Here is a 43,022-nt window from a genome sequence, read left to right on the forward strand (position 1 = left end):
GGCAGGTCTACCGTCGATGGCGGAGGGCCGGGACTTCCGGCCGGATGATCAGGCCGTCATACGACCGCAGCAGGAGCGCGTGGTGACGTGGCCGAAGTTGGCTTACTGCACCCGCGTATCTTTCCATCCGACAGCCCGCCCATTTTCCGCACGCAGCTGCAGGCGAGTGACCGGAGCACCGGTTTCGATATCGACCAGTGAAGATCGTGCTTCGCCCGGGCTGTAGAGATGGTCTTCGCCCCATTGGCGGAGCGCGACAATCACCAGAAACAGGCCGCGCCCTTTTCCCCGTCAGGACATATTCCCGATAGGCGGTGCCGTCAGAGGCTGGCGCCATTTCCAGGATGCCGCGTTCTGTCAGGTCGCGCAGCCGCGTTGCCAGCACGCCCCTGGCAATGCCGAGGCCGGTCTGAAACTCGCTGAACCGCCTTACACCGTGGAAGGCGTCGCGGATGATGAGCAGCGACCACCAGTCGCCGATCACATCGAGAGACCGCGCCACCGGACAACCGGAATTCCAAGGGCTGACCCGTTTCACCATTGCAGCCGACCTCCACCACGTGAATCTGGTTCTAAAATAGAACTAGACTGTAGCCTGCGCAAGTAGTTCTGAATTAAGACCAGAATTGAATGACAAGCAGGATCACCATGCAGCACGAAAGCAGCACTCTTCACGGGAAGGATGGCAGTTTGTCGAGGATCATCACCCTGGTCTTCGCCATCGCCGCCGGCCTCAGCGTCGCCAACATCTATTTCGCTCAACCCTTGCTTGAGTCGATGGCCCAGGATTTCGGGATTGCGCCGGCCGCCATCGGCCTTGTGGTAACACTGACGCAGCTTGGTTACGGGCTGGGCCTGATCTTCATCGTACCGATGGGCGACCTGGTTGACCGCCGGAAGCTTGTCGTCGGACAGGGCTTTCTGTCCGTTGTCGCGCTGATCGCCGTCGGCACCGCAAAGACCGAAGCGATCCTCTTTGCCGGTATGGCTGCGGTCGGACTGTTCGCCGTAATGGTTCAGGTGCTGGTATCCTTCGCGGCGACGCTCGCCACACCCGTCGAGCGTGGCACGGCTGTCGGAATGGTAACGAGTGGTGTGGTGATCGGCATCCTTGGCGCGCGCTTCTTCGCCGGTATGCTCGCCGACCTCGCCGGTTGGCGGGCGGTGTATCTGACCTCGGCGGGCCTCACACTGGCGATGGCCGGGCTGCTTTGGCGTGTCCTCCCGCGCAATCTGCCGCCCGAAAGCCCTGACAGCTACGCAGCGGCTTTGCGCTCTATCCCCCTTCTGTTCCTGACGGATCGCGTACTTCTGGTGCGCGGCATTCTCGCCTTGCTGATCTTCGCAGCGTTCAGCACCTTCTGGACCGCGCTGGTGCTGCCGCTCAGCGCTGCCCCATTCGGCTATTCCCACACCCAGATCGGCCTTTTCGGACTGGCCGGCATGGCGGGGGCTATCGCTGCAACGGGCGCGGGCAGGCTTGCGGATCGCGGTCTCGGTCAATGGACGACAGGTCTCTCGCTCACGCTCCTGCTGGTGTCATGGGGGCTGATCGCATTGCTGCCGATTTCAATTCCCGCCCTGTTGATTGGTGTCGTGCTGCTGGACCTCGCCGTACAGGCCGTCCATGTCACCAATCAAAGCATCATTTTCGACCGGCACCCGCAGGCGCGCAGCCGGCTCGTCGGCGGATATATGGCCTTCTACTCTCTCGGCAGCGCTATCGGAGCCATTGGGGCAACTACGGTCTACGCGCAAGCCGGCTGGGCCGGGGTTTCGACACTGGGGGCGGCATTCAGCGCGGCTGCGTTGCTCGGATGGGTTTTCACACGCCGTCTGCCTATGCGCATCAGGGAAACGGGCGACGATTGACCTGCGGACATTCGGAGCGACGGCTTTTGGGCTAAGAAGCCAGCGTAATGAGGCGGCCACGGATTTGGGACGCTCACAGCCTCAAGCATGTGTTGCAGGAACTCCCTGGCCGTCCTCCTGTCGGCTTTGTCGATGAGTGGGTCATCCCTCCATTCAAAAGAAAGGATCGGACCATCAAACCGTGGGATCAGACAGCCAGTGGTTCAAGAGCAACTTTGACATCCTGGACAGTACAGGCGCATGCTTCAGGAGCATCAGGCAGGCTATACGGAGGGGCCAATGTCAGCAATCGCGCTGCCACGCACGGTCAGGGCCAAGCTTCTGATCGCGATTGCCGCGATGCTGACACTGATGCTGGGCTCCGGCATTCTGGCCATCAGCGGGCTCAACCGTACCGGCAGCGCGCTGGCCTCGCTCAGTGAAGAGCGGCTTCCGGATATCCTCTCGGCGACAAGGCTCGCGCAGCAAAGCACGGCCCTGGCGGCACTTGCCCCTTTTGTCAGCTCTGTCGAGGTGATGAATCAGCTCGAGGCCGAAACGGTGCGGATCGATGGGATGATCCGCGATCTTGGTCAGCTGGTGGCGGATCTGCCCGACAGCGCATCTTTCGCCGGAGAGACCGGGCAGCGGGTGCGCGATCTTGCCAGCGGGCTGTCGCAGGCTATCAGGCAATTGTTGGAGGCCAGCCGCAAGACCCTGGAATTGCGGGCGGAAATGGTCGAGCTTCACTATGGATTTGAACGCCATAGCGAGGCACAGGAGGCTCTGGCTGCAGCAATCTGGACCAGTCCGAGGCAGCTGTTCTCTGAGGCAGTCGAGATTATCCTTGTTGCAAGGATTGCCGATGGCAGCTGGCAGCTCGATCAGCTGGAAGCGCGGTTCCAGGCGGTACGGGCCGGCCTGACTTCGGCCGAACTGCCGGCGCGCGCAGCGTGGATACCCCGCTTTCTGGACCAGCAGAACAGCCTTTTCGATCTGCGCCGCAACGAATTGCAATCGCAGCAGCGGGTCCGCTTTCTGCTGGCCTCGATCCATACGTTATCTGCAGATATGGGCGCCGAAGTGGCCGGGATCATCGCGACAACCTCAGCCGCTGCCGAGGTGCAAAGCGAGGCGCTGAGCGCGACGCTGGAACGAACCAAGCGCAATATCACAATTCTGGGGGTGATCGCCCTGGCTGCAGCAGCCCTCACGGCGCTATACGTCCTTACGGATCTGGCACGGAACCTTGATGCCGTCACCCGGGCGATGTCGCGGCTGGCCGCAGGCGACCGCAGCGCCGGCATCCCCGGCCTGCAGCGCAGTGACGAACTCGGCAGCCTCGCCCGTGCCGCCAGCGTCTTTAAGGATGCCAGTTTCGAGCGCGAGCGACTGGCTGAACAGGTGATCGAGGGCAATCGTCTCGTCGATGCGACCTTCACCAATATGAGCGATGGCATTTCGGTCTTTGACCGCGAGCAACGCCTGATCTCGTGGAACCCGCGTTTTCTGACGATGACCGGCCTTGCCGCCGACAGCATCCGCCATGGCATTGCATTTGGCGCCATCGCCGATCAGCTGCGCGCCGCGGATGTGACGCTGCACGGGCTCCATGGTGGCCAGGTATCTCATCTGGAAACCGCGAATACGCGCAGCAGCACCATGGCCTCGTATGAGATGCATCACCCGGACGGACGCGTGATCGAGATCCGCAGCCAGCCGATGCCCGAGGGCGGCTTTGTCACCGTTTATATGGATCAGACCGACCGCCGCCGCATCGAACGCCAGCTGCACCAGGCGCAGCGGATGGAGGCCGTGGGACAGCTGACAGGTGGCATCGCCCATGATTTCAACAACTTCCTTGCGGCGATCAGCGGTAATCTCCAGATGTTGCAGGATCGGCTCTTTGACGACCCCGAATTGTCACAACGCATTCTGCGAGCGCTGGATGCGACGGAACGCGCGGCATCTGTGACCGAGCGCCTGCTCGCTTTCTCGCGCCAGCAGGCCTTGCGGCCGGTGCTGACCAGAGTTGATGAGCTGATGTTCAACCTTCTGGAACTTCTGGGATATCGGCTCGCACCCACGGTCGAGATCCGGGCAGAGATCGCCCCGGACCTGCCCGCCATTGTGGTGGATCCGGGGCAATTGGAAAGTGCGGTACTGAACCTTTTGTTCAACGCCCGCGATGCTTTGCCCGAAGGCGGCACCGTGACCCTCAGCGCCACGATGCATAAGGGCGCGCTGTCTCTGATGGTCGCCGATCAGGGCATAGGCATGTCGCAAGAGGTGCTGGCGCGGATCTATGAGCCGTTTTTCACCACCAAGAGCAATGGGCGCGGCTCGGGCCTCGGGCTGAGCATGGTCTATGGTTTCATTGCCCAGTCCGGCGGCGAAATCTCGGTCGAAAGTGCTCCGGGCGCAGGCACCAGGGTCAGGATCCGGCTGCCGCTGCCCGTGGATATGTCGCCCGCTGCCACGTCGGGCGCGCTGGCTGAGGTGCCAGAACCTGGCCAGGGTCAGCATATACTGCTGGTCGAAGATGATCCTCTGGTGCGCGAGACGGTCGCCGATATTCTGCTCTCCCTTGGCTACCAGGTCCGCGAGGTCCCGGACGCCCGGGCGGCCCGGGAAGCGCTTGCACAGAGCCGGTTTGATCTGCTCTTAACCGATGTGCTGCTGCCCGAGGGTCTGACCGGCTTCGATGTGGCGCGCGACGCCGAGACCTTGCAGCCCGGACTGCCGGTGCTGTTCGCCTCGGGCTATATGCAGGTCGAGGGCGCGGGCGCGCTGCATTTGCCGGAAGGCGCCACAGTGCTGCGCAAACCCTTCCGGAAAAGCGAGCTGGCCCGGGCAGTCAGCTCATCCCTGCATCCCCCGGGGGATGGTGCAGCGGCCTGAGGCACTGCCCTGATGCATCTGCATTCCTTCACCGGGATGCATGGTCACCGTCAGTGTTCACAGCCAGATCGGGCGCCGCAGAGTCTTTCACCTCACCGCCCCTGCGCGGGATTCAGGGGCGTTCGAACTCATATTTTTTAATTTAATTCAATATTATAGCATATAGATGGCAGGATTCTATGCCTCTTCACGGCACAGTTCGACGGGCATCATTCTCCGCTCCGGTTTCGGCTTGATTCTTTATTTATTATAGCAGAATTAATAAATAGGCCTTTTGAGGAGGTGCCATGATATTCCTTGCTGATACCGCGAAAGCCGGGACCAGCCATATCCCGCTCTTTTTCGGGCGCGTGGATGACAGCGGGCGCGAAGGGTTGCAGCCGATCGCTGACGTCCCCCGGCTCTATAATAATTATGGCTTTGCGACCAAAAACCAGGCGGTCCCGGCCCGGCTGGTGAACCACGTTACCGCTGCAACCCTGGACGGGGCGGCCGCGGGGGTGGCGGATCACCCCGTGACGCAGGCCGGACTTGAGATTTGCACCCGAGATCGGGTAAAAATGGGGAAAAGTGTTGTCTGATCATAGTCTTGATGCCCTGGCCCAGCTTGTTGACACCCGTTCTGCCGGGAAGACCCGTTTTCTGATCGCACTGGCCGGCCCACCGGGTGCCGGCAAATCCACCATGGCGCGTCGCCTCGCGGAACGGCTGCGGAATGCCGATATCCTGCAGGCCGATGGATATCATTATGACAACATCCTGCTGGATCAGCTTGGTCTGCGCCACCGCAAGGGCGCGCCGGAGACCTTTGACATTTCCGGCCTTGCCGCGATGCTGCACAGGATCAGAACCGGCGAAGAGGTGGTCACCCCTGTCTTTGACCGCCGCCTTGACCTGGTGCGCGGTGCCGCCGGCCATCTGCCACCGGATGTGAAACATGTGGTGGTCGAAGGAAACTATCTGGCGCTTGAGACCGGCCCCTGGGCACAGCTGCGGCCCCTCTTCGATCTGATCGCATATATCGATGTGCCGGAGGAGGAATTGCGGCGGCGGCTGACTCAGCGCTGGACGGATCTCGGTTGTTCCGAGGCAGAGGTCGCGCAACATGTCGATGACAATGATATGCTCAATGTCGCGATGGTTCGCGACCAGAGCGGCGCGTTCGACTTCATCCTGCGGAGCTGACCTCTGCCTCTGAAACACGCTGACGGCCCGCCCTCCGGCGGGCCTTTTCCGTTTCTTCAGGGTCCAATTGTTAATGGACGATGAACAGGCATGCCTCAATTCGCAGATCATCCATTCACATAGAATCGCTTTCCTCTGCTCAGGGAGTGCCGCCCTGCGGCGAGAGAGGAGACAAAGATGCAACCCATTCTGGAAATGAGGAACGTCTCGAAGACCTTTGGCAGCGTTAAGGCGCTGTCGAATGTGCAGCTCTCGCTTTACCCGGGCGAAGTTCACGCGCTGATGGGAGAGAACGGGGCAGGCAAGTCCACGCTGATGAAGATCCTCTCTGGCGCCCACCGGCCTGATGCGGGGGCTGAGATTCTGATTGAGGGGAAGCCGGTGAACATCACCGGTCCGATCAGCGCGAGAGCGGCCGGGATCTCGATCATCTATCAGGAACTGGCACTTTCCCCCAATCTGACAGTCGCGGAAAACATCTTTCTCGGGCGCGAGCTGTCCCATGGCGGGGTACTGCGCCATGCCGAGATGGAGGCCTCAGTCGCACCGGTCCTCAAACGCCTCGGCGCGGGGTTCTCGGCTTCAAGCACAGTGCGCTATCTGAACGTCGCCAATCAGCAGCTGGTCGAAATCGCTCGCGCGCTCCATGCCGACAGCCGCATCCTGATCATGGACGAGCCGACAACGGCGCTGTCGGAACGCGAGACCGAAGGCTTGTTTTCCATGATCCGCCAGCTGCGCTCGGAAGGGCTGGCCATCGTCTATATCTCGCACCGCATGAACGAGGTTTACGAGCTGGCCGACCGGGTCTCGATCCTGCGCGACGGCACCTATGCCGGCACGCTGGACCGGGACGAGGCGTCGCCGGACGCCATCGTGAAACGGATGGTCGGGCGCGAGCTTTCCTCGCTTTACACCAAGACTGGCAGCGGCGTTGCAACAGCCGCGAGCACGATGCTGAAAGTGCAGGGCCTGTCGGACGGTCGCCGGGTGCATGGCTGTTCCTTTGATCTGCAGGCAGGCGAAGTCGTCGGCCTTGCCGGGCTGGTCGGGTCCGGACGGTCCGAACTGGCGCAGGCAATCTTTGGCGCCCGCCCCCGCAAATCCGGCGAGATGTGGCTGGACGGCAAGCCCTTTGCACCCCAGACGCCCCAGGACGCCATCGCCGCGCGCGTCGCCTATCTGACCGAGGACAGGCGCGGAGATGGCCTCTTTCTCGACATGTCCTGCGAAGAGAACATCAATACCGGCGTGCTGCGCAATGATGCCCGCTGGGGCATGGTGCTGAACCGCGCCCGCGCCCGCGAAAGAGCGGATGAATCGATCCGCAACCTCTCGGTCCGCGTCCCGAATGCGAGTTTCCCGGTCGGGGGCCTGTCGGGCGGAAATCAGCAAAAGGTGCTTTTGTCGCGCTGGCTGCAGATCCGGCCCAGGGTGCTGATCCTTGATGAGCCGACGCGCGGCGTCGATATCGGGGCGAAATCCGAAATCTACCGGATCATTGACGCGCTCGCCCAGGAGGGGGTGGCGATCCTTGTGATCTCGTCCGAGCTGCCCGAGGTGATCGGCGTCTCGGACCGCATTCTGGTCATGCATGAAGGCCGGATCAGTGGCGAGGTCGGCGGCGCGACGGGCATCGCCCCGACACAGGAGAATATCATGGCATTCGCCTCAGGGGTCGGGCTTTCAAGCGCCGCCTGAGACCGGATCCGGGCGCCATTTTGCGCCTGGCGTTACATCACGAGTGATTGGTGTTGCCTGCACGCTGCCGGGCCATTTTGTCCGGCAGCGTCAGGATTTCAGGGACGGGAGGAGGAACAGGCTATGAGCTCAACGGATACAACAATCGGCTTCAGCGCAGCCGAGCGGCAACGGCGTCTGAAGGCGATGATCGCGACGCTTGGCATGTTGCCGGTGCTCATCGTGGTGGCGATCGGATTTCATCTTTTGTCGGATGGACGTTTTTTCACCGGCCAGAATGTCTCGGTTGTGTTTCAGCAGGCTTCGGTGAACATCGTGCTTGCGGCGGGGATGACCTTTGTCATCCTGACGGCGGGGATCGACCTCTCGGTCGGCTCGGTACTGGCGGCGGCGGCGATGGCCGGGCTGATCGTCTCGAATATGCCCGGGCTCAGCTATCTGTGGGTCTTTGCAGCGCTTGGCACCGGGCTTGGCTTCGGGATGCTGAACGGCCTGCTGATTTCCTCGCTGAAACTCCCGCCCTTTATCGTGACGCTCGGTGCCATGACGGCTGTGCGTGGCATCGCGCGGCTGATGGGCAATGACACTACGATATTCAATTCCAATATCCCCTTTGCCTTTATCGGCAATGGCGCGATCCCGATCATTCCGGGTGTCTTCTCGCTGCCCTGGCTTGCCGTCATTGCGCTGCTGGTCATCGTGGCCTCCTGGTTCGTGCTGAAACGCACCGTGCTGGGCACCCATATCTATTCCGTCGGTGGCAATGAGGCTGCGGCGCGGCTGTCGGGGATCAAGGTGCCACGGATCTATCTGATCGTTTACGGCATCTCGGGTCTCTGCGCGGGTCTGGGCGGGGTGATGCTTTCGACCCGGCTTTACGCTGCGAACGGGCTGCAACTGGGCCAGGCCTATGAGCTTGACGCCATCGCGGCGGTGATCCTCGGGGCACTTCTTTCGTCGGCGGTATCGGCTCGATCTGGGGCACGCTGATCGGCGCGCTGATCATAGCAGTTCTGTCGAATGGCCTCGTACTGATCGGGGTCTCTGACATCTGGCAATATGTCATCAAAGGGCTGGTGATCATCGGCGCCGTCGCGCTGGACCGCTTGCGCCAGAAGGATTCTGCCCGGACCTGAGGCCGGGAAACAGAAGGCCGGATGCGCGGGCGGGTCTGCCGCCTCCGGCCATGGTGTTCAGGCCCGGGAGGAGAGAGTTAATGTTCAAGCATAATATGATGGCCGGAGCTGCTGTTCTGGCGCTGCTGGCCGGACCGGCGCTGGCCGAAGAGCAACCGGCAGGCAAGAAGCTGGAGCGGATCGGCATCTCGCTGGGCTCGATGGGAAATCCGTTCTTCGTCGCGCTCGCAAGAGGCGCCGAGGCCGAAGCGAAAACCATCAATCCCGATGTCGAAGTGCTGGCATTCGGCTATGATTACGATATCGCCAAACAATTCAGCCAGATCGACAATTTCATCTCGGCCGGGGTCAACCTGATCCTTCTGAACCCCGCCGATCCTGTGGCGATCGGCCCGGCGATCAAGCGCGCGCAGGATGCGGGTATTGTCGTGGTGTCAGTGGATACCTTTGCAGAAGGCGCCGATGCGGTGGTGACGACGAATAACGTGCAGGCGGGTGAAATCGCCTGCCAGTATATCGTCGACAAGCTGAAGGGCGAGGGCAATGTCATCATCCAGAACGGCCCCCAGGTCTCGGCCGTGACGGACCGGGTCAAGGGGTGCAAAACAGCGTTTGAGGCGGCTCCGGGCATCACTGTTCTCTCGGATGATCAGGATGCCAAAGGCTCGCGCGAGGGCGGTATGAATGTCATGCAGGGCCATCTGACCCGCTTTGACAAAATCGACGCGGTCTTTGCGATCAATGACCCGCAGGCGATCGGCACGGATCTGGCCGCCCGCCAGCAGGGCCGCAATGGCATCATCATCACCGCCGTCGATGGCGCGCCCGATATCGAAGTCGCGCTGAAAGACGATGCCGCGGTGATGATCGAGGCCTCTGCCTCGCAAAATCCCTATGACATGGCGCGCCGCGCGGTGGATCTGGGCGCGAAGGTGCTGAATGGCGAATCCCTGGCCGAGCCGGTCGAGCTGATGGATTCAAAGCTCGTGACCCGTGAAAATATCGGCGATTATGTCGGCTGGGCCACCGACCCCGCCGTCACCAATTAAGGCAAGCTGACGGGGCTCTGTGGGCGCGCTCCCTTCCCGGATCCTCTGATATCAGCGGCGGCGGTTCAGGCTTCTTCCTTCCGAAGCTTGCAACCGCCGCATTTTTCTGTAGCCTCCGGTCGAGGGAGGATGCGCATGAAGCCGGTTTGCCGCTTTATCATCCGATTGCGGCCACGGCTCGCCTTTTTGTGGCTGAGCGTGATGGCAACTGCGACCCCTCTGATGGCAGAGGCTCCGGAAACGCCCCGCCTGGCAGAGGTTATCATCGCCGCTCTCTCCAATCCGTTTTTCGCCCATCTGGCGCGCCAGATCGAGATAAGCATCTCGGAGCTCTCACCGGGAACAGAGGTCGTGGTGCGCTCCAGCGGCTATGACCTGAACCGCCAGCAGCGCCAGATCCGCGATGCTGTGGCGGAGGGGGCTGATTTCCTGATCGTCAATGCGGTCAATACGACCGGGCTCTCCGGGGTGATCGCCGAAGCGCGCGCCGCCGGAATCCCGGTGGTTGCGGTCGATGTGAAGGCCGAGGGGGCGGACGCCTTTGTCACCTCGGACAATGTCGAGGCCGGGCGGATCGCCTGCGCCTATATCGCGGACCGGCTGGGCGGAAAGGGCAATGTGCTGCTCCTTTACGGCCCGCCGGTTTCGGCCGTCCTGGATCGCAATGCCGGGTGTGGAGCGACGCTGGCGCTGCATCCCGGCATCACAATCCTGACCGAATATGGCGATTCCGGTGGCAGCCGCCTTGGCGGTCTGACCTATATGTCACAGCTGCTGCCGCGCCTGCCGCATATTGATGCGGTGTTTTCCTTCAATGACCCGACCTCACTGGGCGTGCTGCAGGCAGCGCGCGAGGCGGGCCGGAACGAGTTCTTCATCGTTTCTGTAGATGCTTCGCCCGAAGGCCTGCGCGCCATGACTGAGAAAGACAGCCTCCTCGTGGGCAGTATTGCACAATATCCAAAGGCGATGGCCGCTCAGGCGGTTCATGTGGCCCTGGCGCTCTTGCATGGTGAGGCTGTACCGCAGCCCGAACTCACAGTTCCTGTGCAGCTTTTTACCCGGGAGATGCTGGCCGAAGGCAAGAATTACTGGATGGATCCTCTGTGACGGCGTCTCAGACCAGCAGAGAAACCATCGCCGTGGTCGAGGACGATCCGGCACAGGCGGCTTTGCTTTGTGAATTGCTCGAGGCGGAAGGCTATCTGCCCCGCCCCTGCCCCAGGGCACGAGACCTGGCACTGCTGCTGGCAGATGAGCCGCCCGTCCTCGTCCTGCTTGACCTCGGCCTGCCGGACGAGGACGGGCTGGCTCTGGCGGCACGGGTGCGGGCTTTGCACCAGATCCCCATCATCATCCTGACCGGGCGTGGATCAGAGATCGACCGGGTGGTAGGGTTAGAGATCGGGGCGGATGATTATCTCGTCAAACCCTTCAGCCTGCGCGAACTCGCCGCGCGCATACGCGCCGTCTTGCGCCGCAGCACAGGTGTTGCGCTGCCGGGTCCGGGAGATGCGCCCCTGCGCGAAGGGTTCCGGTTCGGCGGTTGGGTGCTCGACACGCTGCGACGCAGACTGACCGATCAAAAAGGCAGTGCCGTGGATCTGACAGTCGGCGAATTCGACCTTCTGGCGGCACTGCTGGCCGCACATGGACGGGTTCTTTCGCGCGCCCAACTTTTGGATATGACGCGGCGCGGGCATGACGCAGTTTATGAACGCACAATCGACGTTCTGATCCTGAGGCTCCGGCGCAAAATCGAACCGGACCCCGCGCATCCCCGGTTGATCATGACCGAACGTGCAATCGGCTATCATTTCGCGGGCGCGGTCGAGGTCGTCTCTGCGGATAGCCCGCCGCGTCGCAACGGCCTCAGCGATCCGCGCTCAGGACAGCCGCCCCGCCAGCGCATGTGACCGGTCGCCCAGCATCAGCACGCTGGAATCCGGCGCGAGCAAGGCCGAAACAGGCAGGGTTGCTGCCCCCACCGGCGAAACCAGGGCACCAAAGCTGCCCCCCAGCAGCTCGGGTGCGATGATCCCGATGGCCGCAGCCTCATTGAAACGCGCCTGCACCTGCGCGAGAAGATCGAGATGCAGATTGCGTGGCAGAATACTGTCAATGATGATTGCTTCGAGGTCGATGACCGAAGTGATCGCGATGATCGCCTCGACCAGCGCCCCCGCACAATCCAGCGTCCAGTCCCGCACTGGCTGACGGGCCACTTCGGGCAACGGCTCAAGCGCACGAACGCGGGCGATCTGAATTCCCTGCGCGCGCAGGTGATCCATCAGCACGCAGATCGAGGCGCGGTGCAGCAGGCTGGTATATCGCGCAGACGACGCTGTCACTGATATCAGGCCTGAGGGTGAGACCGGCAGCGGCCCGAGCGCCGCGCTGTTTCCATTCGGGCCCGTATGAACCTTGCCATCCAGCACCAGGCCGCCGCCGATAAAGGTATCAATCGAAATATGCATGAAATCGCGGAACCGGGTGCCGCTGCCGAGCACAAGCTCGGCATGGGCGGCGGCTGTCGCATCATTTTCTACGAAAACCGGCATCTCTCCGCTGTCGAAGAAGCTCGTCAGATCCAGCGCCTGCCAGCGGCTGCCCAGGTCTTTGGGGAAGCCCAGCTCGTCGCTCCACCCGCCAAGGAAATAGGGGGCGGCAATGCCAAGACCCGCCACCGCAGCCCCGGGCGCACGGCCGGCCTGGGCGCGAAAATCCGCGATCGCAGCATTGCCCGCGCGCCGGACCCGGGCCGGGTCGGGGAAGTCATATTCCTGCTCCATCCGGGCGCAGATCTCGCCGGCGAAATCCAGCATCACCGCCTCCATTGCGCGACGGCCGATACTGATGCCGATACTGTAGAGCCGCGTCGGATTCACGGCATAGAGAACCGACGGCGATCCGCGCTTGCCAAGCCTTTTGCCAACCTGTCTGACGAAACCCGCCTGCTCCAGCCCATCGACAATATCAGCCACCGCTGCGGGGGTAAGATGCGCGACACGGGCGAGATCGGATTTGGAGGCCTCGCGCTGGTGGCGCAGCGACTGAAGCAGGAAACGCTCATTATACTGCCGCAGCCTGCCAGAATTGCTGCCCTTTCCTGACAATTGCCTGCCCTCTTTGCTGTTCCGGTGGGTTTTCCGCTATCACGTCCTAGCCTATCCGGTCTGCCCTGGCTGGGGTCAAGCCTGGTGCGGGCCTCGCCCCGCCATTTCTGACTAAGATCCGTCTTGCGTGGCTGGCTCTATTTAATATGGCAAATTTTCTAATTAACAGAGCTTCAGGGCGCGCGCTGCCGCCTTTTGAAAGCCCGGTTCCGGCGCGCCGTGACTCGCTTCTGATCGGCATTGTCGATTGCCCTTGCCGGGCGGGACGTCCGGACAGACCCCTGCGGCGTCAGGGCAGATATCAGCCGGCGCTGCGCTGTTCACTGTGCGACCTGGATCAGGTCGCGTGCAATTCCTTGCGCGCTTTTGCGTAAATGCACCAATCGCCGGCAGAATCCGGCTGATGCGCCAGATCTGTTGCAATTATGATGCAGCAATCACGCCATGCGGAACTTGCTGTTGTGCCATGTGTCACAAAGTGTTGACGAAAATAGTCAGGTGTTGGAAGGGCAACCAGGTAAAATTGTCGTAAATCGTCTTCTGCGGCAGCGCTGAAACCATAGAGCAAGCCAGAATTTCAAGCCAGCTCCCCCACATGTTCGCCCCGCGGCCCTCGGCCCGGATTCTTATTACGGGAGCCTCCATGAGCTATTCTTCGAAATCCACCGCCGGAAACGGCCTGCGTCCTTTGCCGACACTTGGGCTGCTGCCGGTCCTTGCGATCTCGGCCAGCATCGCCGGTGACGCTCATGCGCAAACCACCGATTCAGAGCATCTGGGCACCATCGTGCTGCATTCGGGCGGCGCGCAGGGCGAGGCCGCGACCGACTATCGCGTCACCGAAGGTTCTTCTGAAAAATTCACCCAGCCAATCGTCGATACGCCGAAGACGATCACCGTCATCACGCAGCGCCAGATGGAAGAGCGCAATGCCACCTCGGTGCTGGAAGTTCTGCGCACCACCCCGGGCGTGACACTCGGCTCGGGCGAAGGCGGCACGCCGATGGGCGACCGTTTCTTCATCCGTGGCTACCAGGCCGCCACCGATATGATGATCGACGGCGTGCGCAATCTGGGCCGGACCTCGAGTGAATCCTTCAATGTGGAATCGGTCGAGGTCGTCAAGGGCCCCGGCGGCGCCTATTCGGGCCGCGGCGCGACCGGCGGGTCGGTCAATCTCGTCACCAAACAGGCACACCTGGGCGAAAGCTTTAATACTGCCTCTGTCACTGTCGGCAATGGCAAGCATAAGCGCCTGAGCTATGACGGCAATTTCGACCTCGGTCAGGATATGGCGCTGCGTCTTAACCTGATGGCGCAGGATTCGGGCGTGCCGGGACGCGATGTGCTGAAGGATGACCGGAAAGGTATCGCGCTGGCCTTTGCCAAGGGCTTTGGTGCCAGCAAGGTTTCGCTGAGCCTCTCGCATGACGAGGCGCATGGCACCCCCGATCTCGGCGTGCCGATGGAGACCGCAGGCTGGCGGACCCGCAACGGCGGGCCGGCGATCTCAACCGCCAACCCGGGCCGCCCGATCGAAGTGATGCCGGACAGCGCGTTCTTCGGCTCGGCGCATCGAGACTTCCGCGATGTGACGAACCAGAGTGCGGTGCTGAAATTTGAACATGAATTCAGCGAGACCCTGAAATGGGATACCACCCTGGCCTGGATCGGGTCCGAGCAGCATTACCTGATGACGCGCCCGAGCATGAGCGGAACCACCGATCAGGTGGTACGCGATCTGCGTTCGGGTGCGAAAAAGAACCGGGCCTTCGCGTTCCAGACCGGCCTCAACGGATCGTTTGAAACCGGCACGCTCAAGCATGATTTTGCAGTTGGCCTGGAATATTCGAAAGAAAAGATCGGATCGGCGAGCCTGATCGGCACCGGCCCGGTTGTCGGAGGTAATCCGCAGGCGCCGACCGTTGGAACCACCCCGGTCGGCAACCCCAACCCCTATGATCCTGTGCAATATCCTGGCTACAGCTGGGGCGCGTGGGGCACTCCGATCGAGACCACGACCAAGGCGCTCTATCTCTTCGACACCATCCATTTCGACCCGCAATGGTCGCTGGATCTGGGGTTGCGTTACGACAAGTATGAGGTCGCAGACAACGCCCGGTCGCGCAAAGACAATATGCTGAACTACTCTGCCGCGCTGGTCTATAAGCCGGCACAGAATGGCACTGTCTATCTTGCCATCGGCACGTCGTCGAACCCGTCGGGCGAATGCGCAGGTATGGCAGGGGGCGCGGACGGCGCGGGCGCCTGTACGCTGACCGCGGCCAATGTCAATCTCGACCCGGAAAAGAGCAAGAGCTACGAGCTCGGCACCAAATGGGAGCTGTTTGACAGCCGCCTGCTGGTGTCGGCCGCCCTGTTCCGCACCGAGAAAAAGAACGCCCGTGTGACCGACCCGATCACCGGCGTTGGTGTTGCTCTGGCCGGCGAAAGCCGCGCGCAAGGCATTGAGATCGGCGTTGCGGGTCAGATCAATGATCAGTGGGGCGTCTCGCTCGGCTATGCCTATACCGATGCGGAAGTGATCAAAGGCGGCGGCACCACCGGCGCCAATGACGGCAAGCAGATGCAGTTCAATGCGAAGAACAGCTTCAGCCTGTGGTCGACCTATGCGGTCAATGACAAGCTGACCCTGGGTGGTGGTGCGACCTTTACCGACAAGCGCTGGCTTGATGCGGCGAACACGATGATCCTGCCGTCGCAATGGCGCTTTGACGCAATGGTCGCTTATGAGCTGACCGAGGCCACCGTGCTGCAGGTCAATATCAACAACCTTCTGGACGAGCGGCTCTATGACGCGTCGCATGTAGGGATTTTCGCGAACCGCGCGCCGGGTCGTTCGGTCACCGCCAAGATCGATTACCGGTTCTGAGCCGGGCCTCAGCCCCTGGCTCACCTGATCCTGGAAAGGGGCGGCGCCATGTCGCCCCTTTTCCACATCTGAAGGCGGCACATCTGCCGCCCGCCTTCCTGTCCGGCCCGCCCGATCCGGGCTTACCCAGGTACGGGTAGCGCGCTATCCTTGCCAGAAACCAGACGGAGCCACCGATGCTTGTCACCATTCCCGATCTGCTGACCAAAGAAGAACTGGCCTATATCCGTCAGGTGCTTGAAGGGACCGACTGGGTCGACGGGCGGGTGACTGCGGGCGATCAGGCGGCGCAGGTCAAGCAGAACCTGCAAGTCCCGCAAGACAGCCCCGTTGGCCGCGAATTGTCGCAGATCGTGGCGCGTGCGCTTGGCCGCAACCCGGTCTATTCCTCGGCGGTTTTGCCGCTGCATGTGCTGCCGCCGATGTTCAACCGCTATGATCCCGGCATGACCTTTGGCGCGCATGTCGATGGGTCGATCCGGGTCGTACCCGGCTCTGGCCAGCGCATCAGGACCGATGTCTCGACCACGGTCTTCCTGACCCCGCCCGAAGACTATGACGGCGGTGAACTTGTCGTGCATGACACCTACGGCACCCATAAAGTCAAACTGCCTGCGGGGGCTGCGGTGATCTATCCGGCGACCTCGCTGCATGCGGTGACGCCGGTCACGCGTGGCTCCCGCTGGGCCTCGTTCTTCTGGGCACAATCCATGCTGCGCGATGACTGGCAGCGTCATATGCTTTACGATCTGGATCAGGCGATCATGCGGATCCGGTCACTTTTGCCCGATGATGATCCGGCGGTGACCACATTGACCGCACATTACCACAATATGATCCGCCAATGGGCCGAGGTCTGACCCTTGCGCCAGGATTTCGCGATCCCGCCTGATGTCGTCGCTCTGTGCGATTATGCGAGGCTTGCGCAGGAGCGACTGCCGGCGATGGTCTCGGCCTGGCTGGACGGGGGCGCAGGCGACAGTGTGACCCATGCGGCCAATCTGACGGGCTGGGGCAGGATTCGGCTGGCGGGAGGAGTGCTTGCGGATATGCGCGGGGCCTCGACCGGCCTGTCGCTTTTTGGCCTGGCGCTGGATCATCCCGTGCTTCTGGCGCCGGTGGCTTATCACCATCTTGCCCATCCGGAAGGTGAAATCGAAACCGCACTAGGAGCGGCCGCGACCGGTGCGGTTATGACCCTGTCGACGCTGGCTTCGACGCGGATCGAGGATTTCGGTTCGGTGGCGCAGGGGCCCTGGTGGTTCCAGCTTTATGCCCAGGCCCGGCGCGAGGATACCGAAAGCCTGATCCGGCGCGCCGAAGAGGCGGGCGCCCGCGCGCTGGTGCTGACGGTCGATGCGCCGGTCAAGCTGCGCAATACCGAAGAGAGGATCGGGTTTCGCCTGCCCGACGGGATCGGGCCGGTCAACACTATCGGCATGGCGCCGCCCCGTGTTACCGCAATGCCCGGGCGCAGCGCCGCGTTTCTCGGGCTACTGGAGACACAGCCGAGATGGGAAGATCTCGCCTGGATCCGGGCGGCAACGCGCCTGCCGATTCTGCTGAAGGGGATCACGAGACCTTCGGATGCGATCCGCGCCATGGCAGCAGGCATCGACGGGATCATCGTCTCGAACCATGGCGGACGGGCGCTTGACGGCCTGCCCGCCTCTGCCGAGATCCTGCCCCGGATTGCCGAAGCCACAGCGGGGCGGGTGCCGCTGATCTGCGATGGCGGCATCCGGCGCGGCACCGACATTCTGAAAGCGCTGGCGCTCGGGGCGGCGGCGGTGATGGTGGGGCGCCCGCAGATTCACGCGCTTGCGACCGGCGGCGCAAGCGGGGTCGCGCATATGGTCACCATTTTGCGGGCCGAGCTTGAAGTGGCAATGGCACTGACAGCTTGCAACTCGCTGGAAGCGATCAGCCGTGATGTTCTGTGGCAGGACTGAATGGGGCAACAGGCCAAAGGGTATCGCCGTCTGGCTGAGGCCTGACCTCTTTCGTGGCCTTTCCGGCAGCCAGCCTGTCTGAAGCGTGATCGGTCCCTGCCCTGCTTTGAGCAAGCGATCGATTCGCCGCCCTTCCCTGGGAAGTTCCGAAAAACCAGCCTTTCAAGACATTTGTTGAAACGTATCCATCCGGTGAGGGCCGTCTGATGAAGGGGACTGATGTCGGCTAAGACGCTGACCTTATGGATGACCCTAAGTTCAGATCACAGATCGAGGTTCTCTCGGTTGTCGACAAAGGTCGGCGGCGGGAATGGACGGATGCCGAGAAGGTTCGGATTGTCGAAGAGAGCCTTCGGGGTTTTCGGCAATGCGCCGCGACGGCTCGGCGTTACGAGATTTCGCGGGCACTGCTGACGCGGTGGCGTCGGGATTTTCGGTCCGGTCAACTTGTCGCTGGCAGTCGCCCGCAGTTTCTTGCGGTGCAGGTTGCTTCGGATACTGCTGGCACGGCATGCCGCCAATCTACCACCGAGCCGACCTCCGACCGCGAAGACCACGTCGAGATCACGCTGGCCAACGGGCGCAGGCTTGCGGTCGCCGCCGCCATCGATCCGATGCTGCTGGCGCGTCTGGTGCAGGTTCTGGACCGGGCATGATCGCGTTTCCGGCTGGGGCGAAGGTCTGGATCGCGGGCGGGGTGACGGACATGCGCTGCGGGATGAACAGCCTGGCGCTGAAGGTGCAGCAGGGGCTGGGGCGCGACCCACACGGTGGCGAGATCTTCTGTTTTCGCGGGCGCAGGGGGGATCTGATCAAGGTGCTGTGGCACGATGGGGTCGGCATGTCGCTCTATCTGAAGCGCCTGGAGGCGGGGAAGTTCATCTGGCCGGTGAGCCGGGACGGCGCTGCCGTTCCTGTCTCGGCGGCGCAGCTCGGCTATCTTCTCGAGGGGATCGACTGGCGCAATCCGCGCTGGACGCAGCGGCCTGCCTCGGCGGGCTGACAGCCCCAAAATCCTTTGTTTTGTTGGACTGTTTTGCATCCCTGTGGTAGGCCTTCGCATGTCGGAGACCCCCTCGGAGATCGATATCCTGCGTGTTGCCCTCGCTGCGGCAGAGGCGCGCACTGCTGCTGCAGAGGATGAACTGATACAGGCGCGCGCCGTCGTTTCCGCCTCCGATGTGATGATCCGGCACTTGCAGCTCCAGATCGCCAAACTCCGCCGCGAGCAGTTCGGCCACAGCGCCGAACGCCACGCCCGGCTGATCGAACAACTCGAGATGCAGCTTAAGGATCTGGAGACGGACCTTGGGCAGGATCGGGCAAAGACGGATGCCGCCGTGGCGAAGACCACAGTTGCGGCTTTCGAACGTCGCCGTCCGTCCCGCAAGCCGTTTCCCGATCATTTGCCGCGGGAGCGCGTGGTGGTCGAAGCCCCGGCCTCCTGCACCTGTTGTGGGTCGACGCGCATCGTGAAGATGGGCGAGGACATCACCGAGACGCTGGAGGTCATTCCCCGGCAGTGGAAGGTGATCCAGACCATCCGCGAGAAGTTCACCTGCCGGGATTGCGAGAAGATCAGCCAACCACCGGCCCCCTTCCACCCCACGCCTCGGGGCTGGGCCGGCCCCAACCTGCTGGCGATGGTGCTCTTCGAGAAGTTCGGCCAGCATCAGCCCTTGAACCGGCAGGCCGAACGCTATGCCAAGGAAGGTGTCGAGATCAGCCTGTCTACGCTGGCCGACCAGGTCGGGGCCTGCAGCGTCGCGCTGCAGCCGATCCACGATCTGATCCGCACCCATGTTCTCGGCGCCGAACGACTACACGCGGATGATACGACCGTGCCACTGATGGCCAAGGGCGGGACGCAGACGGCCCGGCTCTGGACCTATCTGCGCGATGACCGCCCCTTTGCAGGCGGGGCACCACCTGCGGCGCTCTATTACTTCTCGACCGACCGAAGGATGGAACATCCGACCCGGCATCTGGCGGGCTGGACCGGCATCCTGCAGGCCGACGCCTATGGCGGATACAACGGCGTTTACGATGCGGCCCGCAAACCCGCGCCGGTGTTCAGCGCGCTATGCTGGAGCCACGCCCGGCGGAAGTTCTTCGAACTGGCCGACATCAAGGCCACCGCCCGTAAGGGCAGATCGGTCGCCGAAGAGATCTCGCCCATCGCGCTGGAAGCCGTCAAACGCATCGATGCCATCTTCGATGCCGAGCGCGAGATCACCGGCATGGGCGCCGAAGCGCGCCAAGATACCCGCAAGAGGCTGGTGCGCCCGATGGTCGAAGACCTGCACGACTGGATGCGGGCCGAGCGCGCCCGGATGTCGAAGCACAACCCCGTCGCCAAGGCCATCAACTACATGTTCGAGCAGGACGGCCGCTGGGACGCCTTCACCCGCTTCCTCGACGACGGCCGCATCTGCCTGACGAACAACTCAGCCGAACGAGCCCTGCGCGGTATCGCCCTCGGCCGCAAAGCCTGGCTCTTCACCGGTTCGCCCCGGGGCGGCGAACGCGCCGCCTTCATGTATTCCCTCATCGTCACCGCCAAGATGAACGACGTCGATCCTCAGGCTTGGCTGGCCGATGTCCTGGCACGACTCCCCGACATGCCAGTGTCGCGCCTGCCGGAACTGCTCCCCTGGAAATGGAAGCGCAGCCCCATCGCCAAAGCCGCATAACTGCGGCCTACGCCGGATGGTTACCGGTATTCTCGCATATGAGGCATTCGCCTCTCCGATGGGCAGGGGTGCCTCGCCGTTGTGCGCAGTTTGACCCGGCATGCTCCCCTCATGCGCCCAGCAATTTGGGCAGTCTGGCGAGGTTTCCGGCCGCCAACGTCAGGATGAAGCTCGACCGGACGCGCTCGATGCCGCGGAATACGGTCTGCGCGCTCCTGCCGATGGTCTTGGCCCAGCCAAAAGCCTCTTCGATCCGCTTGCGGTGCTTGAGCGACAGCGCATAGCCTTTGTGCCTGGTGGTGCGCCCGTCGATCGCGGAATGACGGGCTCGCTGGGCGACGCGCGGCGTGACGCAAGCTTGCCGCAGGTCGGTAACGAACTCTGCCGTATCATATCCTTTGTCGGCTCCCAGCGTCAGCCGCGGGGTCAAACCGGGGTCGTAACGGTGGATCATGTCGAGCGCGGCCCGCCGTTCCGCCCGGCCGCTGGCGCCCGTGAGGTCGGCCTGAACGATCAGCCCGCTACGATTTTCCATGATCGCATGGCCGATGAAGCAAAGCATGGCCCCGGTGCCCGGCGATTTTTTGTAAAGCCGCGCGTCAGGGTCGGTGGTTGAGACATGCGTTGCATTCGAGTGCCGCTTGCCCCGGAAGTCGACCTCGGCATTGCGGGTGCTGGGTTTCGGGCCAGGCATCAGGGGTGTCTCGTATCTGGTGGGCTGGGCATCGGCGGCGGTTCGGCGCACGGTCGGATCGCCTGGACCCTCGTCTTCACCCGGCGCGCCTTCGGCCTTGGGCCGGAAGCTCTTCATGGAAGCCCAGGCCTTCACCAGCGTGCCATCGACCGAGAAGTGGTCGTCCGACAGCAGCGGCGCGACCGCGCGATGCGCGAGAATGGCGGCCATCACCTTGCGCGACATCTCGGTGTTCAACAGGCGGTCGCGGTTCTTTGTAAAGACTGTCGGCACCCAGACATCGTCATCAATGCCAAGCCCGACAAACCAGCGAAACAGCAGGTTATACTGCATCTGCTCCATTAACTGCCGCTCGGACCGGACCGAATAGAGGATCTGGATCAGGCTGGCCCGGATCAACCGCTCCGGCGCGATCGAGGGCCGACCGAAGCCGATGTAGAGCTGCTCGAACTCGCCATCGAGGCTGGCGAGCGCGTCATTGACCACCTGCCGGATCTTGCGCAGCGGATGACGCGGCGGGATCCGATCCTCAAGATCGACGTAGCTGAACAGCGATCCGCTCGTCTCGTCCGTCCCACGCATCTTCTCACCCCAGCATCGCAATGCTCAGGGTGAATCATGTTCCAAATCCCGCGTCGAGGCCCGACTAAATCAGCAGCCTGCTAAACGCCATGGTCAGTCCGGCAAAACTGCATGCAAGCGCATCGCGCAGACGCGCTGCATTTTCGGGACGGCAAATCAGGGCACTGGAATACGCGGCACCGCTGCAGCCGTAGATCCCGTCGTAATCCACCTGACCCACACGTTCGCGCCCCGGGAAGGAATTGTGATCCAGCACCCCATGGCAGATCTCGGCCAAGAGCAGCGCCGGATGGTGCCAGACCGCCGTGAAATCGAGATCATCGGGGACAAGCTGCGCCGGATCAGGGGCCAGCAACCGCCCCCCGGGCCCCCGGATCCCGCCAGGCACAGGTGGCAAATCGCGGTTGCGACGGACAAGCCGGGCCGGGGCCGCAAGGCCAGCGGCAAGCAAGCCGGGCCGGATGTCCGCCCATGCCGCGTCATTCGCCGCCCGGGCCTCGGGCCAGTCATACATGCCGAAAGAGACCACAAGGCTCATGGCGCGTCCCCTTCCCCGTCCCGGTTTCGACGCCAGCGCGGATGCGGAACCGGCTCTTTCACTTTCCAGGCGAAGCGCCGCAGGATGCTGAAATAGCTGGGAAACACATAGCCTCCATTCAGCCGCGCCCAATCGCCGCGCGCTGCGCGACAGGTGGCGGGCAGCCGATACCAAGGCACACGCGGCAACTTGTGATGCACAAAATGCAGGTTGTTATAAAGAAACAGCGGCGCCAGAATGGAGCGCTCGACGATGATCGTGCGGCCGTTCGGATCTTCGGCCCATTGATGTTCGCAATAGGTGCGGATTGCCAGAAGGCCCAGCCCGATCCAGCCCGGGACCGGCACATAAAGCCAGACCGGGATCCCCATGCCGAACTGGATGAAGGCCAGCACCGGCACGAGGCCTGCAAGATGATGCGCCCAGGCGTTACGGGTCCTGGAATCCCCTGCCGCGACACGGTGCATCTCGGCCAGGGTAAAGCCGGTCACCGCAAACCAGGGGCCGATCACCACCCGTCCGATCAGCGTATTATTCGCGATCCGCGCCGCCCGAAGGATGCGCGGCATCCCGAGCCAGTCGAACAGCGCGATGTAATAGCTTTCGGGATCATCATGCGGGTCGGTCAGGCGCTCGTCATTATGATGCTGCAGATGGGTCAGCTTATAACTGCGATAGGGGTAGAAGATGCCGATCGGCAGCCAGACCAGCGCCTCGTTGAGCCGCGCATTTTTGGTCGGATGGCCATGCAGCACCTCATGCTGCAAAGAGGAATGCAGCGCGACAGTGACCCCGATGACAATCAGCGCCAGCCAGGGGGAAAGCGGATAAAGCCAGAACCCGGCCCAGAGCCAAAGCCCATAGCACAAAGCCAGCAAGCCCCATGTTGGCCATTCGATCCGCGGCGGCACCAGGCCTTCGCGCGGCAGATCAGGCAATGTGGTCATGAGGCCTCTCAGTCATCGAATGCGCCAAGCCCTTCGGCGATGAGGTTGGTGGAGATCACCAGCGACACAATCGCGAGGGCGGGGAAGGTCGCCACCCACCAGATGCCTGCCGTAAGGAGCCCATAGGATTCGGCCACCGCAAGCCCCCAGTCGGTTGAGGGGGGTTGCAGGCCGAGGCCCAGAAAGCTCAGCGTCGAAATGGTGAAAAACGCATAGCCAAGACGCGTCATCGCCTCGATCAGCACGACCTGACGGATATTGGGCAAGATCTCGCGAAACATCACGCCAAAGGCGGATCACCATATCATCCTCGACATAGCCCGCCGAGGTCAGCAAGAGCACCTCAATGTCCCGAAAATCCAGTGTTTCTGGGTGGTCGAAGTCCATCTGCCGGTCTGCTTTGTCCGCCCGGCCAGCGGTCATGGCCGGCAAGCCGAGGGCCTGCCCCCTTCGGCGATTTTTGACGCGAGGTCAGCAAAAAGGGCGCGAAATTGCGCAGCCAGCCTGTCCGATGCGACCTCATACACAAACCCCTGTCTCCGGACGCCGGGGAAGGTCAATGCGGCATGGCGCTGCGGCCCTGCCCCAGATGGCGGTTGCGGTCCTGGTGAGCAAGGCAATTGGGAATGCTGAGCGTTACATTGGCAAAGGCGGAACCGGCACGCAGGCGCGTCATGGGTGGCCGCAATTGCCGCAGGCAAATCGGCCTTCATGCCCTCGGCCGGCCTTTCCAGACTTTCCGTTCTGGTCTTCAACCTCAGGCGCTTAGGTCAGGGACGCGCACCATTTCCACGCCTGGAATAGCACGCGGGTCTGTGCGACAGTGGTATCTGACAGCTGGTATCGCACCATTGCCCCAGGCCAGTTTGCACGGCAGGCAGAGATGGTCATAAGGGGACAGTGCCATGTGGCCCAGCGGGCAGAAAACCAGGCAGACCCATTTCTGGCTGGCTGATGACGATGTCAGCGCCATCAGTGAGGCGTTGCAGCGCGACGTGCCCGGAATGATCTGGCAATGTTCGCATATGATGCCAGATGTGCCGGCGCATGAATTTGCCGCGCTGAATGATGCGCTGAAATGCGGTGACGAAAGCCCGGTGAGCCGTCAGGCCTTCGCACCGCTTACCCCGTCAGCCCTGCAATTCCATGTCTGCCGCCCGCAGGTGCTGAAAGAGGCGCGCGACGGATATGCGCCGGACTATGTTTTCCCGCCAGAGATACGGATGGTCCGTTGCGGCAGAATGGCTGTGCGATGGGACAGCGGCGACGCTGACGAGGCTTTTACCAGGCGCCTCGGCGCGATCTGGAAAGCGATGCAATGCTGCACCCTGCCTGCGAAAGTCGATAGTCTGAGCGGCAGAGCCTTGTCGGGTTTCCGCATCGGTCCTGCGATGCTGGAGCAGGCGAGGAGCGAGGGGCTGTACCTGCAGGCCAATGGTCCGTTCTGCCGTCCGGCGGCGCGCAGGGCGTAACGCCGCCGTCGACCGCAGCTATGGCTCAGGGGTCGACTTGCGTCCCGCGCCGCCCTTCTTATCTCGCGCCCTTTTTTGAACGCGGGCAATGGTTTCCCGTACTTGCAACCCGGAGAGGTTGGCCGCAGCCTTTCACCCGACTTCACGGCAACAAGGGGATAGTCATGGCATTCAGACACAGAATGATCAGCGCCTTGATCGGCATGGCGGCGATGACATGGCTTCCGGCGGCGGCCAGTGCCCGAGAGGATGCCGATCTGCGCGCCCTGATGGCGCTGTTGCCTGCTTCTGTCTTTACGTCGGCAGAGCAGGGCTATGTCGAGTATATTGGCCTCGCACAGCTTGTGGAGAATGCCGGCTCACTCTCGTCAGAGCAGCTTGCCAGTCTTGCCTGGGGCGCGAACATACGGCCAGTTGCGGCTCTGGGCGCGGACCCGGCGCTGTTTCGCGCCAGATCCGGGATCGGGTTGCACGATCTGCGCTGGCTGGCCGGTTTCGGACAGGCGCCGCAGGAAATCTCGCTCTGGGGGTTCCCGGATGCGTCTGCCGCTCAGGGCGCATTTGACGGCCTGGCCGACCTTGGCTTCGCGCGGGCCGGGTTTCTGCCCGGTGTGCTGGCAAATGGCGATCTGGGCGCGATGGACTTTGCCCGCTCTGATGCGGCGGATCCCTGGCGCGGCCCGATGGGCAGAACCTCCACAGTCACTTTGCGTGACGCGGCCCTGCTGCAAGCCGCAACTTCGGCCGATTTCGCGCCTGTGCTTGGCGCGTCAACGACCGCCCTTGAGAGCGATGCCGGACGTATCGCTCTGGCCGGGGTCGAGTATGAGAGCGAGGGCGTGATCCAGGCCCTGATCCTGTCGCCGCTTGCGGTGGGGGCTCAGTCTGTCGATCCTGCGTTTCTGATCGGCAAGACCCAGCAAGAAGCACAGGCCGCATTCGAGGCCGAAGTCGCGAATATCTCCGCAGGGCTGCCGCTTTATTCAGGTGCCATTCTGGCCGAGGTCGTGACGCCGTCCGGCGCGCAGGCCGTTCTTTCTCTCGCCTATCCAAGCTGCGCCGAAGCGGAAGAGGCGCTCGCGCGGGTCCCTTTGCTTTGGATCCTGATGAACCCGGCCTATGTTCCCGCAGCCACCAGACTCACGGGCCAGATCGTTGACGCGGCCCCCGGCTGCGCGGCGCGGATCGTGCTCGCCCCGGCTGAGGACAGCGAGGCTGGCAACCTCCCCGTCCTGCGTTCGGTTGTGACCGGCATCCAGTTCCGCGATGTGGCGATCCTGCGTATCGGTTCCGCGCCCGCTGCGGCAGCGGCTGACTAGCCGCCACCCCGGCAGGTATCTGTCAGCGTTCCAACCTTCGGGCGGGTGGATTTCTGTGCCACACGTCGAATGGCCGCTTAGCGGGCATACTGTCGCACAGCACTCTCGCTCTGCGACCGGCGGCTATGGGCCGGCAACCGTGGCCCACCCCTTTCGAACTGACGCGATGTATTTTCCGACGGCAATCAATGCGCCGCGCATTGCGGATCTGCCGTTATTTTTCTAATCAGGGGCAGAGCCATGTAAGCTCCGTCTTGCGGAGCGGCACAGCCAGAGCATCGGGAAGCACAGGCACAACCTCCGCCCCTGCGGCTTCCCATCAAGCATCGCCAGGCTCGGCCCCCGTGGTTTCCGTTCCATGTCCAACACGCTGGATACGATCTTTATTGCGCAACGGCAGGCCCTGACCGGCTCTGTCCTGCGGCTTGTGCGCGACAGGCAGGTGGCGACCGATCTGACCCAGGAAACCTATCTGCGGGCGCATAAGGCGGCACAACAGCAGGAAATCATCCATATCGAGGCCTTTCTGTTCCGCACCGCGCGCAATCTGGCGCTGGATCATCTGCGCAGGAGCCGCTTGCGCCAGACCGCAGCGCCGTCGGATCCGGAAGCCGACAGCGTCGCACAGATCCCCTCCTGCGCGCCCACCGCCGAAACCGTGCTGATAGACCGTGAAAACCTGCGCCAGCTGACCGAGGCACTGCGGCAACTCCCGGAACGGGTGCGGACGGTGGTGCGGCTCAGCCGGATCGAAGAATGGCCAAACAAGCGGATCGCGGCGGCACTGGATGTGTCTGAGCGGACGGTGCTGAATGATCTGAAACTGGCAATGATGCATTGCCGCGATGTGATGGCACGGCGGGGGCGAACATGACGCATCACCCTCCTTCCCCACGTTACGGGTTTCTTTGCGCTTTTCCGGCGGTGAAACGTCAATACCAAAGTGGCACAGGCAATCATCGGATGACCCAATGACACGAGAAAGACAGGAAACAGACAGCGGGGCCTTCACGCATGAGGATCCGGTGGCCGATCAGGCGCTGGACTGGTTCGTGAACCTGCGCAATGAGGCGCCCTCTGCCCGGGCGAGCCAGGCCTTTGCGAACTGGTTGGCCGAAGACAGCCGTCATGCTGATGAATTCCTGCGGCTTGAGGACATGTGGGGCGCGCCCGGGTTTCGCGATGCCGTTCTTGCGGCGGCACCTGCGCAGTCCGACGTCATCGGGCTGCGTTCTGCCGGTCGCGCTGCCGGTCGGGCTGCAGGACGCAGCGCCTGGACGCGTATGGCCCGCGCACTTGTCGCGGCAGCGGCGGTTTTTATGCTGGCTTTGGGGATCTGGCAGGGGCCGCATCTGTGGCGCATCTGGCATTCGGATTTCTACACCGTTGCCGGTGAACAGGCGAATCTGACCTTGCCGGACGGATCAACAATGATCCTCAACACGGCAAGCGCCGTCGCGATCGATTTCGCGGATGGACGCCGGGAGATCCGGCTTCTGGAAGGTGAGGCCTGGTTCGGCGTTCTACCCGATACGTCGAGGCCGTTCCGCGTGACCGGGCAATATGGCACTGTCACCGTGACCGGGACGAAATTCAGCCTGCGGCTTGGCCCGGATCATGACACGGTCCTGCTGGAAGAGGGCCGGGTCGAGGTTGCGGGCTCCGCCGCGGTGGCACCGCCGGTCACGCTGGAGCCGGAACAGATGATTTTCCTCGGGCCTTCCGGCCTGTCGCAGGTGCAGGCGGCCGACAGTGCGAGCGCGCTTGCCTGGCGTCAGGGGCGGATCCTGTTCGACGAGACCCCACTCAGCACCGTCGTCGATGAATTGCAGCGCTATCGCAGCGGGACAGCGATGGTGGTGAATTCCGCCGCCGCCGGCATGGCCGTCAGCGGCAATTACCGCCTTGATGATGTCGAGACCGCAATGCGGATTCTGGCCGAGACCGGCGGGCTCAGCCTGACCAGGATTCCCGGGGGATCATAATTCTTCGTTAAACACTCAACTATTTTTTCCGTTTCACGCATCCGAAACGTCATGCCTCTGAAGGGCCCGGGGATCCACATCGGAAACCACGTGAGCGGCCCGTGACCTGCAAAGGGATAGGGACATGACTGCACCGCATTTTTCCGGCCAGAGGCCAGCGTCACGGGCCAAAGGCTGGTTTCTTCTGACAACGATCCTCTGCTGCCTGGCGACAGCGCCGGCACTGCGGGCCGAAACGGAGGCCCGGCCCGGTATGGCAGAGAGCCGGTTTGATATTCCGGCGCAACCGCTGCCCTCGGCGCTTGCCGCCTTCATCAAAGCAACCGGCTGGCAGCTCAGCTACCCGTCCTCGGCGGCGCAGGGCAAGATGTCACCCGGGGTCCGGGGGGCAATGTCGCCTGCCGAGGCGCTGGAACGCCTGGTTGCCGGCAGTGGTCTGGCTGTGCACCAGGGCGGCGCCAATGCGGCGGCCCTGGTCGAACTGAGCCGTGACCAGGCGGCCGCTGATGGATCCGTCATGCTGGGCACCATCGTTCTTGGCGGCGCCCAGGCGGCGGATGCGGCTTTCGCCACCCCGGGCTCGGTCAATGTGATCACCACCGAACAGATCGACCGTTTCACCACCGGCACTGTCGCCGATGTCTTCAAATCGGCGCCCGGCGTGATCTCTGCCGGCAACCGCGTCGGCCCATCCGTTGACCTCAACATCCGCGGACTGCAGGGACAGAGCCGGGTCAGCGTCACCGTCGATGGCGCGCGCCAGACCAGTGGCAGCTATCGCGGCTATCGCGGTTCGCGCAACGAGACTTATATCGACCCCGATTTCATCGCGGGAGTTGATATCTCGAAGGGCCCGTCTGCCGGAGCAGGCGGCGTTGGCGCGATGGGGGGCGTGGTCAATATGACCACGATCAATGCCGCGGATGTGCTGGCGCCCGGCAAGGATCAGGGTTTTCGCCTGCGCTTCGGCACGGCATCGAATTCGGTCGGCGCCCCGGCCGCCGGCACTGAGGCCGGTCGCAGCGGCGGTAACAGCTTCAACGGTGACGCCTGGAACGGAAGCGTCGCATGGGCGATGAAGCGCGAGAATTTCGACCTGGTGCTCGGGGCCTCGCGACGCAGGTCAGGCAATTATTTCACCGGCTCGCATGGCCAGGAGAGCTACAATACCGCGGCGCATGGCACGCGGCTGCCAAGAGATCGCCCGATCTCGGTCTATGGCAAGGACAGCGAGGTTTTCAACACCTCGCAGGATGTCGCGACATATCTTGGCAAGGCGACCTGGACCTGGGGCGATCACAGCCTGCGGCTCAACGTCTCGCATTATCGCAATGTCTATGGCGAGACCGATGAGACGATGCTGAATTTCGGCCTGCCCGGCAGCATCATCTATATTCCGCCCAGCGAGTTCATCCACAGCAAGACCACGACGAAATCCGTGGGCCTCAGCTACAGCTACACCCCCGACAACGAGCTGATCGACCTGCGCGCAAGCCTCTGGGCCACCGAGGTCGATACCACCAGCGGGGTGATCCGTGCCCAGCTTGGCGGCACCGGCGAGACCAGCAACCGCACCTTCGGCGGCGATATCACCAATACCTCGCATATTTCGACCGGGGCCGGTCTGTGGACCATGAGCAACGGCATCGAGGCCGTTCTGGAACGCGGGCGCAGCGACCAGATCACACTGGTCTATCCCTGGGCCACCAGCTATCTCAGCGCGAACCCGAATGCCAACCGCCAGCTCGCAAGTTTCTTCCACAAGAGCAAACTTGAAATCAATGACTGGCTCACCCTCTCGGGTGGCTTTCGCTATGATTACTACAGTCTTAAAGGCAAGGGTCTGACAGCCGGGCTGGGCGATCAGAGCCGCAACCAGCTGAGCAGGAATTTCGGCATCACCCTCGCGCCGCTCGAAGGGATGCAGATCTTCGCCACCTATACCGAAGGCTGGCGCCCGCCAAGCCTGAGCGAACAGGGCGCGTTCGGGGCGGGTTCCATCACCATCAATCCGGATCTCGAACCGGAACGGGCGAAGAATATCGAACTGGGCGTGAATTATGCCCGGGACGGGCTTTTGCGCGACGATGACCAGATGCGGGTGAAGTTCGTTCTCTTCCGGAATGATTACGAGGATTACATCATCCGCAAACGCGCGCCGCTCAGCACTTATACCTGGGGCAATATCGAAAAAGCGGCGTTCCGCGGCGCCGAACTGACGCTGAATTACGATACCGGCGCCTTCTTTGTCGAAGGCAATGTCACCCATTACAGCAAGGTCGAAATGTGTGACGCCAGGACATGTGGCTTCACCACCGGGGCCACCGATTACGGCATCGTCAATATGCCGCCCAGGACCAGCGGGTCGCTGACGGTCGGCGCACGGATGCTGGAGGATCAACGCCTGACACTCGGCCTCAGGGCCTGGCATACCGGGCAGCGCTACAGCGGCTATATCATGCCGGCCGGCGCGGTGAACCCCCCGACCTATTACACGAAAAGCACCATCCTCGATCTGTTCGGCTCTTACCGGGTCAACGAGACCTCCTCGCTGGATTTCAGTGTCGAGAACCTCACCCACCGCTTCTATATCGAGCCGCTTTCCGCCACGCCCCAGGCCGCACCCGGCCGCACGGCGCGGGTTAACTTCACCATGAAGTTCTGACCACCTTCCCCGGGTTCGGGCAGCAGCAATTGCCCGGCCTTTCCATCCCTCACTCTCCGGCAGGCATGATCTTGACCCTTCACGACACACCCACCGCATCTGAACCCACAGGCACATATGGCCGTGCCCGGCGACTGCGCGAGGCCACCCATTCCACCCATGAGCGCCTTGACGCCGCGATCATGGCCGCGCGCCCATTTGAAAGCGTGCAGAATTACGCGCGGTTTCTGAAGGTGCAGTCAGGCTTCCACCGTGATGTAGCGCCGCTTTACCAGGATCCGGCGCTGCAACAGCTCTTTCCGGGCTTGGCAGGCCGGTCCCGCTTTGCGGCGGTTGCGGCCGATCTTAACGATATCGGTCTTGCCCTGGCCGACGATAAGACCTTGCCTCCTGCAGGAGAGGGGATGGATCTGCCCGAGGCGCTCGGCTGGCTCTATGTCGTCGAAGGATCGAACCTTGGCGCCGCGTTTCTGTTCAAGGCCGCGCTGAAAATGGGGCTTTCCGCCGATCATGGCGCCCGCCATCTCGCCGAAGCGCCCGAGGGGCGGGCCGCCTCCTGGCGTCGTTTCAAAGAGGCCCTTGACGCCGTCGCGCTGAGCAAAGCCGAAGAGGCCCGCGCCATCGCCGGCGCAGAGGCCGCCTTCCACCGGGTCAGAAGCCTGGTTGCTGCCTTTCTGGCGCCTGTATAAAGCTCTGCCGCCAAGGCGATCATCTGCCCGGCGGGGCCAGGACCGTCGCCGGGTTTACGCTGCGTAAAGGCATCACGCAGCTGCGCCTGACCCTCCCTGCACCCTTCCGGCCGGGAAACTGCTGCGGCCGCAGAGAGCGCGAGACGCTTGCACCACAGGATGAAGACCGGATCTCCAGACCCGGCGATCGGATCCAGCGGAGCCAGAGCTGACCTGGAAAAAAATATCCGTATCAATATCTTCCAGCCTCACGGCCAGCCGGACCCATCGCGGCAGGGCCGGAGGATTTTTGGGTGTCAGAGAAGTTTTCACAGCACGGGGCACTCGGGAACGCTGACATGATACGGCGCTTTTTACTATCTATTTCTAAAATATAAGCCGCACTCGTCTATTAGATAATACGATCAATAATGTTGCATTATCGGATATAATCGCATCAAGGACGCGGCCTCGACAATGGACGCATCTCCCCAAGGGTGCGAATCTTCTTTGCCCTCATTGTGACCTATTCTGACGGCGTCTCAGCTAGTTGTTATTCGTGCTGACCTGCCCGCCTGAAATCCCATCGGACTGATATCGCGCCTGCCCAACGTGAAGCAGCGGGTGAGATGCAGCAAAGCCCTTTCACTGAAGCGCAGATTATCGGGATGATCAAAGATCAGCAGGCGGCCTTGCTGACGGCTGAGCTGTGCCGCTGCATGGGCTCTGCCCTGCGACGTTCTGCAAGCTGGATTCCAGCGATGGCGGGATGGACCTGTCAGGCATAAAACGCCTGAGGCAGTCAGAGGAGGAGAACACGGGGCTGACGCGCCTGGTCGCAGCTGTCATCCCCGACAATATCGTGCTGAAGGCTCTGCCGGGAAAGCCCTTATGACGCCGGTGCAACCGTAGGACGCGGTGTTGCGGGCGTCGAAGACAATGCCGGTGAATGCCAACGGATCTGGTGAATCGGCTACGTCCGGTCCGTCAGCGCCGGGCCGGCGTCCTGAACGGTGTCGATCTGAGGAGCGTAAGGCGAGCGGCGCCGGTTTGGCCATCGGCGCAGGGGTGTGATGCCGCAACATGTGGGCATGGTGATGAACGATAAGATGCTCTGCCGCATCTGCCCAAAGAAGGACTATCGGAGCGCCGGCGTCGTGGGCGCAAGCTGGCCCTTATCGCCGACGCCAGCATCTCGAGGACAAGGGTGGCGCAGGAAATTGATGCGCTGGTCCGGATCCATGGCAAGCCCGACTGCATTATCTCTGACAACGGCGTCGAATGGCGTCACATCCGCCCCGGCAAGCCGCAGCAGAATGACTGCATCGAGCCCTTCGACGGAAGTCTGCGCGACGAATGCCACAACGAAGATATCTTCAGCAGCCTCGTTTATGCCCGCCGCAAGCGGGCCCTGCGGCAATACGACGACAACCCCGTCAGGCCGCAGTCCTCGCTGTGCAGCCAGACCCCGGCAGATCGTAGCGGACGGTTGAGCTGTTTAATGGCTGCACGCCCGGCTCGTTCGCCACACACGAGACCTATGCCTATCAATCCCAAGCGTTACCGCTATGCACGAGGGACGAGCCGGGGGCAGATCAGGAGCGGTCGCGCGGGACCGCTATCCGATGGGCTCTCCTTGTGTCGTTTGCCTGCAAGCCTGTCAGACCAGATGTCGTGTCTCTGTCCTCCCCCTCCCGCCCCCGGAGCGACAAGGTCAATCGCGCTTACATCATCCACCGCATCTCGTCAGATAAGCCCCGGAGCACTTTCGGCGCGCCGTCCCGATGCAGGCTACGAGGGGCGCACCATGACGTGGCCGCGTGGCTATCATTATTGCCTGAGGGAAGCGGCAGCCCCTGCGGAGCATAAGGGGCAGGGTTCGCATCGGCACCGCCCCCCTCGCCCTGCCCTTGCATTATCGGCCGGTAACCCGATCGCAGGCCCCGGTTACCGGCCGGTAACAAATAAAACGGGCGACCCGATGGCCGCCCGCAAAATCCCCGAATTCCCTTGGTACCCTGCCCCCGGATCAGTCCCCTGAGGAAAGTGCCGCGTGAAACGCCTTTACCGCCCGCTCCAGCACACGACGCTCGACTGACGCAAAATCGACTGCCGCCTTGATCCGGAACTCTCCTTTTCGCGCCGTAACTTTCGACTCGCCGACGTGGAACTCAAACTTCTGGCGCTCCGCCGCCTGAGGCTGCGAAAGCCGCGCGCGCGCGCCCTCTGGCGCTCCCAAAAAGGATCGCAGCACCGCCGTCTGATCCTCTGCGGATGAAACAGCGGCAAGCCTGCCACGCAGATCGGCCACGCTATCCTCACCCAAAGACACAAGTCGGCGTGCGACATCCACACCCAGATCGCGCGGCACCGCCTTGGGAAAGATGAGCGTCTCGCCGAGGCTGCTGACCAGCGTAACAAAGCTGCGGATATAGGCGCGCTTGACCTTGTGCAGCGAGCGGAACAGCCGCGACACCGCCTCATCCGTGCCATTGATCCCGGCCTGCGGGTCCTGTGCCAGCTGCACAGCAATCTGCGCCATTTCCGCAAAAGTCAGATCTTGCCGGATGACGTTCTCTTCCACCATGTCGACATAAAGCTCTGCCCGGTCAGGGCCAGCGACTGTCACGCGGGCCAGGATGGTCGCAAAGCGCGGATCGCTGGTTTCCGTTGACAGCTGTCGCAAAGCGGTCAATCGGCGCCAGCCGGTCTTCAGCTGATAGACCCCGGAGGCATCGATAAAGACATCGACCGGCTCACGCTGGCCCCGCTCGCGCAGCGAGGCCTTCAGCTCATCCATCTCGTCGCCGGTGGCCACCAAATCCAAATCAAGCCGGTCACGCGGCAGCGCATCACTGGCAATCTGATCCAGCGGCAATGCCACCAGCACCCTGCCCTCTTCGCGTGCTGCCCGCAGTTCTTTGGCATCCGTCGCATTCTGGCGGCGCTGCTCAATCAGACCCTCGCTGGCCTCTTGTGCGCTGGCCGCGCTCTCGCGCACCGCAACGCCCATCGGGCCCGGCTCACGGCTGCGCCGCGTTGGCGCGGACGGCAGATCCGACGGAGTGATCCCGAAACGATTGCCCTTGCTGGTCACTTCCTGGCCTCCTTTGCGGTATTGCGGGCCTTCCAGGACGCAAGAACGGTAAGCTTGAATTCCTGATAGGCATTGTCAAAAGACAGCCGGGCACGTTTCCAGGTCTCGCGGGTCATCTCACGGTAGTCCTGTTCGTAGACCGACATCTGGAACCTGCCGGATTGTTCGACGGCGCGGGTCATTTCAATCGGGCTCTGGCAAACATCCGCGCCGAACACGTTGCGGAACGCCTCCAGCATCGCGGTATGCAAGGGGTTGGCGCTCTCAAACCGTGTCATCAGAAGCCTCACATCGAGGAAAGCCTTGGGCAGGGTGATCCCTGCATCCGATGCGATCTTCTCAAAGCCGACGCTGATCTCTTGCAGCGCATCCCCCAGCTGGCCGAGGAATGACGTGGTCGAGTCATATTCCCAGTACCCCGGCCCCGACGGGATGTAGAGCACGTCTGCCGCAAAGGCCGCGTTCAGCGACTGGTAACCGATGGCGGGCGGGCAGTCGAAGATCACAAGGTCATACTGGTCTTCAGGCAGTTCATCGAGGTAGCGCGCGACACAGCCAAAGAATGACCAGGCCTTGTGCAGAGAGCGATACTGGGCACTGGCGAATTCAACAAAAGCTGCGTTGGCGCATGAGGGGATGATGTCGATTGTGGGCCAGGAGGTATTCTGAATGAAATCCTGCGCCCGCATCAGGCCGATTTCCTGCACATCTTTCGGCAGCTCATCTGCGGCGGGGTAGGGGCAGTCTGCCGGGTCGTCATAGGTTTCCATGATGCGGTCGGCCTCGCGGCACAGATCACGGCACATGATGCCCCAGACCGTGTTCCACTCTTTCACCTCAACCAGACCCATCGAATGTGTCAGCGTGGCCTGCGGATCAAAATCGACCACCAGCACGCGGTAGCCATCCAGCGCCGCCGCATTCGCCAGGTGCTGCGCCACGACGGTCTTGCCGACCCCGCCCTTGAAGTTCGATACAGCAACTCTCAGCGCGCGGCCCTTTGGACGCTCGGGCAACATTGCGCGGCCCCGAAAGCGGATGCGACGCCGCAGCTCATTGATCTCTTGCAGCGAGAACCAGCGCTGCCGCCCGTCATCCTCGACCGTCCCCTGTGGCAGCGAGGGATCTTCGGCCAGCTTCTTGCGCAACGTGTCAGCAGGCACATCGAACATGAAGGTTGAAATCTCCCAGATCGAGAACGGCCGCAGCGTTTTCACCTCTGATGGTGAAAAGGTCGCCCGACGCACTGCAGCCTGTTGCGCAAGGCTGCGCTCGTTCATGTCCTGCAAATAGCTGTAATCGCGCATCTGAAACTCGCGTTGTTGTTCGTTAGAACGTGAATAGCGCGAATTTCAGATTGTGCCAAACAGGAAAAGCGCAAATTCCCGTTCTTTGCGCCGATTCGCTCAAGAAAGCGCCGGCTTTATGCGCAAACTCTATATTTGGTGACAGAATACCCCGGATAATCCAGAATTTGGTGACACCCGAGGCGAGATAGGGTGACACTAAAGACGTCACCCTATACCTAAGATACCTGATTTCTTTAAAATTTCTTGATAGGTGAAAAATCCCGTCTTCGAAAAGCATTTGACAAATAACGGGATCGTGTCAGTTTGAGATCCAAGAAGGAATCGGAACAAATCCGGCAGATGGGCAGTATCATGCAAAGTCACCGATTGACCGGCCCGGGGCAGGTAGCGAGAAATATGATCTTCTGACAGCAATGGCCGTCAATGGCCTTTCTGCCGGTGGCACCCGTCAGGCGACAATGATGCGGCTGATTGCGCTGGTCACGGCACGCTATAACTGGGCGGCGGATGAGGTCACGATCGGGCAACGCGAGATGGCCGCGCTCTGGTCGGTGGATCAGCGCACTGCCAAGCGAGAGACACGCAGGCTGATCGACGCCGGATTGCTTGAGATCAAACGGCCAGGTGTGCGGGGCAGGGTGGCCTCCTATCGTTTGTGCCGGGCAGAGATCTACCGCCAGACCGCGCCGGGCTGGGCAAGTGTCGGGCCTGATTATGACGCGCGCATGTCCGCGCGCCACATCGCGCCCGAAGAGGCGCAGGCTGCGGCGGAGGTGAGTTCGCCCAAAGTGGTGCAGGTCGATTTCGGAACCCGACCTGTGGCGCTGCCGAATTCGGCGCCATGGGACAAGGTTCTGGCGCGACTGGCGGCTGATCAGCCGGGCACTTATGCGGCCTGGTTCAGCCAGCTGAAGGGCGGCGAGCCCGGCCACGATGGAACATTGCGCGTTGTTGCGCCGTCAAGATTCCTCGCCGTCTATATCGCAAGCCGGCTTATGGTGCCTTTGGAACGGGCTGTGGCCTATGGATATGGGTGCAACCTGCGCTGCAGCGTCGTCACTGAGGATCAGGCCTGATTATTTCGTAAATCTTCCATGGCTTTGAGTATCTGCAAGGCTTGTTCACAGGAAGCACTGCTGAAAAGACAGAGGCCGTTTTGTAGGGGCCTCGCCAGGCTGGCAAGATCACGTGCGCATTTGCAATCGCCGCCTTCCAGCCTGAGCATCATCCCGGCTTCCCCGAAGTGATCGCAACAAGTGATGGGCAGCATGCAGTTTATGGTGCCACCCTCAGATTGTTACATGCGGCGATTTGGCTTTGTGATCGATGACGCACAACATGCCGCTTATGATGGACAACCGCGCTTCTAAGGCTGGAGCAGAAGGGGCGTGTCGGCGGTGCTGCATATCCGGGGGCGGTTGATCCGGAAGATCTGGTAAATGCGATAGGACCCGGGCAACCAGGCATCGAATCCCGGTATTCTCTCAACTGATTTCAATGGGGTTCGTGTCTTTTACAGAGCGTTGAAATGCCACCGCCCGCACAACGGCGGGCGGGGTTCCGATGGGGGGCTGGTAAGTCCGAAGAGAAGCTCGGGCGTCATTCAGCTGAGGGTATCGTCTTCCTCAAACTCCTCGACACCGCGCAGCTCGGCAGGGAGCAGCGCGGGCGGGGCCATACCGCCGAAAGGATCCATGAACAGCCTCTCGATCAGCGCTGCGCGGTGGGCATTGCTGTCGGCAAGGATCAGGATCTCGTGACTGTCCTGGTCAAAGCGGGCTTCACTGATCTCACCGGCATCGCGCAGCCGTTCCAGCTCGGTCAGAACGGCATGGGTATAGTCGCGCAGCTCGACCGGATCTGCGGGGCTGGCAGAGATCTCGTCAAACCGCGCCATATGGGCGAAGGCGAAAAGCACAAGCTGCATAAGTGCGTCACCCGCTGGCGCGCCACGGTTCAGGCGATCCGCGACAAGCGCCTCTCCGGCGGAGGTCAGCTCTATGCCCAGGGTGACGAGGAAATCCCGCAGCCCTTCCAGCAGATCAGGGTCGAGCGATGCGCTCAGCTGTGCGGCCTGGATCGCCATCGGCACGCCGCCGATATCATCTGCATAGCCGGCAGGCACCGGGCGCGGACGGGTCTGAACAGGATGCGGTGCCTCGATGGCCCTGGCGGCGGGCCGGGGATCGGGTTCTGGGGACGCCACCGGCGTTATCGGTGTGGGGTCGGGCACCGGTTCAGCGACCAGCCCGGGTTCCGGTTCCGGCAGGGCAGCCTCCGGCGCGGCCCCGGCTGTCAGCAGGACCGGATCCAAATGCTCAGCCGGTGTTTCGCCGGTCTCCTGCGACGCATCGTCCTCTATCAGTCCGGGATTCGGCGCAGGTGATTCCACTGGCACCGTCAGCGGCCGCAGCACCATCTCGCGCCGCCTGCCAAGGAGCCAGCCGAACCAGCCTGGCTTTGTCTCATATTCCTCGACCAGGCCTGCCGCTTTCAGCCCGACCAGCAACCGCGCCACGTCGAGTCCGCGCCCGCGCCCAACGACCGACAGGCGGATGCGCGGGACCGGGCCTAATTCGGCATGGAGCTTTTGGATCAGGGTCAGCAATTCCTGCTCGGCGCAGTCGCCTGGTTTCTCTTGCATGATGCCCTCACTAGAGATCGGGCGCAGGAAATCGCAGATTGCCGCAGACTGGTCAACGGCAAGTGAAGCCGGTCGCAGATCAGATCCTGCCAGGTGGCTTCCTGACTGCCGGTTCGAGACCCGCGCAGCGGCATCTGCCTGCACAAGAAGGTCGCTATATGAATCAGCAGCGCGGGGCGCGGGGGGCAGACCTTCCTGTGGCGGCGAGGCATGGCGACATTCACCATAATCGGGCACCATAATCGGGCACCATAACCGGGCACCAAACCGGGAACGCCAGGTTTTGCGTACAGCCAGCGGAGTATAAGGCGCCCGGGAAGAAACCCGTCATCCATTCTGTGGCCAGGGATGCGGGGACGTTCAGCATCAGGGGGCGTGCGGGTTATCCAATCTGAGGGCGCCGACGCGCAGCGGCGCTGACAATATTATTGCAGGCCTTGCGACCACCGAAACCCGGAAGCGCCGGCAAGGCTCCCCGCCCGACAGCAGCCGGCATCGCTGTCTGAAACGCCACTGTGCAGATCCAGAGTAACCATCCGGCGTAGGCCGCAGTTATGCGGCTTTGGCGATGGGGCTGCGCTTCCATTTCCAGGGGAGCAGTTCCGGCAGGCGCGACACTGGCATGTCGGGGAGTCGTGCCAGGACATCGGCCAGCCAAGCCTGAGGATCGACGTCGTTCATCTTGGCGGTGACGATGAGGGAATACATGAAGGCGGCGCGTTCGCCGCCCCGGGGCGAACCGGTGAAGAGCCAGGCTTTGCGGCCGAGGGCGATACCGCGCAGGGCTCGTTCGGCTGAGTTGTTCGTCAGGCAGATGCGGCCGTCGTCGAGGAAGCGGGTGAAGGCGTCCCAGCGGCCGTCCTGCTCGAACATGTAGTTGATGGCCTTGGCGACGGGGTTGTGCTTCGACATCCGGGCGCGCTCGGCCCGCATCCAGTCGTGCAGGTCTTCGACCATCGGGCGCACCAGCCTCTTGCGGGTATCTTGGCGCGCTTCGGCGCCCATGCCGGTGATCTCGCGCTCGGCATCGAAGATGGCATCGATGCGTTTGACGGCTTCCAGCGCGATGGGCGAGATCTCTTCGGCGACCGATCTGCCCTTACGGGCGGTGGCCTTGATGTCGGCCAGTTCGAAGAACTTCCGCCGGGCGTGGCTCCAGCATAGCGCGCTGAACACCGGCGCGGGTTTGCGGGCCGCATCGTAAACGCCGTTGTATCCGCCATAGGCGTCGGCCTGCAGGATGCCGGTCCAGCCCGCCAGATGCCGGGTCGGATGTTCCATCCTTCGGTCGGTCGAGAAGTAATAGAGCGCCGCAGGTGGTGCCCCGCCTGCAAAGGGGCGGTCATCGCGCAGATAGGTCCAGAGCCGGGCCGTCTGCGTCCCGCCCTTGGCCATCAGTGGCACGGTCGTATCATCCGCGTGTAGTCGTTCGGCGCCGAGAACATGGGTGCGGATCAGATCGTGGATCGGCTGCAGCGCGACGCTGCAGGCCCCGACCTGGTCGGCCAGCGTAGACAGGCTGATCTCGACACCTTCCTTGGCATAGCGTTCGGCCTGCCGGTTCAAGGGCTGATGCTGGCCGAACTTCTCGAAGAGCACCATCGCCAGCAGGTTGGGGCCGGCCCAGCCCCGAGGCGTGGGGTGGAAGGGGGCCGGTGGTTGGCTGATCTTCTCGCAATCCCGGCAGGTGAACTTCTCGCGGATGGTCTGGATCACCTTCCACTGCCGGGGAATGACCTCCAGCGTCTCGGTGATGTCCTCGCCCATCTTCACGATGCGCGTCGACCCACAACAGGTGCAGGAGGCCGGGGCTTCGACCACCACGCGCTCCCGCGGCAAATGATCGGGAAACGGCTTGCGGGACGGACGGCGACGTTCGAAAGCCGCAACTGTGGTCTTCGCCACGGCGGCATCCGTCTTTGCCCGATCCTGCCCAAGGTCCGTCTCCAGATCCTTAAGCTGCATCTCGAGTTGTTCGATCAGCCGGGCGTGGCGTTCGGCGCTGTGGCCGAACTGCTCGCGGCGGAGTTTGGCGATCTGGAGCTGCAAGTGCCGGATCATCACATCGGAGGCGGAAACGACGGCGCGCGCCTGTATCAGTTCATCCTCTGCAGCAGCAGTGCGCGCCTCTGCCGCAGCGAGGGCAACACGCAGGATATCGATCTCCGAGGGGGTCTCCGACATGCGAAGGCCTACCACAGGGATGCAAAACAGTCCAACAAAACAAAGGATTTTGGGGCTGTCAGCCCGCCGAGGCAGGCCGCTGCGTCCAGCGCGGATTGCGCCAGTCGATCCCCTCGAGAAGATAGCCGAGCTGCGCCGCCGAGACAGGAACGGCAGCGCCGTCCCGGCTCACCGGCCAGATGAACTTCCCCGCCTCCAGGCGCTTCAGATAGAGCGACATGCCGACCCCATCGTGCCACAGCACCTTGATCAGATCCCCCCTGCGCCCGCGAAAACAGAAGATCTCGCCACCGTGTGGGTCGCGCCCCAGCCCCTGCTGCACCTTCAGCGCCAGGCTGTTCATCCCGCAGCGCATGTCCGTCACCCCGCCCGCGATCCAGACCTTCGCCCCAGCCGGAAACGCGATCATGCCCGGTCCAGAACCTGCACCAGACGCGCCAGCAGCATCGGATCGATGGCGGCGGCGACCGCAAGCCTGCGCCCGTTGGCCAGCGTGATCTCGACGTGGTCTTCGCGGTCGGAGGTCGGCTCGGTGGTAGATTGGCGGCATGCCGTGCCAGCAGTATCCGAAGCAACCTGCACCGCAAGAAACTGCGGGCGACTGCCAGCGACAAGTTGACCGGACCGAAAATCCCGACGCCACCGCGTCAGCAGTGCCCGCGAAATCTCGTAACGCCGAGCCGTCGCGGCGCATTGCCGAAAACCCCGAAGGCTCTCTTCGACAATCCGAACCTTCTCGGCATCCGTCCATTCCCGCCGCCGACCTTTGTCGACAACCGAGAGAACCTCGATCTGTGATCTGAACTTAGGGTCATCCATAAGGTCAGCGTCTTAGCCGACATCAGTCCCCTTCATCAGACGGCCCTCACCGGATGGATACGATCCATCTTCGCTTCCGTCCTGTGGATCGTTTGCCCCAGGGCGGCTTTGGACAGTGTTTCGGCAATTGCCGAAGAAGCCAGCCGCGCGTCTTCAGGCGTGGCAAAGGGCTGCGCTACCGCCCAACATATCGTGCAGGGCTATCCCCCATAATCCCTTTGAACATGGCGATGAAGGCAGAGGCGGTCGCATAGCCAAGATCAAGCGCGATGGTCTCGACGCTTACATCCTCCTGCAGCATTGCGATGGCGCGAACCGCACGCTGCCGGTTGCGCCATTCGGTCAGAGACATTCCCAGATCTCGTTTACACAGCCGAAGCAGCGTCCGTTCACTCAGCCCAAAAGATCGGGCAAGTGTGGCGGTGCTTCTCCGATCCGACGGAGTGTCGTGCAACGCGGCCAGCAGCCGTTTCAACGCGGGCTCGTCGCTGTCAGGCAGGAAGCTCTGGGTTACCGGGCAGCGCTCCATCTCATCGACCATCACGCGCAGCAGTCGGGCTTGCTGCGCTGTGTCATCGAAAGAGGCCAGTTCCAGTCGGTCGAGCATTGCCCGGAGCAAAGGGGTTACGCGCAGGGAAACCGGCACATCGGGCATTTCTGCGCAAAGGGACTGATCGATATAGATCGAGACATGCACCGTGGCCTTGCGATTATATCCGACCTGATCGGCCCCTGCAGGGATCCAGAAGGCCATATGAGGCGGCGCCAGCAGCACCTGGCCGCCGGTTCGCAACTCGGTCACGCCACTATAGGAATAGACGAACTCCCCCCAGGGGTGTCGCATGAAAGGATAAGTTCCGTTATCCGGCATGGCTTCGACCCGAAACCAGATCGGCGCTGGCAGGGTGACATGTCCCGGCGGCTGGCGGAGATGCGGCGGTTGCATGATTGGCAGATTCCCGGAATGGAATGGCGGATAATCACTATATGCACCAATATCGCCAGAGGTAGACAAGGCAAGTGCTTTAACGAACGGCTCCTTCCATGAAACGACCGATTGACCTTACGGCCTTTGGGCTGATGATCCTGCTTTGCCTCACCTGGGGCCTGCAGCAGACCGCGATGAAACTTGCAGCCCCGGGCATCGACCCGATGCTGCAGATCGGGCTGCGCTCCGCCATGGCGGCAGCCCTTGTCTTCGCCATCAGCCGACTGATCCGCCGCGACCGCTGGCGGCCCCGCATTTTCCTGGGCCCGGGCCTGCTGGCAGGCACGCTCTTTGCGCTGGAGTTTCTGCTGGTGGCCGAGGGGCTGCGCTGGACCACGGCATCGCATATCGGGGTATTCCTTTATACCGGGCCGATCTTTGCCGCCATCGGGCTGCATTTTGCCCAGCCGGATGAGAGAATGGCGCGCGTTCAGTGGCTGGGGGTGGCGATAACCTTCACCGGAGTGGCGGCGATCTTTCTTTTGCCAGAGCTGCGCGGCAATCAGCCCCTCGCGCCGTCGATGATTGTCGGTGACCTGCTTGGCCTTGGTGCCGGTATTGCCTGGGGCTGACGACGGTCGTTATACGCACCTCGCGCCTTGCCAATGCGCCTCCGGCCCAGACGCTGACAAA

The 43,022-nt window shown here is 62.4% G+C and carries 36 protein-coding genes and 1 pseudogene; 24 read left to right on the forward strand and 13 right to left on the reverse strand.

The window, feature by feature from the left end:
* Positions 1-7: 7 nt before the first annotated feature.
* Entirely contained in the window at positions 8-541 is a 534-nt protein-coding gene (locus QNO18_RS25160) for a helix-turn-helix domain-containing protein (RefSeq protein ID WP_283180179.1), read from the reverse strand.
* A 149-nt stretch (positions 542-690) separates the two neighbouring features.
* Between QNO18_RS25160 and QNO18_RS25165 the strand changes: the two genes are divergently transcribed.
* The 9 genes from QNO18_RS25165 (at position 691) to QNO18_RS25205 (ending at position 11,739) form a co-directional block, all read left to right on the forward strand.
* Positions 691-1,872 (forward strand): MFS transporter, encoded by a 1,182-nt coding sequence (locus tag QNO18_RS25165; RefSeq protein WP_283180180.1) that lies wholly within the window; start codon positions 691-693, stop codon positions 1,870-1,872.
* Between the two features lie 279 nt (positions 1,873-2,151).
* Complete coding sequence (locus QNO18_RS25170; RefSeq protein ID WP_283180181.1) at positions 2,152-4,752, forward strand: PAS-domain containing protein; 2,601 nt, start codon at positions 2,152-2,154, stop codon at positions 4,750-4,752.
* 287 nt (positions 4,753-5,039) lie between these two features.
* Entirely contained in the window at positions 5,040-5,333 is a 294-nt protein-coding gene (locus QNO18_RS25175) for a hypothetical protein (protein ID WP_283180182.1), read from the forward strand.
* Complete coding sequence (locus QNO18_RS25180) at positions 5,326-5,937, forward strand: AAA family ATPase (RefSeq protein ID WP_283180183.1); 612 nt, start codon at positions 5,326-5,328, stop codon at positions 5,935-5,937. The genes QNO18_RS25175 and QNO18_RS25180 overlap by 8 nt, the downstream gene beginning before the upstream one ends.
* Before the next feature lie 177 nt (positions 5,938-6,114).
* A complete protein-coding gene (locus QNO18_RS25185) occupies positions 6,115-7,638 on the forward strand; it encodes a sugar ABC transporter ATP-binding protein (RefSeq protein ID WP_283180184.1) in 1,524 nt (507 codons plus the stop codon).
* A 123-nt stretch (positions 7,639-7,761) separates the two neighbouring features.
* Positions 7,762-8,628, forward strand: coding sequence for a ribose ABC transporter permease (locus QNO18_RS25190; RefSeq protein WP_283180185.1), 867 nt, complete (start codon positions 7,762-7,764; stop codon positions 8,626-8,628).
* Between the two features lie 226 nt (positions 8,629-8,854).
* The gene (locus QNO18_RS25195; RefSeq protein WP_283180186.1) at positions 8,855-9,823 is read left to right on the forward strand and encodes an ABC transporter substrate-binding protein; all 969 of its coding nucleotides are present in this window, start codon (positions 8,855-8,857) and stop codon (positions 9,821-9,823) included.
* A 135-nt stretch (positions 9,824-9,958) separates the two neighbouring features.
* Positions 9,959-10,933: a substrate-binding domain-containing protein gene (locus QNO18_RS25200; RefSeq protein WP_283180187.1), complete on the forward strand. Its 975-nt coding sequence runs from the start codon at positions 9,959-9,961 to the stop codon at positions 10,931-10,933.
* Positions 10,930-11,739, forward strand: coding sequence for a response regulator transcription factor (locus QNO18_RS25205; RefSeq protein WP_283180188.1), 810 nt, complete (start codon positions 10,930-10,932; stop codon positions 11,737-11,739). The genes QNO18_RS25200 and QNO18_RS25205 overlap by 4 nt, the downstream gene beginning before the upstream one ends.
* Here QNO18_RS25205 and QNO18_RS25210 read toward each other — a convergent pair.
* On the reverse strand, positions 11,710-12,939 hold the full coding sequence (locus QNO18_RS25210; RefSeq protein WP_283180189.1) for an ROK family transcriptional regulator: 1,230 nt from the start codon (positions 12,937-12,939) through the stop codon (positions 11,710-11,712). The two genes, QNO18_RS25205 and QNO18_RS25210, sit on opposite strands and share 30 nt — an antisense overlap.
* A 643-nt stretch (positions 12,940-13,582) precedes the next feature.
* Between QNO18_RS25210 and QNO18_RS25215 the strand changes: the two genes are divergently transcribed.
* The 6 genes from QNO18_RS25215 to QNO18_RS25240 all read left to right on the forward strand — a co-directional run bounded on the left by QNO18_RS25215 (position 13,583) and on the right by QNO18_RS25240 (position 20,477).
* Positions 13,583-15,832 carry a TonB-dependent siderophore receptor gene (locus QNO18_RS25215; RefSeq protein ID WP_283180190.1) on the forward strand — a complete coding sequence of 750 codons (2,250 nt, stop codon included), beginning with the start codon at positions 13,583-13,585 and terminating at the stop codon, positions 15,830-15,832.
* 176 nt (positions 15,833-16,008) lie between these two features.
* Positions 16,009-16,692, forward strand: a complete 684-nt coding sequence (locus QNO18_RS25220) for a Fe2+-dependent dioxygenase (protein WP_283180191.1) — start codon at positions 16,009-16,011, stop codon at positions 16,690-16,692.
* Positions 16,693-16,695: 3 nt separating this feature from the next.
* The gene (locus QNO18_RS25225; protein WP_283180192.1) at positions 16,696-17,784 is read left to right on the forward strand and encodes an alpha-hydroxy acid oxidase; all 1,089 of its coding nucleotides are present in this window, start codon (positions 16,696-16,698) and stop codon (positions 17,782-17,784) included.
* A gap of 242 nt (positions 17,785-18,026) precedes the next feature.
* On the forward strand, positions 18,027-18,440 hold the full coding sequence (locus QNO18_RS25230) for a transposase (RefSeq protein WP_283178873.1): 414 nt from the start codon (positions 18,027-18,029) through the stop codon (positions 18,438-18,440).
* A complete protein-coding gene (tnpB, locus tag QNO18_RS25235) occupies positions 18,437-18,787 on the forward strand; it encodes an IS66 family insertion sequence element accessory protein TnpB (RefSeq protein WP_283178872.1) in 351 nt (116 codons plus the stop codon). The genes QNO18_RS25230 and tnpB (QNO18_RS25235) overlap by 4 nt, the downstream gene beginning before the upstream one ends.
* A gap of 58 nt (positions 18,788-18,845) precedes the next feature.
* Positions 18,846-20,477, forward strand: a complete 1,632-nt coding sequence (locus tag QNO18_RS25240; protein WP_283178871.1) for an IS66 family transposase — start codon at positions 18,846-18,848, stop codon at positions 20,475-20,477.
* A 109-nt stretch (positions 20,478-20,586) separates the two neighbouring features.
* On the opposite strand, the gene QNO18_RS25245 is transcribed toward QNO18_RS25240, so the two are convergent.
* From QNO18_RS25245 to QNO18_RS25260, 4 genes are all read right to left on the reverse strand, one after another.
* The gene (locus QNO18_RS25245; RefSeq protein WP_283180193.1) at positions 20,587-21,753 is read right to left on the reverse strand and encodes an IS5 family transposase; all 1,167 of its coding nucleotides are present in this window, start codon (positions 21,751-21,753) and stop codon (positions 20,587-20,589) included.
* A gap of 64 nt (positions 21,754-21,817) precedes the next feature.
* On the reverse strand, positions 21,818-22,291 hold the full coding sequence (locus QNO18_RS25250) for a hypothetical protein (protein ID WP_283180194.1): 474 nt from the start codon (positions 22,289-22,291) through the stop codon (positions 21,818-21,820).
* Complete coding sequence (locus tag QNO18_RS25255; RefSeq protein ID WP_283180195.1) at positions 22,288-23,238, reverse strand: fatty acid desaturase; 951 nt, start codon at positions 23,236-23,238, stop codon at positions 22,288-22,290. Before QNO18_RS25255 ends, QNO18_RS25250 begins: the two co-directional genes overlap by 4 nt.
* A gap of 8 nt (positions 23,239-23,246) precedes the next feature.
* Positions 23,247-23,519: an ABC transporter permease subunit gene (locus QNO18_RS25260; protein WP_283180196.1), complete on the reverse strand. Its 273-nt coding sequence runs from the start codon at positions 23,517-23,519 to the stop codon at positions 23,247-23,249.
* 624 nt (positions 23,520-24,143) lie between these two features.
* On the opposite strand from QNO18_RS25260, the gene QNO18_RS25265 reads away from it, so the two are divergent.
* The 7 genes and pseudogenes from QNO18_RS25265 to QNO18_RS25295 all read left to right on the forward strand — a co-directional run.
* On the forward strand, positions 24,144-24,710 hold the full coding sequence (locus tag QNO18_RS25265) for a hypothetical protein (protein WP_283180197.1): 567 nt from the start codon (positions 24,144-24,146) through the stop codon (positions 24,708-24,710).
* Between the two features lie 164 nt (positions 24,711-24,874).
* On the forward strand, positions 24,875-26,029 hold the full coding sequence (locus QNO18_RS25270; protein WP_283180198.1) for a hypothetical protein: 1,155 nt from the start codon (positions 24,875-24,877) through the stop codon (positions 26,027-26,029).
* A 358-nt stretch (positions 26,030-26,387) separates the two neighbouring features.
* Entirely contained in the window at positions 26,388-26,903 is a 516-nt protein-coding gene (locus tag QNO18_RS25275) for an RNA polymerase sigma factor (protein WP_283180199.1), read from the forward strand.
* Positions 26,904-27,000: 97 nt separating this feature from the next.
* Positions 27,001-28,014, forward strand: coding sequence for a FecR domain-containing protein (locus QNO18_RS25280; RefSeq protein ID WP_283180200.1), 1,014 nt, complete (start codon positions 27,001-27,003; stop codon positions 28,012-28,014).
* 124 nt (positions 28,015-28,138) lie between these two features.
* Entirely contained in the window at positions 28,139-30,679 is a 2,541-nt protein-coding gene (locus tag QNO18_RS25285; RefSeq protein ID WP_283180201.1) for a TonB-dependent receptor, read from the forward strand.
* Positions 30,680-30,750: 71 nt separating this feature from the next.
* Positions 30,751-31,368, forward strand: a complete 618-nt coding sequence (locus QNO18_RS25290) for a biliverdin-producing heme oxygenase (protein WP_283180202.1) — start codon at positions 30,751-30,753, stop codon at positions 31,366-31,368.
* Positions 31,369-31,976: 608 nt separating this feature from the next.
* Positions 31,977-32,916, forward strand: a pseudogene (locus QNO18_RS25295) (integrase core domain-containing protein); the annotation flags it as partial.
* 460 nt (positions 32,917-33,376) lie between these two features.
* On the opposite strand, the gene QNO18_RS25300 reads toward QNO18_RS25295, so the two are convergent.
* Positions 33,377-34,444 carry a ParB N-terminal domain-containing protein gene (locus tag QNO18_RS25300; protein ID WP_283180203.1) on the reverse strand — a complete coding sequence of 356 codons (1,068 nt, stop codon included), beginning with the start codon at positions 34,442-34,444 and terminating at the stop codon, positions 33,377-33,379.
* A complete protein-coding gene (locus QNO18_RS25305) occupies positions 34,441-35,751 on the reverse strand; it encodes an AAA family ATPase (RefSeq protein ID WP_283180204.1) in 1,311 nt (436 codons plus the stop codon). Before QNO18_RS25305 ends, QNO18_RS25300 begins: the two co-directional genes overlap by 4 nt.
* Before the next feature lie 416 nt (positions 35,752-36,167).
* Here QNO18_RS25305 and QNO18_RS25310 point away from each other — a divergent pair, with 416 nt between their 5' ends.
* On the forward strand, positions 36,168-36,830 hold the full coding sequence (locus tag QNO18_RS25310; RefSeq protein WP_283180110.1) for a hypothetical protein: 663 nt from the start codon (positions 36,168-36,170) through the stop codon (positions 36,828-36,830).
* Positions 36,831-37,357: 527 nt separating this feature from the next.
* On the opposite strand, the gene QNO18_RS25315 is transcribed toward QNO18_RS25310, so the two are convergent.
* The 5 genes from QNO18_RS25315 to QNO18_RS25335 all read right to left on the reverse strand — a co-directional run bounded on the left by QNO18_RS25315 (position 37,358) and on the right by QNO18_RS25335 (position 42,347).
* On the reverse strand, positions 37,358-38,398 hold the full coding sequence (locus QNO18_RS25315) for a hypothetical protein (RefSeq protein ID WP_283180111.1): 1,041 nt from the start codon (positions 38,396-38,398) through the stop codon (positions 37,358-37,360).
* Positions 38,399-38,950: 552 nt separating this feature from the next.
* Positions 38,951-40,582: an IS66 family transposase gene (locus QNO18_RS25320; RefSeq protein ID WP_283178871.1), complete on the reverse strand. Its 1,632-nt coding sequence runs from the start codon at positions 40,580-40,582 to the stop codon at positions 38,951-38,953.
* 58 nt (positions 40,583-40,640) lie between these two features.
* Complete coding sequence (gene tnpB, locus QNO18_RS25325) at positions 40,641-40,991, reverse strand: IS66 family insertion sequence element accessory protein TnpB (RefSeq protein ID WP_283178872.1); 351 nt, start codon at positions 40,989-40,991, stop codon at positions 40,641-40,643.
* Complete coding sequence (locus tag QNO18_RS25330) at positions 40,988-41,401, reverse strand: transposase (RefSeq protein ID WP_283178873.1); 414 nt, start codon at positions 41,399-41,401, stop codon at positions 40,988-40,990. Before QNO18_RS25330 ends, tnpB (QNO18_RS25325) begins: the two co-directional genes overlap by 4 nt.
* Before the next feature lie 175 nt (positions 41,402-41,576).
* Complete coding sequence (locus tag QNO18_RS25335) at positions 41,577-42,347, reverse strand: helix-turn-helix transcriptional regulator (RefSeq protein WP_283180112.1); 771 nt, start codon at positions 42,345-42,347, stop codon at positions 41,577-41,579.
* A gap of 98 nt (positions 42,348-42,445) precedes the next feature.
* Between QNO18_RS25335 and QNO18_RS25340 the strand changes: the two genes are divergently transcribed.
* The gene (locus QNO18_RS25340) at positions 42,446-42,961 is read left to right on the forward strand and encodes a DMT family transporter (protein WP_283180205.1); all 516 of its coding nucleotides are present in this window, start codon (positions 42,446-42,448) and stop codon (positions 42,959-42,961) included.
* Positions 42,962-43,022: the final 61 nt, after the last annotated feature.

This window comes from Gemmobacter sp. 24YEA27 (assembly GCF_030052995.1).
Taxonomy (GTDB): Bacteria; Pseudomonadota; Alphaproteobacteria; order Rhodobacterales; family Rhodobacteraceae; genus Pseudogemmobacter.

Coding starts and splice junctions, on each gene's coding strand:
- QNO18_RS25315 (WP_283180111.1), bottom strand. CDS start 38,398: ATGCAAGAGAAACCAGGCGACTGCGCCGAGCAGGAATTGCTGACCCTG.
- QNO18_RS25280 (WP_283180200.1), top strand. CDS start 27,001: ATGACACGAGAAAGACAGGAAACAGACAGCGGGGCCTTCACGCATGAG.
- tnpB (WP_283178872.1), bottom strand. CDS start 40,991: ATGATCGCGTTTCCGGCTGGGGCGAAGGTCTGGATCGCGGGCGGGGTG.
- QNO18_RS25250 (WP_283180194.1), bottom strand. CDS start 22,291: ATGAGCCTTGTGGTCTCTTTCGGCATGTATGACTGGCCCGAGGCCCGG.
- QNO18_RS25175 (WP_283180182.1), top strand. CDS start 5,040: ATGATATTCCTTGCTGATACCGCGAAAGCCGGGACCAGCCATATCCCG.
- QNO18_RS25275 (WP_283180199.1), top strand. CDS start 26,388: ATGTCCAACACGCTGGATACGATCTTTATTGCGCAACGGCAGGCCCTG.
- QNO18_RS25240 (WP_283178871.1), top strand. CDS start 18,846: ATGTCGGAGACCCCCTCGGAGATCGATATCCTGCGTGTTGCCCTCGCT.
- QNO18_RS25285 (WP_283180201.1), top strand. CDS start 28,139: ATGACTGCACCGCATTTTTCCGGCCAGAGGCCAGCGTCACGGGCCAAA.
- QNO18_RS25160 (WP_283180179.1), bottom strand. CDS start 541: ATGGTGAAACGGGTCAGCCCTTGGAATTCCGGTTGTCCGGTGGCGCGG.
- QNO18_RS25305 (WP_283180204.1), bottom strand. CDS start 35,751: ATGCGCGATTACAGCTATTTGCAGGACATGAACGAGCGCAGCCTTGCG.
- QNO18_RS25185 (WP_283180184.1), top strand. CDS start 6,115: ATGCAACCCATTCTGGAAATGAGGAACGTCTCGAAGACCTTTGGCAGC.
- QNO18_RS25255 (WP_283180195.1), bottom strand. CDS start 23,238: ATGACCACATTGCCTGATCTGCCGCGCGAAGGCCTGGTGCCGCCGCGG.
- QNO18_RS25220 (WP_283180191.1), top strand. CDS start 16,009: ATGCTTGTCACCATTCCCGATCTGCTGACCAAAGAAGAACTGGCCTAT.
- QNO18_RS25270 (WP_283180198.1), top strand. CDS start 24,875: ATGGCATTCAGACACAGAATGATCAGCGCCTTGATCGGCATGGCGGCG.
- QNO18_RS25170 (WP_283180181.1), top strand. CDS start 2,152: ATGTCAGCAATCGCGCTGCCACGCACGGTCAGGGCCAAGCTTCTGATC.
- QNO18_RS25245 (WP_283180193.1), bottom strand. CDS start 21,753: ATGCGTGGGACGGACGAGACGAGCGGATCGCTGTTCAGCTACGTCGAT.
- QNO18_RS25190 (WP_283180185.1), top strand. CDS start 7,762: ATGAGCTCAACGGATACAACAATCGGCTTCAGCGCAGCCGAGCGGCAA.
- QNO18_RS25195 (WP_283180186.1), top strand. CDS start 8,855: ATGTTCAAGCATAATATGATGGCCGGAGCTGCTGTTCTGGCGCTGCTG.
- QNO18_RS25330 (WP_283178873.1), bottom strand. CDS start 41,401: ATGGATGACCCTAAGTTCAGATCACAGATCGAGGTTCTCTCGGTTGTC.
- QNO18_RS25265 (WP_283180197.1), top strand. CDS start 24,144: ATGTGGCCCAGCGGGCAGAAAACCAGGCAGACCCATTTCTGGCTGGCT.
- QNO18_RS25260 (WP_283180196.1), bottom strand. CDS start 23,519: ATGTTTCGCGAGATCTTGCCCAATATCCGTCAGGTCGTGCTGATCGAG.
- QNO18_RS25335 (WP_283180112.1), bottom strand. CDS start 42,347: ATGCAACCGCCGCATCTCCGCCAGCCGCCGGGACATGTCACCCTGCCA.
- QNO18_RS25310 (WP_283180110.1), top strand. CDS start 36,168: ATGGCCGTCAATGGCCTTTCTGCCGGTGGCACCCGTCAGGCGACAATG.
- QNO18_RS25320 (WP_283178871.1), bottom strand. CDS start 40,582: ATGTCGGAGACCCCCTCGGAGATCGATATCCTGCGTGTTGCCCTCGCT.
- QNO18_RS25230 (WP_283178873.1), top strand. CDS start 18,027: ATGGATGACCCTAAGTTCAGATCACAGATCGAGGTTCTCTCGGTTGTC.
- QNO18_RS25340 (WP_283180205.1), top strand. CDS start 42,446: ATGAAACGACCGATTGACCTTACGGCCTTTGGGCTGATGATCCTGCTT.
- tnpB (WP_283178872.1), top strand. CDS start 18,437: ATGATCGCGTTTCCGGCTGGGGCGAAGGTCTGGATCGCGGGCGGGGTG.
- QNO18_RS25200 (WP_283180187.1), top strand. CDS start 9,959: ATGAAGCCGGTTTGCCGCTTTATCATCCGATTGCGGCCACGGCTCGCC.
- QNO18_RS25215 (WP_283180190.1), top strand. CDS start 13,583: ATGAGCTATTCTTCGAAATCCACCGCCGGAAACGGCCTGCGTCCTTTG.